Source organism: Arthrobacter sp. 2RAF6 (assembly GCF_052115205.1).
GTDB lineage: Bacteria > Actinomycetota > Actinomycetes > Actinomycetales > Micrococcaceae > Arthrobacter.
In genome coordinates, this window is record NZ_JBFRGF010000001.1 from 227909 (window position 1) to 284497 (window position 56589).

54 protein-coding genes and 1 tRNA gene (1 of these 55 running past the window's edge) are annotated in these 56589 nt (G+C 63.5%); 36 read left to right on the plus strand and 19 right to left on the minus strand.

Annotation, left to right across the window (positions count from 1 at the left end):
• Positions 1-654: 654 nt before the first annotated feature.
• The 9 genes from AB4Z38_RS01090 (at position 655) to AB4Z38_RS01130 (ending at position 7458) form a co-directional block, all read left to right on the plus strand.
• The gene (locus tag AB4Z38_RS01090) at positions 655-828 is read left to right on the plus strand and encodes an ATP-binding cassette domain-containing protein (RefSeq protein WP_441428068.1); all 174 of its coding nucleotides are present in this window, start codon (positions 655-657) and stop codon (positions 826-828) included.
• Positions 829-1024: 196 nt separating this feature from the next.
• Positions 1025-1408: a hypothetical protein gene (locus AB4Z38_RS01095; protein WP_441427993.1), complete on the plus strand. Its 384-nt coding sequence runs from the start codon at positions 1025-1027 to the stop codon at positions 1406-1408.
• A 292-nt stretch (positions 1409-1700) separates the two neighbouring features.
• A tRNA-Met gene (locus tag AB4Z38_RS01100) sits at positions 1701-1777 on the plus strand.
• Positions 1778-2445: 668 nt separating this feature from the next.
• Positions 2446-2739 (plus strand): hypothetical protein, encoded by a 294-nt coding sequence (locus AB4Z38_RS01105; protein ID WP_441427994.1) that lies wholly within the window; start codon positions 2446-2448, stop codon positions 2737-2739.
• Between the two features lie 182 nt (positions 2740-2921).
• Positions 2922-3293, plus strand: a complete 372-nt coding sequence (locus tag AB4Z38_RS01110) for a VOC family protein (RefSeq protein ID WP_441427995.1) — start codon at positions 2922-2924, stop codon at positions 3291-3293.
• Positions 3294-3480: 187 nt separating this feature from the next.
• Positions 3481-4248, plus strand: coding sequence for an electron transfer flavoprotein subunit beta/FixA family protein (locus tag AB4Z38_RS01115; RefSeq protein WP_441427996.1), 768 nt, complete (start codon positions 3481-3483; stop codon positions 4246-4248).
• A gap of 13 nt (positions 4249-4261) precedes the next feature.
• Positions 4262-5233: an electron transfer flavoprotein subunit alpha/FixB family protein gene (locus AB4Z38_RS01120; RefSeq protein WP_441427997.1), complete on the plus strand. Its 972-nt coding sequence runs from the start codon at positions 4262-4264 to the stop codon at positions 5231-5233.
• A gap of 90 nt (positions 5234-5323) precedes the next feature.
• Complete coding sequence (locus AB4Z38_RS01125) at positions 5324-6256, plus strand: cytochrome b/b6 domain-containing protein (protein WP_441427998.1); 933 nt, start codon at positions 5324-5326, stop codon at positions 6254-6256.
• 65 nt (positions 6257-6321) lie between these two features.
• Entirely contained in the window at positions 6322-7458 is a 1137-nt protein-coding gene (locus AB4Z38_RS01130) for an acyl-CoA dehydrogenase family protein (RefSeq protein ID WP_441427999.1), read from the plus strand.
• Positions 7459-7518: 60 nt separating this feature from the next.
• Here AB4Z38_RS01130 and AB4Z38_RS01135 read toward each other — a convergent pair whose 3' ends face one another.
• Together AB4Z38_RS01135 and AB4Z38_RS01140 are read right to left on the minus strand one after the other, a co-directional pair.
• Positions 7519-8307, minus strand: a complete 789-nt coding sequence (locus tag AB4Z38_RS01135) for a PspA/IM30 family protein (protein WP_441428000.1) — start codon at positions 8305-8307, stop codon at positions 7519-7521.
• A 99-nt stretch (positions 8308-8406) separates the two neighbouring features.
• On the minus strand, positions 8407-10482 hold the full coding sequence (locus AB4Z38_RS01140; RefSeq protein ID WP_441428001.1) for a TPM domain-containing protein: 2076 nt from the start codon (positions 10480-10482) through the stop codon (positions 8407-8409).
• 331 nt (positions 10483-10813) lie between these two features.
• Between AB4Z38_RS01140 and AB4Z38_RS01145 the strand changes: the two genes are divergently transcribed.
• From AB4Z38_RS01145 to AB4Z38_RS01175, 7 genes are all read left to right on the plus strand, one after another.
• Positions 10814-12487 carry a trypsin-like peptidase domain-containing protein gene (locus tag AB4Z38_RS01145; protein ID WP_441428002.1) on the plus strand — a complete coding sequence of 558 codons (1674 nt, stop codon included), beginning with the start codon at positions 10814-10816 and terminating at the stop codon, positions 12485-12487.
• Complete coding sequence (locus tag AB4Z38_RS01150; RefSeq protein WP_441428003.1) at positions 12474-12596, plus strand: hypothetical protein; 123 nt, start codon at positions 12474-12476, stop codon at positions 12594-12596. The genes AB4Z38_RS01145 and AB4Z38_RS01150 overlap by 14 nt, the downstream gene beginning before the upstream one ends.
• A gap of 164 nt (positions 12597-12760) precedes the next feature.
• Positions 12761-13561 (plus strand): electron transfer flavoprotein subunit beta/FixA family protein, encoded by an 801-nt coding sequence (locus tag AB4Z38_RS01155; protein WP_441428004.1) that lies wholly within the window; start codon positions 12761-12763, stop codon positions 13559-13561.
• Between the two features lie 14 nt (positions 13562-13575).
• Positions 13576-14529, plus strand: a complete 954-nt coding sequence (locus AB4Z38_RS01160) for an electron transfer flavoprotein subunit alpha/FixB family protein (RefSeq protein ID WP_441428005.1) — start codon at positions 13576-13578, stop codon at positions 14527-14529.
• Between the two features lie 5 nt (positions 14530-14534).
• Positions 14535-15314: a PIG-L deacetylase family protein gene (locus AB4Z38_RS01165; protein WP_441428006.1), complete on the plus strand. Its 780-nt coding sequence runs from the start codon at positions 14535-14537 to the stop codon at positions 15312-15314.
• Positions 15315-15388: 74 nt separating this feature from the next.
• Entirely contained in the window at positions 15389-15934 is a 546-nt protein-coding gene (locus AB4Z38_RS01170) for a gluconokinase (protein ID WP_441428007.1), read from the plus strand.
• On the plus strand, positions 15931-17304 hold the full coding sequence (locus tag AB4Z38_RS01175; protein WP_441428008.1) for a GntT/GntP/DsdX family permease: 1374 nt from the start codon (positions 15931-15933) through the stop codon (positions 17302-17304). Before AB4Z38_RS01170 ends, AB4Z38_RS01175 begins: the two co-directional genes overlap by 4 nt.
• An 89-nt stretch (positions 17305-17393) precedes the next feature.
• Here AB4Z38_RS01175 and AB4Z38_RS01180 read toward each other — a convergent pair whose 3' ends face one another.
• The 5 genes from AB4Z38_RS01180 to AB4Z38_RS01200 form a co-directional block, all read right to left on the minus strand.
• Positions 17394-18155 carry a MerR family transcriptional regulator gene (locus AB4Z38_RS01180; RefSeq protein WP_441428009.1) on the minus strand — a complete coding sequence of 254 codons (762 nt, stop codon included), beginning with the start codon at positions 18153-18155 and terminating at the stop codon, positions 17394-17396.
• Between the two features lie 80 nt (positions 18156-18235).
• Positions 18236-19114: an anti-sigma factor gene (locus AB4Z38_RS01185; protein ID WP_441428010.1), complete on the minus strand. Its 879-nt coding sequence runs from the start codon at positions 19112-19114 to the stop codon at positions 18236-18238.
• Position 19115: 1 nt separating this feature from the next.
• Positions 19116-19712, minus strand: a complete 597-nt coding sequence (gene sigK / locus AB4Z38_RS01190) for an ECF RNA polymerase sigma factor SigK (RefSeq protein WP_441428069.1) — start codon at positions 19710-19712, stop codon at positions 19116-19118.
• A 226-nt stretch (positions 19713-19938) separates the two neighbouring features.
• The gene (locus tag AB4Z38_RS01195) at positions 19939-20406 is read right to left on the minus strand and encodes a tRNA (cytidine(34)-2'-O)-methyltransferase (RefSeq protein WP_441428011.1); all 468 of its coding nucleotides are present in this window, start codon (positions 20404-20406) and stop codon (positions 19939-19941) included.
• A 44-nt stretch (positions 20407-20450) separates the two neighbouring features.
• Positions 20451-21410: a J domain-containing protein gene (locus AB4Z38_RS01200; RefSeq protein ID WP_441428012.1), complete on the minus strand. Its 960-nt coding sequence runs from the start codon at positions 21408-21410 to the stop codon at positions 20451-20453.
• Between the two features lie 209 nt (positions 21411-21619).
• On the opposite strand from AB4Z38_RS01200, the gene AB4Z38_RS01205 reads away from it, so the two are divergent.
• Complete coding sequence (locus AB4Z38_RS01205; RefSeq protein ID WP_441428070.1) at positions 21620-22525, plus strand: diacylglycerol/lipid kinase family protein; 906 nt, start codon at positions 21620-21622, stop codon at positions 22523-22525.
• Positions 22526-22534: 9 nt separating this feature from the next.
• On the opposite strand, the gene AB4Z38_RS01210 is transcribed toward AB4Z38_RS01205, so the two are convergent.
• Positions 22535-22954: a hypothetical protein gene (locus AB4Z38_RS01210; protein ID WP_441428013.1), complete on the minus strand. Its 420-nt coding sequence runs from the start codon at positions 22952-22954 to the stop codon at positions 22535-22537.
• Positions 22955-23044: 90 nt separating this feature from the next.
• On the opposite strand from AB4Z38_RS01210, the gene AB4Z38_RS01215 reads away from it, so the two are divergent.
• Positions 23045-23707, plus strand: a complete 663-nt coding sequence (locus tag AB4Z38_RS01215) for a helix-turn-helix transcriptional regulator (protein ID WP_441428014.1) — start codon at positions 23045-23047, stop codon at positions 23705-23707.
• Between the two features lie 87 nt (positions 23708-23794).
• Positions 23795-25060 (plus strand): cysteine desulfurase family protein, encoded by a 1266-nt coding sequence (locus AB4Z38_RS01220; RefSeq protein ID WP_441428015.1) that lies wholly within the window; start codon positions 23795-23797, stop codon positions 25058-25060.
• On the opposite strand, the gene AB4Z38_RS01225 is transcribed toward AB4Z38_RS01220, so the two are convergent.
• A complete protein-coding gene (locus tag AB4Z38_RS01225; RefSeq protein WP_441428016.1) occupies positions 25039-26277 on the minus strand; it encodes an NAD(P)/FAD-dependent oxidoreductase in 1239 nt (412 codons plus the stop codon). The genes AB4Z38_RS01220 and AB4Z38_RS01225 overlap by 22 nt on opposite strands.
• A 219-nt stretch (positions 26278-26496) precedes the next feature.
• On the opposite strand from AB4Z38_RS01225, the gene mnmA reads away from it, so the two are divergent.
• The 5 genes from mnmA to AB4Z38_RS01250 all read left to right on the plus strand — a co-directional run bounded on the left by mnmA (position 26497) and on the right by AB4Z38_RS01250 (position 33491).
• Complete coding sequence (gene mnmA, locus AB4Z38_RS01230; RefSeq protein ID WP_441428017.1) at positions 26497-27636, plus strand: tRNA 2-thiouridine(34) synthase MnmA; 1140 nt, start codon at positions 26497-26499, stop codon at positions 27634-27636.
• Between the two features lie 266 nt (positions 27637-27902).
• The gene (locus tag AB4Z38_RS01235; RefSeq protein ID WP_441428018.1) at positions 27903-29531 is read left to right on the plus strand and encodes an ABC transporter substrate-binding protein; all 1629 of its coding nucleotides are present in this window, start codon (positions 27903-27905) and stop codon (positions 29529-29531) included.
• A 114-nt stretch (positions 29532-29645) separates the two neighbouring features.
• Positions 29646-30734 carry an ABC transporter permease gene (locus AB4Z38_RS01240; RefSeq protein ID WP_441428019.1) on the plus strand — a complete coding sequence of 363 codons (1089 nt, stop codon included), beginning with the start codon at positions 29646-29648 and terminating at the stop codon, positions 30732-30734.
• Position 30735: 1 nt separating this feature from the next.
• Positions 30736-31785, plus strand: a complete 1050-nt coding sequence (locus tag AB4Z38_RS01245) for an ABC transporter permease (RefSeq protein ID WP_441428020.1) — start codon at positions 30736-30738, stop codon at positions 31783-31785.
• Entirely contained in the window at positions 31782-33491 is a 1710-nt protein-coding gene (locus AB4Z38_RS01250; protein ID WP_441428021.1) for an ABC transporter ATP-binding protein, read from the plus strand. Before AB4Z38_RS01245 ends, AB4Z38_RS01250 begins: the two co-directional genes overlap by 4 nt.
• A gap of 81 nt (positions 33492-33572) precedes the next feature.
• Here AB4Z38_RS01250 and AB4Z38_RS01255 read toward each other — a convergent pair whose 3' ends face one another.
• Positions 33573-34232 carry an NADPH-dependent F420 reductase gene (locus tag AB4Z38_RS01255; protein ID WP_441428022.1) on the minus strand — a complete coding sequence of 220 codons (660 nt, stop codon included), beginning with the start codon at positions 34230-34232 and terminating at the stop codon, positions 33573-33575.
• Between the two features lie 78 nt (positions 34233-34310).
• Here AB4Z38_RS01255 and AB4Z38_RS01260 point away from each other — a divergent pair, with 78 nt between their 5' ends.
• Both AB4Z38_RS01260 and AB4Z38_RS01265 read left to right on the plus strand, forming a co-directional pair.
• The gene (locus AB4Z38_RS01260) at positions 34311-34697 is read left to right on the plus strand and encodes a chorismate mutase (RefSeq protein ID WP_236811919.1); all 387 of its coding nucleotides are present in this window, start codon (positions 34311-34313) and stop codon (positions 34695-34697) included.
• A 4-nt stretch (positions 34698-34701) separates the two neighbouring features.
• Complete coding sequence (locus tag AB4Z38_RS01265; protein ID WP_441428023.1) at positions 34702-35739, plus strand: hypothetical protein; 1038 nt, start codon at positions 34702-34704, stop codon at positions 35737-35739.
• A gap of 18 nt (positions 35740-35757) precedes the next feature.
• Here the strand turns inward: AB4Z38_RS01265 and AB4Z38_RS01270 are convergent, their stop codons facing one another.
• Genes AB4Z38_RS01270 through AB4Z38_RS01295 form a run of 6 tightly spaced genes read right to left on the minus strand, consistent with a single transcriptional unit; the run spans position 35758 to position 42168 of the window.
• Entirely contained in the window at positions 35758-36492 is a 735-nt protein-coding gene (locus AB4Z38_RS01270; protein WP_441428024.1) for a DUF4166 domain-containing protein, read from the minus strand.
• 53 nt (positions 36493-36545) lie between these two features.
• Complete coding sequence (locus AB4Z38_RS01275; RefSeq protein WP_441428025.1) at positions 36546-37838, minus strand: DUF58 domain-containing protein; 1293 nt, start codon at positions 37836-37838, stop codon at positions 36546-36548.
• A gap of 55 nt (positions 37839-37893) precedes the next feature.
• The gene (locus AB4Z38_RS01280; RefSeq protein ID WP_441428026.1) at positions 37894-38937 is read right to left on the minus strand and encodes an AAA family ATPase; all 1044 of its coding nucleotides are present in this window, start codon (positions 38935-38937) and stop codon (positions 37894-37896) included.
• Positions 38938-38963: 26 nt separating this feature from the next.
• Complete coding sequence (locus tag AB4Z38_RS01285) at positions 38964-40142, minus strand: DUF4350 domain-containing protein (protein WP_441428027.1); 1179 nt, start codon at positions 40140-40142, stop codon at positions 38964-38966.
• A gap of 26 nt (positions 40143-40168) precedes the next feature.
• Positions 40169-40873 carry a DUF4129 domain-containing protein gene (locus AB4Z38_RS01290; RefSeq protein WP_441428028.1) on the minus strand — a complete coding sequence of 235 codons (705 nt, stop codon included), beginning with the start codon at positions 40871-40873 and terminating at the stop codon, positions 40169-40171.
• Positions 40870-42168: a hypothetical protein gene (locus tag AB4Z38_RS01295; RefSeq protein ID WP_441428029.1), complete on the minus strand. Its 1299-nt coding sequence runs from the start codon at positions 42166-42168 to the stop codon at positions 40870-40872. The genes AB4Z38_RS01290 and AB4Z38_RS01295 overlap by 4 nt, the downstream gene beginning before the upstream one ends.
• A 176-nt stretch (positions 42169-42344) precedes the next feature.
• Between AB4Z38_RS01295 and mtrA the strand changes: the two genes are divergently transcribed.
• From mtrA to secA, 7 genes are all read left to right on the plus strand, one after another.
• Positions 42345-43019 (plus strand): MtrAB system response regulator MtrA, encoded by a 675-nt coding sequence (gene mtrA, locus AB4Z38_RS01300; RefSeq protein ID WP_059387541.1) that lies wholly within the window; start codon positions 42345-42347, stop codon positions 43017-43019.
• Entirely contained in the window at positions 42991-44979 is a 1989-nt protein-coding gene (gene mtrB / locus AB4Z38_RS01305) for an MtrAB system histidine kinase MtrB (RefSeq protein ID WP_441428030.1), read from the plus strand. Before mtrA ends, mtrB begins: the two co-directional genes overlap by 29 nt.
• 35 nt (positions 44980-45014) lie before the next feature.
• A complete protein-coding gene (locus AB4Z38_RS01310) occupies positions 45015-46712 on the plus strand; it encodes an LpqB family beta-propeller domain-containing protein (protein ID WP_441428071.1) in 1698 nt (565 codons plus the stop codon).
• 80 nt (positions 46713-46792) lie between these two features.
• Positions 46793-47671 carry a ComF family protein gene (locus AB4Z38_RS01315; protein ID WP_441428031.1) on the plus strand — a complete coding sequence of 293 codons (879 nt, stop codon included), beginning with the start codon at positions 46793-46795 and terminating at the stop codon, positions 47669-47671.
• A gap of 158 nt (positions 47672-47829) precedes the next feature.
• On the plus strand, positions 47830-48555 hold the full coding sequence (gene hpf / locus AB4Z38_RS01320) for a ribosome hibernation-promoting factor, HPF/YfiA family (protein ID WP_234748144.1): 726 nt from the start codon (positions 47830-47832) through the stop codon (positions 48553-48555).
• A 32-nt stretch (positions 48556-48587) separates the two neighbouring features.
• Positions 48588-49829, plus strand: coding sequence for a winged helix-turn-helix domain-containing protein (locus AB4Z38_RS01325; protein ID WP_441428032.1), 1242 nt, complete (start codon positions 48588-48590; stop codon positions 49827-49829).
• A 135-nt stretch (positions 49830-49964) separates the two neighbouring features.
• Complete coding sequence (gene secA / locus AB4Z38_RS01330; RefSeq protein ID WP_441428033.1) at positions 49965-52709, plus strand: preprotein translocase subunit SecA; 2745 nt, start codon at positions 49965-49967, stop codon at positions 52707-52709.
• A gap of 45 nt (positions 52710-52754) precedes the next feature.
• Here secA and AB4Z38_RS01335 read toward each other — a convergent pair whose 3' ends face one another.
• A complete protein-coding gene (locus AB4Z38_RS01335) occupies positions 52755-53270 on the minus strand; it encodes an Rv3235 family protein (protein ID WP_441428034.1) in 516 nt (171 codons plus the stop codon).
• 74 nt (positions 53271-53344) lie between these two features.
• Positions 53345-54130 carry a LysM peptidoglycan-binding domain-containing protein gene (locus tag AB4Z38_RS01340; RefSeq protein ID WP_441428035.1) on the minus strand — a complete coding sequence of 262 codons (786 nt, stop codon included), beginning with the start codon at positions 54128-54130 and terminating at the stop codon, positions 53345-53347.
• 247 nt (positions 54131-54377) lie between these two features.
• On the opposite strand from AB4Z38_RS01340, the gene AB4Z38_RS01345 reads away from it, so the two are divergent.
• Positions 54378-54857: a hypothetical protein gene (locus AB4Z38_RS01345; RefSeq protein ID WP_441428036.1), complete on the plus strand. Its 480-nt coding sequence runs from the start codon at positions 54378-54380 to the stop codon at positions 54855-54857.
• 49 nt (positions 54858-54906) lie between these two features.
• Here AB4Z38_RS01345 and AB4Z38_RS01350 read toward each other — a convergent pair whose 3' ends face one another.
• Positions 54907-55122: a helix-turn-helix domain-containing protein gene (locus AB4Z38_RS01350; RefSeq protein WP_059387549.1), complete on the minus strand. Its 216-nt coding sequence runs from the start codon at positions 55120-55122 to the stop codon at positions 54907-54909.
• A gap of 151 nt (positions 55123-55273) precedes the next feature.
• On the opposite strand from AB4Z38_RS01350, the gene AB4Z38_RS01355 reads away from it, so the two are divergent.
• Complete coding sequence (locus AB4Z38_RS01355; protein ID WP_441428037.1) at positions 55274-55918, plus strand: SAF domain-containing protein; 645 nt, start codon at positions 55274-55276, stop codon at positions 55916-55918.
• Positions 55915-56589, plus strand: the 5' portion of a protein-coding gene (locus tag AB4Z38_RS01360; RefSeq protein WP_441428038.1) for an AAA family ATPase. It continues 639 nt past the right edge of the window; the window shows 675 of its 1314 coding nt (coding positions 1-675); its start codon is at positions 55915-55917; its stop codon lies off the right edge, out of view. The genes AB4Z38_RS01355 and AB4Z38_RS01360 overlap by 4 nt, the downstream gene beginning before the upstream one ends.

Below are 56589 nucleotides of genomic sequence, written 5' to 3' on the forward strand. Positions count from 1 at the left end.
GTGAAAAGATCCGGCACAGTGGAAACACTGTGCCGGATCTTTTTTTGTTTGCAACCGATTTGCGGGTTATAGGACAAAACGTGTGTAAATCCCGGGCGCGTCATGTCCGGCCCGGGATCGGCTTCGCTCGGATGTCGGATTCGAATGGACAAATTGCGGCCCGCGGAATCTCGGGACCGGCAACTTAGGCGAAGAGAATGATCCAGCAGAATCCGACGGTGAGCCCGTTTAACCCCCATTTTCACGCGCTCTCGATCCTGAGGTAGGCGCAGCGGAGACGGCCGCCCCCACTTTCCCTGGGAGGTCTTGGACACGGTCTTAGACGGCTATCTGGGCCGATCCGGGTGAAACGTTTTTTCACACGCAGAAGCGCCGGGATCCACACTGAGATTGCCGAAAAACACACTGATTTTTGGCAAATCTGCACGGAGTTTGGCGACTTCGACCACTGAGAGGCGAAATACCGCGCTAGTTTCTTGGGCGGGGGAACAAACATCCATCACTGGATTTCCCCTCAGCCAGTTCAAGAAAATAGGAGGAAATCGATGCAAAAACTCTCAACGCTATTGCCCAACAGTGAATGAACCATTGAAATCTGTGGATTTCACCTGCAGGGTCGTGGAGCTCGGAAAGGACTATGGAACGGTACAAGCGGTGCGGGACATCTCGTTCGTGCTGGTACCCGGAGAAGTCTTCGGACTCCTCGGCCCGAACGGGTCCGGAAAATCAACCACCCTTTACATCCTGACTGGTTTGCTTGAAGCGAGTCAGGGGAATGTTGAAGTCAACGGCGTGTCCTGTTCCAATCCTTCGTGTTCGACTCGCTGATCGGGCTTTTCGCGGGGAACGCTACACCGTTTCTGCAGTCGGCCACTCTTTCGAACGTTCTGACTGAAGGAGGAAACGCCATCGCAGCGATTTCCTCGGCAGCGATTTGGATCATCGTGCCGTGCGTCATCGGTGTCTGGCGCAATCGAACGCGGGATGTAGTTTAATCGCATGATCTTGACAACGGAGTGAAACAATGGAATCAAACCTCAAGCAGGATATTGTGTACGCCCTCAGGAAAAAGGGCGTAGCAGAAACCGAGATACCGCGTCTGCTCGACGAAGCGATGGAACAACGCCGGACAGCAGGTGATCGATTCAGCGTTGCCGATTTTGTGGCTAGTACCCCACGCGGGACCAGCATCTCCAGGGGCACACGGATCGGGTACGTCGCCGCCGTGTTTTTGGTGCTTTGCATTGGCGTTCAGCTGCTCCTTAGCGGCATGTTTACCGTTCACTTGGGCATTCCTGGCCTCCTGTTCTACTACGGTGCAGCTCTCCTTGGACTGGTGGCCCTTGTGTTCTCCGCCTACTACGTAGACCGCAGGTTCCCGCCAAATAGCCTGAAGCTGATCGCCTAACTTCAATCTTTTGCGAAGGGCTGCGTCTACCGTGCCAAGACTTGCCGGCTGTCTGATGTCTGCAGCGACAAGTTGGGCTTCCCAAATGTCGCGACTCGTCGTGTCGCAACCGCTTTCCTAAAACAAAGAAGGTCAAGACGGCGCCGAGCACGGGCGAGAATTGCCCCCGCCACTCAAGGGCTGTTACTTTCAGCTCGAGGGCTCCCTTTGAGGCCTCAGTTCCCATAGTGCTGCAGCCCACACCCGAGTGGTCAGGGGCGCCCCTGAATGTGCGGTAGAGTTGATTCTGCGACGCGGGGTGGAGCAGTTCGGTAGCTCGCTGGGCTCATAACCCAGAGGTCACAGGTTCAAATCCTGTCCCCGCAACCAAATAAACGAACGAGTCCGCCCGTCTGGGCGGACTCGTTCGTTTAACCCCCCCTATTTTGCGGCCTTGGGCGATCGTGAAGCAGGGGTTGTAGGACAAAACGTGTGTAAATCCCGGGCGCGTCATGTCCGGCCCGGGATCGTCCTCGCTCGGATGTCCGATTCGAATGCACAAATTCCGGTCCCGCGGAATCACGGGACCGGCAACTTCGGCCAAGAGAATGATCCAGCAGAATCCGACGGTGTCCATAGATCGTCGAACTCCCGTCGTTTACCCGAAATTCACCCGCCAACACTGGGAAGCAAGCCCCTCCCATACACACGTTTTGTCCTATAACCCTTCGTTTACCCCCCTATTTTCGCCGCCTTGCCGATCGTGAAGTAGGCGCACTGGAGACATCCGCTCCTACTTCCCCGAGGGAGGTCTTGAACACGGTCTTAGACGGCCATGCTGGCATCTCCGGGTGAAACGTTTCTCCACACTTAGAACTGCCGAGATCCACACTGAGATTGCCGAAAAACACACTGATTTTGGGCAAATTAGCACGGATTTTTGCCGCTTCGACCACCGAGAAGCGAAATATCGCGCTAGTTTCTTGGGCGGGGGAACAAAGCTTCATCACTGGATTACAGGCTGCGCTCGGCGTCGACAGACATGAGGAGGAGCTTCGATGAACAAGACATCGAAAATTATTGGTGCGGCCCTGGGCGGAATGGCCGGGGGATTGGCCCTGGCGTTCATTCTGTGCGTGGCCACTAGCGTGATCGCCATTTCGACGGGCTCCCCGGCGACCCTGCCAGGTCTGTTCACGGCGACTGCCGGAACCGAAAACGGGGCACTGGCCTTGGAATTCCAGCCGAACTTCGCCGGAATCGTCGTGGTCACAGCGTTGTCGGTGCTTGTCAGCGTGGTGATGGCCGTGCGAAGCAACAATGCGTCCCCTGGGCTCTCAGGACGCAACTAATCGACGCTCCTTCGCGACGACGGCGATGGGCGTATGCTCCGCGTGGCTCTGAGGCAAGGTCCGCCACCCGACCCGCACCGATCCGAACGCTGCAAGCGTTGACAGTCCAGCTCCTGGAGGATGACACTTGGGCCGAATGGCCCGTTCATCCTGACGGAATGGGCCGGCCTGAGGAGGCCCCTTTGATCAATGCAACGATGGTCGTGGCGACAATTCCGGTCACGGATCTGGAGCGGGCGAAGGAATTCTACGGCGGCATCCTGGGGCTGACCTTCCTCTGGGAAACTCCGGTAGGCGTCCGGTACCGGTGCGGATCCGTCAGCGAGATCTCGGTCTTCAAACGTCCGCCTACCGCTACCGAGCACACCCTTGCCCACTTCGAAGTCGAGGACATCGAGGCCGCGGTCCAAGACTTGGCCGCCAAGGGCGTGGAGTTCCTCGACTACACGGAGGGCCCCCTCGCCACAACAGGGCACATCGCACAGCTCGGCCCCGCCCGCGGCGCTTGGTTCCGTGATCCCGATGGGAACACCCTCGGCATTCGCCAAGGCTAGATCGATCGCTTCGAAAGCCCGATACCCGCCGCCGGGCCGGGTCGCCCTGCGCGGTGTGGCAAGTCCCGCCTCCCGGAAGAATCGGTAGGGGTTCCGAGCATTCCTTCCTTCGCTCCATGGTAAATACTAGGAGTTCCTAGTATTCTCGATTCCAAGCGTCAGCCATTTGCATCGAGGGAGCTGTTGAATGAAGATCGTCGTGCTCGTCAAACAAGTGCCGGATACGGCCGAGGAACGGAAGCTCGACCTGGCAACCGGCCAGCTGGACCGTGAGGGCGCCGACTCCGTGGTCGATGAAATCAACGAGCGCGCCCTCGAAGCCGCATTGCGCATCAAGGATGCCGACAAAAGCACCGAAGTAGTGGCAATGACCATGGGTCCTGATGACGCCACCCAGTCCTTGCGCAAGGCCCTTTCCATGGGAGCCGATTCAGGGGTGCACATCGTGGATGATTCCCTGGACGGCGCCGACACCGGCCGAACGGCCGCAAGTTTGGCAGCTGCGTTGACGTCTACGGGTTTCGACGTGGTGATGGCCGGCAACGAATCGACGGATGGCCGCGCCGGCGTCGTGCCCGCCATGGTTGCCGAACACCTCCAGCTGCCACTGTTGGGATCATTGATCTCCGCGGAAATCTCCGACGACGGCGTACGCGGCGTTCGCCAGGGCGAGGGTGGAACCCTCGACGTCCGTGCCGGACTGCCCGCGATCATCACCGTGACCGAACGTTTCGCCGAGGCCCGGTTTCCCAACTTCAAGGGCATCATGACGGCCAAGCGCAAACCCGTCACCACGTTGTCCGTCGCCGGGCTCGGCGTCCGGACGGGCGCCAGCCGAACCGTGGTGGTCTCCACCGTTGAGCGCCCGCCGCGCGCGGCCGGACGAAAACTCATCGATGATGGGACCGCGGCCGAAGAGCTGGCCGAGTTCCTCGTTGCGAACCGCCTGGTCTGAGGGAGGAAAAGAAATGTCGAACGTCTTGGCACTCATTGAAGTTTCCCACCGCGGCGAGATTGCCGCGTCCGCCCGCGGGCTGCTGGCTGCCGCGGCCACGCTGGGCTCGCCGGTCGCCGTCGTCGTATCGTCTGCCCCCTTGACGGACGACGACGTCGCGCGCCTGGGTGAGCTAGGCGCGGCAAGGATCTACTCGGCTGTGACAGATGCCGCCGGCACTGTTTTGGTGGTACCCGCCGTGGATGCCTTGAGCGGGGCCGTCGACGCCTATGGGCCGGCTGCCGTCCTCACCGCGAACTCGGTGGACGGCCGTGAAGCAGCCGCCCGGCTTGCTGTGCGGCTCGGCGGGAGCGTGCTCGCCGACGTCGTGCAGGTGCGCAGCGACAACGGAACCGTTGTTGCCCAGCATTCGGTGTTTGGCGGGGCCTACACCGTCGAGTCGGTGGTGGAAGGCGGGCTGCCCATCCTGACCATCCGGCAGGGGGCGATCGAAGGCCAGGCTCCGGCAGCCTCGGCAGACCTGCAGACGGTGTCCCTCGAAGCCAGAGAAGAAGGCGCCGCCATCATTGACCAGTTCAACGACGATGCCGCAGTCTCCGTCCGGCCCGAGCTTCGGACTGCAGCGACGGTGGTTTCCGGCGGACGGGGTTTGGGCTCGTCCGAGAACTTTGTCCTGGTCGAGCAGCTCGCCGACACCTTGGGCGCGGCGATCGGTGCGTCACGCGCCGCCGTCGACGCCGGGTACATTGCCCAGACGGCCCAGGTGGGCCAGACCGGTGTGAGCGTGTCCCCGCAGCTGTACATCGCTTTGGGAATATCCGGAGCCATCCAGCACCGCGCAGGCATGCAGACCGCCAAGACCATTGTGGCCATCAACAAAGACGAGGACGCGCCCATTTTCGAGGTGGCCGACTTCGGAATCGTGGGCGATATTTTCACGGTGGTTCCGAAACTCATCGAGGCCGTCAAAGCCCGTTCCAACTGACGGCGTAACAGGCTTTGGCCGCTTCGGTCCAAAGCCTGTTAGCTTGATGCGTCCCTGATTGCAAAGTTCTTCCGAGAGGTGTCTGAGAAGATGTCCACCCCCGCCAAAAAGTCGACAGCAGCCAAGAACAAATGGTCCCAACCCCTCTGGGTGGTCCCAGGCGTGCTGCTCGTACTTTTGCTCATCGTCTTGTTGGCCAAGTGGTTGACGGGCCTGTCGGGTGTGCAGTCGTTCTTGCACGACTTCCCAGGCGCATCCAGCCTCCCGGAGAACGCTCCTGTCGGTTTCCCGGCATGGCTCGGATGGCAGCACTTCCTGAACGTCTTCTTCATGGTGCTCATCGTCCGGTCCGGTTGGCAGGTCCGCACGGCCAAGAGGCCGCCGGCCCAATGGACCCGCAACAACAAAGGATTCATCCGGACCAAGAATGCGCCCACCAAGATCAGCCTGGACCTGTGGTTCCATCTGACCCTGGATGCCCTCTGGGTGTTGAACGGCATCGTCTTCATCATCGTGATCTTTGCCACCGGGCAATGGATGCGGATCATCCCCACGAGCTGGGATGTATTCCCGAACGCCATTTCCGCCGCCCTCCAGTACGCATCCCTGAACTGGCCCACTGAGGACGGGTGGGTGAACTACAACGCCCTGCAACTGCTGACCTACTTCGTCACGGTCTTCATCGCCGCCCCGCTTGCCATCATCACAGGCCTGCGCACGTCCTCTGCATGGCCGAAGAAGGCCGGCACGGTGAACAAGATCTATCCCATCGAACTCGCCCGGGCAGTGCATTTCCCGGTGATGGTGTACTTCGTGCTCTTCACCATCGTGCACGTCACCCTGGTCCTCGCCACCGGGGCGCTGCGCAACCTGAACCACATGTATGGCGGCAGCGACGATATCAATTGGGTTGGTTTCGGCATTTTCGCCGTATCCCTCCTGGTCATTGTGGGCGCGTGGTTCCTTGCGAGGCCGCTGTTCCTTCGCCCCGTCGCTTCGCTGATGGGCAAAGTCAGCAAGTAAACGCACCGAATAGCCGGGAACACCGGACACCCCGGAAAACTGGGACGAACTGCAAAGGAGTGCCAATGTTTGAGCTCACAGAAGACCAGCAAGCCGTGGTGGAGATGGTGCGCGATTTCGCCACAACGGCCATTGCGCCGCATGCCGCGGAATGGGACGAGACCAAGCATTTCCCCGTGGATGTCCTGCGCGAAGCGGGCACCCTCGGCATGGGAGGCATCTATGTCCGTGAAGAGTTCGGCGGCTCGGGGCTTTCCCGCACGGATGCGGCGCTGATCTTTGAAGAGCTGTCCAAGGCAGACCCCACCATCGCGGCCTACATCTCGATCCACAACATGGTGGTGTGGATGATCGACGCTTTCGGCAACGACGAGCAGCGGGCCAAATGGGTGCCGCAGCTTGCGTCCATGGAGGCGCTGGGCAGCTATTGCCTCACGGAGCCGGGAGCCGGCTCGGACGCGGCCGCCCTGAGCACCAAAGCAGTGCTCGACGGCGACAGTTACGTTCTTAACGGCACCAAACAGTTCATTTCAGGTGCAGGAGCTTCCAGTGTCTATGTGGTCATGGCACGGACTGCGGACACGGGCAGCCAGGGCATCACCGCAATCGTTGTGCCCGCGGACGCGCCGGGCCTGTCCTTCGGCCCGAATGAAAAGAAAATGGGATGGAATGCCCAGCCCACCCGTCAGGTCATCTTCGAGGACGTACGGGTCCCGGTGGCTAACCGGCTTGGCGAGGAAGGCAGCGGATTCGGCATCGCCATGAAGGGCCTCAACGGGGGCCGGGTCAATATGGGCGCTTGTTCCGTGGGAGGCGGCCAGGCGGCCCTGGATAAGTCGATCGCCTACCTCAAGTCACGCTCGGCTTTTGGTGGCCCGCTCATCAACCAGCAGTCCCTCCTGTTTGATATTGCCGACATGGATACGGAACTCGAAACTGCCAGGACCTTGATCCTCCGGGCCGCTGACGCCTTGGATCGTGGCGCACCGGACACCGTGCGATTGTGCGCAATGGCCAAGCGGGTCGCTACGGACGCTGGTTTCAACGTGGCAAACAAGGCCATCCAACTGCATGGCGGCTACGGCTACTTGTCGGAATACGGCCTTGAGAAGATTGCCAGGGATCTGCGCGTCCATCAGATCCTGGAAGGCAGCAACGAAATCATGAGACTCATCGTTGGACGGCTCGCCGTAGGGGCATAAAGCACGCAGGAAGCACGAAGGGCCGGACCTCACGGGAGGGCCGGCCCTTCGTTGATGGGACTAGAGCTTGTCGAAGTCGGCTTCGTCCACAGTGTCGTCTGCCGGAGCCGTGGCGCCGGCGCCGATAGCAGCCTTCGAGCCGCCCGACTTCAGCGCCGCGAGGCGCGCCTCGATTTCCGTCTGCTCTCCGAGGTCCTCAAGCTGGTTGAACTGCGCGTCCAGGCTGGATGCTGCCAGCTCCTGCTGGCCGAGGACCTTGGCCTCTTCGCGGCGGATCTTCTCTTCGAAGCGGCCCACCTCGCTGGTGGGGTCCATGATGTCGATGCTCTTGAGGGCGTCGTGCACCTGAGTCTGGGCAGCAACCGTCTTGGAGCGGGCAACCAGCTCATTGCGCTTGCTCGTGAGTTCGTTGAGCTTGCCCTTCATCTGGTCGAGACCGCTCTTGAGCTTGTCCACGACTTCCGATTGGGACGCGATGTTGGGCTCGGCGGCCTTGGCCTCGTTCTCGGCCGACATCTGGCGCTGGATGGCCACCTTGGCAAGGTTGTCGAACTTCACGGCGTCGGCCGCGTCGCCGGCCGCCCGGTACTCGTCCGCCTTGCGGGAGGCCGCGAGGGCCTTGTTGCCCCAGTCCTGGGAGTTCTTGATGTCCTCGTTGTAGTCGGCCTGCAGCATGCGGAGGTTGCCGATGGTCTGCGCCACGGCGGACTCGGCCTCGGCGATGTTGTTCGAGTAGTCGCGGACCATCTGGTCCAGCATCTTCTGCGGGTCCTCAGCCTGGTCGAGCAAGGCATTGATATTCGCCTTGGCGAGCTGTGCGATCCGCCCGAAAATGGACTGCTTAACCATGGTGTTGCCTTTCGTCCTGCTCAGTGGTGCCCACTGAATCCAGTGATCAGTTTTTGTACCGCTCTACGCGGGGGACGGCCCCCACCTAGTCTTTGGGTGCTAGAAGCTGCCGGAGTCGCCACCGCCGAAGTCGCCGCCGCCGCCGTCGCCGCCGAAGAAGCCTCCGCCGCCGAAGTCACCTCCACCGCCGCCGTCGCCGCCGAAGAAACCGCCGCCCCCACCGCCGTTGTTTCCGCCGCCCCAGCCGCCTCCGCCGCCGTGCAGGATGGAGTTGATGAGGATGCCGCCGAGGATCGCTCCGCCGAGGCCGCCACCGCTGCCTCCACCACCGAACATGCCGCCACGGCCGTAGCCTTGGTTGGCGAATCCGCCGAACTGATCGACGTCGGACTGGGCGAGTTGAGTGGCTTGTGCGGCGAGCGACTGGGCCTGCTGGGCGTACGTCAGTGCGGTGACCGGGTCATTGCGGGAAATGGACAGGGCGTAGTCGAGATTCCGTTGGGCTTCGGCCAAGCGGGTACGCGCCTCGGTGCCCACGCCTCCGCGTCGAGCCGCGATGTAGTCCGAGGTGGCGCTGATCTGGGACTGGGCAGCCATGATGGTCTGCTGGAGCGCGGCCTGTGCACGCCTTGCCTGTTCCTGCTGGTCACGGATTCCCGAGAGAGACTGGTCCAAGGCCTGGTGGGCCTTCTCCACGCGGTCCAAAGTGGCAATGGGATCGATCCTTCCGCCCTGGATTTCAATCTTGACTTGCGCCAGTGCGGCTTCGACTCCGGCCACCGGCCCAGCCAGCTCCGGGTGTTCGCCGGACTGGATCATCGCCTTGGCCTGTGCGAGATCCTGGCTGGTCTCCACCACGGCGCCCTCCAGCGAGTTCCGGGCTTCGTCGAGGCTGCCGGCCACCTTGGAGATGGCGTCGATCAGCACGTTGGTCTGGTGCAGGCCCTCTTCCGCAGCGCGGACTGCGACTGCGGCAAGGCTGCTCTCACCAGTCGCGAGCTTTTCCTGTGCCGTGGTTGTTGCATTTTGAACGAAGGCAAGCCGGTCCTTGGCCTGGGTGATGTTGTCGCTCACATGGCCAAGTGCGCTGTCTGCGTACTTCTCGCGCAGGCCGTTGAGCGATTGCTCCGCGCTGCTGATCTTTGCCTCGGCTTCGTTGGCACCGGCCGCAACAGTGGCCAAGGCCTGCGGCGCGTTCTTCTCCAGCTCGCGCAGGGAATCGAAATCGGCCTTCTGCTCCCGCAGCGACTCAAGGGCGGCCTCCGAGCGTCGGATGATTTCGCCGAGCCAAGTGCGCTGCTGCTCTTCGGTGTCCGGGATGTGGTCATCGAGCTGTTGCTGCAGTTTGAAGGATTCGGTCATGTGGTTCTTGGCTTCCAGCAACGCTTTGGTGAAGTTCCCGACGGCGGCATCTCCGTATTGCGCCTGGGCGAAGCCGAGCTCCTGCTCGCTGGACTTGATGGTGTCATCCGCTTCGATGAGCAGGGAGCCGGCTTTGCGCCGCAGGTCCGCGATGCTCAAAGAGGCCAGGGGATCGAGCTGTTCCCCTTGCGGACCGTAGCTCGCTCCTGATGCCGGGCTCTTCTTGCGACGGTTTCGGAAGTACAAGTACGTTCCCACGCCGCCCGCCGCAACAACGCCCGCGCCGATCAAAACCACTGCACCCGAGTTGCCGCTCGGAACCGTGCCGCTGCCCCCGCTGGCCGCATCTCCGACGGCGGCTGCGGTGTCGATGGCTGCCTGGGCAAAGTCCCGCTTGCCTGCGCCCAGGTTGGCCGCGATGGCATTGGACGAAATGGTTGACCTCTTGGAATAGATCGCACTGGCAGAGTTGGGTGCGAAATAGTACTGACCGGCCGCGGAGATGGCCAGAATGACATCCGACCGGCCCATGCCCTTCTTGGTGGCCACTGCCGTGGCCCAGGCTTCGGGCGATGAGGGGTTGTCGAAGGAATTCACCGTGACCACGTACAAGTTGTATTTGTGGTCCTTCAGGAGCTTCTGGATGGCGTCCTGGACCTCCCCCTTGCGGTTGCCCAGAACATTCGCGTTGTCCACGATGTTCTGGCCGGACGGGATGGTCACCGGGTCGGCGGCCCAGGCTGCGGTGGCCGGGAGGACCAGCATTCCAGCCAGGCCGATGACGGCGAGTACACGTTTCAACATTGACCGCATGTGCAACCCTTCAGCACGTCTACGATTGGTCCGGGCCGGAACAATCGAAACAGAATGCGTCAGCGCCCCCACGCATGGTTGTCAAGCGGCAGGTCGCTGTGGCAATTCCACTTGATACTATGGTGCACCTTTTGGGGCGTCCACAGCGGTAAATATGCCGCCAGCGAAACGGGGAGAAATCTTCCCTTCTCCAGCGTTGAGGGGGCTAGCCGGTGCCATTCGAAGGCACAGGACCGTTCCGATGACGCGTTCAGCAAGCTCCCAGCGAACGTCGACTCTTGATCCAGCAAGAGCGACGATAGTTAAGGGGACGAGGAAGAAAGGAAGTCCCATGACGGAGAACCCAGCACAGGGCGCCGCACCTGAGAACGATGGCCCTGAGAACCATGGTCCTGAGGGCGCCGGCCAGGCGGAAGCGGACAAGCAAGCCAATTCCCAGCCCACGGCCCCGCTGCCGGCATACCAGCCGGGTCAGGATTTCACTGCGAAGCCCGAACACCCTGCGAAGCCCGAACACCCCGCGCAGCCCGAATACCCTGCGAGGCCCGAATACACAGCACAGACTCCGGTAGCTCCTGCGCCCTGGGCCCAGGGCCCGGCCGAAAACGCCACCGAGCAGATCCAGGCCCAGCACAGCGCTCCCCAGAACGGCGCGCCCCAGAATGGAGCGCCCCAGCACAGCGCGGGACCGCAGCATCCCTACCCGCAGCACCAGCCTTTCTACGGGGGACCGAACCCTGCACAGCACTATCCCACGCAGCAATTCCCGGTCCACCCGGGCGGTCCGGCGGCCAGCCCGAAGCGCAAGCCGGTCTTCGGCGTCGGGACCTTGGTGGCCTGCATTCTGGCAGCCGGTCTCGTGGGCGGAGGCGTTGTGGCCGCCAGCGATCAATTGTTGAACAGCCGGACCCCGGCGGCGGCCGGCAGCAGCCAGACGGGAACCGTGATTGTCAACAACACGGACAACGTCAACGCCATCACCGCAGCCGCGGCCAAGGCGTCGCCAAGCGTCGTGACCATCATGGCCTCGAGCGGAAGCCAGGGCGGCACCGGTTCGGGCATCATCCTCGACGACCAAGGCCACATCCTGACCAACACCCATGTGGTGACCCTTGACGGAGCCAGCGCCAATGCCGCGATTGAAGTGCGGTTGAGCGATGGACGCGTCCTGAAGGCGACGGTAGTGGGTACGGACCCGCTTTCGGATCTTGCCATCATCAAGGTGGACAACGCCTCCGGCCTCGTGCCGGCTACCCTGGGTGATTCCAGCAAGATCAACGTCGGGGACAACGCGATCGCGATCGGCGCTCCGCTCGGCCTGCCCGGCACGGTCACCGACGGTATCGTGTCCACGCTCAACCGCACCATCAGCGTGGCGTCCTCGGCTGTTCCCAACGGCGGCTCCGACAATTCGCAAAACGGCGGCCAGGGCGGATTCCAATTCGCCCCTCCAGGCGGTGGCCAGGGCCAGAGCAGTGCGGGCCAGGGCACTGTTTCGCTCAACGTGATCCAGACCGATGCGCCGATCAACCCGGGCAACTCCGGTGGAGCGCTTGTCAACACCAAGGGCGAGATCATTGGCGTCAACGTGGCGATCGCTTCCGCCGGGAGCAGCAGTTCCTCCTCTTCCTCCAGCGGCAACATTGGTGTGGGCTTCAGTATCCCGATCAACAACGCGAAGCGTATTGCGCAGGAACTCATCAAGAACGGCAAGGCCACCCACGGGCAGTTCGGTGTCAGCGTGCAGCCTAAGTCGGCCACGGGAAGCAGCTCCGGGTTCTCAGTGGGCGCGCAGGTTGCAGCCGTGACCAAGGGCTCGGCAGCCGAGAAGGCAGGGCTCAAGGTGGGCGACGTCGTGACCAAGTTCGCCGGCATAGACATCACCGATCCGGAGCAGCTCACCGCGGCCGTCCGTGAGCAGCCGGCAGGCGCAACGGTCAAGGTGACCATCCAGCGCAGCGGCCAGTCCCAGGAGCTCGACGTGACCCTGGATGCTGCGCCGTAACAGCTGCGCCATCGCAGCGGATTCCAGGACGGAAACCAACAAGCAGTCGACGACGGCGGGCGGCACCATCGGTGCGGCCCGCCGTCGTCGTGTGCTCTTGCTGCCCTAAGCGATGCGATCCACGAAACAGGAGTTAACGCGGCGGCGTTGTCCGACTTGTCCCGCAATATGCTTAGCTAGGACGAGCCCGTACGCCGGGCACTCTTGGCCATGCCCCTAGTTGCTGGCCATCCCCGAGTATGGAAGGCTGCCTCGAACACAGTGGGAGATACATTGAAGATTGTTGTTCTGGTCAAGCACGTCCCGGACGCGCAGTTCGACCGACACCTCACCGGCCCAGGCAACACCACGGACCGCGACGAGAGCATTCTGTCCGAACTGGACGAGTATGCGCTCGAAGCCGCGCTGCAGCTCAGCGAAGCCCGCGGAGGTGCGAAGGCCGGCAACGAGGTGATCGCCTTGAGCATGGGTCCCGCCGGTGCGGTGAACGCCGTCAAGAAGTCCTTGCAGATCGGCGCCTCCTCGGGAGCGCATTTGAGCGACGACGCCTTGGCCGGTTCCGACGCCGCCGCTACCTCGCTGGCCCTCGCCGCGGCAATCCGGTATCTCGGCGCCGACTCGCCCGTGGACCTCGTCCTGACGGGCATGGCCTCGACCGACGGCGAAACGTCCTTGGTTCCGGCCCAGCTCGCAGAACGGCTCGGACTCCCGCAAGTCACTTTTGCCTCCTCCCTGGAGGTCAATGGCGAACGCGTTGTCGCGCGCCGTGACGGTGACGCCCACGCGGACACTGTGGAGGCAACCTTGCCGGCGTTGATATCCGTGACGGACCAGATCAACGAGCCGCGATACCCCAACTTCAAAGGCATCCTTGCAGCCAAGAAGAAGAAAATCACGGCACTTACGCTGGCCGATATCGGCGTCGATGCCGCGCAGGTGGGCGCCGCGGGTTCGCTGACCGCCGTCGAGACGGCTGAAGCGCGGCCACCGCGCACTGCCGGCACCATCATCACCGACGAAGGCGACGCCGGCATCAAGCTGGTTGAGTTCCTGGCCGCCCAGAAGCTGCTCTAAGAGGATTCCGACACATGGCAAAAGCACTTGTATTCATTGACAACCCGGGCACGGCGCTCAAGAAGAGCAGCCTTGAACTCCTGACGATCGCACGTTCCCTCGGGGAAGCGGTGGTCGCCTTCAACGGCGAACTGCACGACGACGTCGCGGCCGCCCTGGGTGCGCAAGGAGCCTCGGTTCTTTACCGCCCGTCCGCGACGGACCTGGACGACTACCTAGTTGCGCCGAAAGCGGCATATCTAGCCGCCGCAGTTGCAGCCTCCGGAGCCCAGACCGTCCTGCTGGAGAACACAGCCGACGGCAAGGAAATCGCGGCCCGTCTTGGCGTGAAGCTCAACGCCGGCGTCATCACCGATGTTGTGGGCGTCGACGCCGACGGCACGGCCCACAAGTCGGTCCTGGCGGGCTCATACACCACCACGGCCAAGGCGCGCACCGCCGTCGCCGTGCTCACGGTCAAGCCGAACAGTGTCGACGTCGAGGCCCCGGCCGCGGCAAGCACGCCCGAAGCTGTCACTGTCGATGTCCCGGCCGATGCCACCGCGAATGCCGCACGGGTCACCGGCCGTGCGGAAAAGCCGGTCAGCGGCCGTCCGGAGCTCACCGAAGCCCGGATCGTGGTTGCCGGCGGACGCGGCGTCGACGGCGACTTCGGTCCTCTGGAAGAACTGGCCGACGCACTGGGCGGTGCGCTCGGGGCTTCCCGTGCCGCCACGGATGCAGGCTGGATCGGCCATGACTACCAGGTGGGCCAGACGGGCAAGACCGTGTCCCCGCAGCTCTACATTTCGGCGGGCATCTCCGGGGCGATCCAGCAGAAGGCCGGGATGCAGACCTCAAAGGTCATCGTCGCGATCAACAAGGATGCTGAATCGCCGATCTTCGAAATCGCGGACTTCGGCATCATCGGTGACCTCTTCAAGGTTGTTCCGCAGGCCACTGAAGAGATCAAAAAGCGGAAAGGCTGATCCCTTTGTCTTCTGACGCTACGTCAGCAAAGAGCCCGTTCAACGCCTCCACGGAGCGCGTTGAGCGGGTGCTTTGTTTTACCGCCCACCCGGATGACATCGACTTCGGCGCGGCCGGCACCATCGCCGCTTGGACCGCTGCCGGCGTCGAGGTCAGCTACTGCGTCATGACCGACGGCGACGCCGGAGGTTTCGATCCTGCCCACCGCGAAGAGATCATTTCCATGCGCGCAGAAGAGCAGAGACAAGCCGCTGCCCTCGTCGGCGTGACGGACGTGCACTACCTCCATGAGCGCGATGGCTACCTGGAACCGACGCATGGGGTCATCAAAGAAGTCGTGAAGCTCATCCGCGAAATCCGCCCCGACGTCGTCCTTGCCATGCATCCGGAACGCAATTGGGACAGGATCCAGAAGAGCCATCCCGACCACCTCGCAGTGGGGGAGATCGTGACACGGGCGGTGTACCCGGCGGTGGAGAACCCCTTCGCCTACCCGGAACTTGCGGAAGCCGGCCTCGAGGCCTTCAAGCTCCCCTGGCTGTGGCTCTTCGCCGGTCCCGAAACCCGTGAGAACTATTTCGTGGATGTCACCGACCACATCGACGCGAAGCTGGCTGCCATCCGGATCCATGCGAGCCAGCACCCCGACCTGGAGGGTATGGAACGGGCTGTCAGAGGCATGCTCCGGCATAATGCCTCGCGCGCCGGCATGCCCGGCGGGCGCAGCGCCGAGGCGTTCCATGTGGTGGAAGTCAACGGTTCCCAAACCATCGCCGGATTCTGAAATTGCTGATGTGTAACCTGTGTCATATGCTTAGTCTCGTTTAAATCATATTTAATTGAGGAAGGCAGACTTTGATGGCGAAGACTGCACAACAGCCGGTATTGGTGATCATGGGTGTCTCCGGTTCCGGTAAATCGACAGTGGCTGGCGTATTGGCCGGCCGGCTGGGTTGGGACCTCGCCGAAGGCGACGACCTGCACCCGGAAGCGAATGTGGCAAAGATGCAGGCAGGGCACGCACTCAGTGATGAGGACCGTTGGCCCTGGCTGGACATCATCGCTGATTGGATCAAGGAGCGTACAGCAGTAGGAAAGCCGGGCATCATCACATGCTCGGCCTTGAAGAAGCGCTACCGGGATGTCCTGCGCGGCGAGGGCGTCGTGTTCGTCTTCCTCCAGGGGAGCAAGGACAAGATTTCCGACCGGCTGGCTTCGCGACACGGTCACTTCATGCCACCCTCGCTGCTGGAATCACAGTTCGATGCACTTGAGGCACCCACGGAGGACGAGGACCACATCTCGCTGTGCGTCTCTGCTTCTCCGGCTGAAGAAGCAGACGAAATCATCGAACGGCTTGGCCTTGAGGCACAGACCGCCCACGCGGTCGGTGGCGCAGCGTGAACTGGACCGGGCACGATACCCAACTCCTTGTGGTCGCGGCTATCGGCATTGCGCTGATCGTCCTGCTGATCGCCAAATTCAAGGTCCACCCCTTCCTTTCCCTGGTACTCGGATCGGCCTTCGTTGGCCTGGCCTCCGGAGTGGAACTGGCCAAGGTCGTCAGCAACTTCGAGGACGGCGTGGGAGGCGTCCTTAAAGAGGTCGGCATCCTGATTGCGCTCGGCGCCATGCTGGGCAAGCTCCTGGCGGATTCCGGCGGCGCAAACCGCGTGGTGGACACCTTGCTGGAGAAAGCCAGCGGCAACAAGGTGGTCTGGATGATCACCTTGGTTGCGGTCATCATCGGCCTCCCGATGTTCTTTGAGATCGGCCTCGTCCTGCTGCTTCCGGTGATCGTCCTGGTCACCCAGCGCTCGCAGATGAAGCTCATGCGCATTGCCATTCCTGCGCTCGCGGGTTTGTCCGTGCTGCACGGCCTGGTCCCGCCGCACCCCGGGCCACTCATCGCCATCAGCGCCGTGAAGGCCGAACTGGGTACCACCCTGGCATTGGGGCTTCTGGTGGCCGTCCCCACGGTCATCATTTGTGGACCGCTGTTTTCCCGTTTGGCCGCGCGCTGGGTTCCAGTTGACGCTCCTGCGGTGGCCGGCGGCGTCGACACCAAGCACGCCGTCGACCTCAGCGAAGTAAAGCGTCAGCCCAGCTTCCTCGTCACGTTGTTGACCATCATTTTCCCGGTGGTGCTCATGCTCCTGAAGGCCGTCGCGGACATTGTCTGGCCCGACGCGGCCCATGCCCCCATGATCCGCATGGTCCTTGACTTCGTGGGCCAGCCGCTCGTGGCGATGACCCTGGCCGTGCTCGCCGCCATGGTGACCTTCGGCTACGCCGTCGGCTTCACGGGTAGCAAGATCACCGCCAAGCTCGGCGACAGCCTCGGACCGATTGCCGCCATCCTGTTGATCGTGGGCGCAGGCGGCGGCTTCAAGCAGACCCTTATTGGCGCCGGCGTCGGTGACGCGGTCAAGAAATGGGCCGAGGGCGCCAATATGTCCGTGCTGGTCCTGGGCTTCATTGTGGCTGTGGCGCTTCGCCTGGCCACGGGCTCGGCGACGGTTGCCACTGTGACGGCTGCGGGCATTGTGGCTCCGTTGGCGAGCAGCCTGAGCCCGACACACGCCGCACTCCTTGCTTTGGCCATCGGTGCCGGCTCGCTCTTCCTGTCCCACGTCAACGACGCCGGATTCTGGCTCGTGAAGGAACTCTTCGGCCTCACGGTGGGGCAGACGTTCAAGACGTGGTCGGTGATGGAGACGCTCATCTCGGTGGTCGGCTTCGGCTTTATCATGGTGCTCTCGCTGATCATTTAGCGGAGCTGCTTGGCAGTCAGTACGACGGCGGCCCGCCCCCTCTGTTTCCAGTGGGGACGGGCCGCCGTTCTGCTTTCTTGAGGTATGCCCTAACTGAGCTTTTCTGCTGCGTAGACTTTGATGCCTTCGAGCAGGTAGGATGCCAGACCTACCCGGACCTTGTCGTAATTGGCGGTGAACCGGGGGTCGTCCACATACATCTGTCCCAGGCCTCGATAGGATTCAGCGTTGGGCGTCCAACTGGCGCAGATCCATGTGTAATGCCGGCCGACAGCTGCCTGGACGTCCGGATGGTCTGCCGGAAGGGCGGCGTCGAAGCAGCGGGCTAGATCCTCGTTCAGCGCAGCGTACTCCGCCATGAAGGCCTGTTTTTGGGCCGTTGTCATCGCCGAGTGTCGAGCTTTGCTCTCGTCGACGGCCCGATCGCCCCAGCGCTCGCGCGCCTCGGCTTCGTAGGGGTTGTTGTCGAAATCCTTGAAGATGTTTTCCGCGGTCATGGTTTCTCCTTGACGTAGTGCTGCGATCGTGGCGTCGACCGTCCGGGACATACGGTCCAGCCGGTCGCGCTCGGCCTGCAGCCAGTTCCTGTGCACGGCAAGTGCCTCCACAGGATCGGCCTGGCCATCCAGAACTTCGCCGATGGTCTCGAGCCCAAGGCCAAGTTCACGAAGCAGAAGGATCCGCTGCAGGCGCAGCAGCTCAGGCTGGCCGTAGTACCGGTAGCCGTTGTGTCCCGTGCGGGCAGGCTGCAAGAGTCCGAGTTGGTCGTAGTGGCGCAAGGTTCGCGAGGAGACCTTGCTCGCCTTGGCCAGTTCGGAAATGGTCCAGGTATCTGCCTTGTCCTGCTTCATGCATCCAGCGTAGAAGTTGACGTTACGTCAAGGTCAAGCCCCCGTCACCAAGTGCCTATGTCCGGGCAGCGCCCGTCGCTTTACGTGAGGGGTGCTGCGGCCACCGTCGGGAGTGTCGGCTTCTTGGAGCCGCCCACGGGTTCAACCGTGATGCCGATGGCCGCCGCGCTGGAAATGCCGGAGACAACCGCCGGATGACTCAAGGCCTGGGCGTCCATGAGCCCCTGGGATACAGGGTCGGAGCCGTCCTTGGGAATGAGCCACATCTGATAGACCTTGCCGGCCGGGGGAGCGGGAACTCCGTTCATACGGACCACCACAGCGTTCTTCAAGCTGGAGATGGACACGGTGGCAGTGCCGCCGCCGTTGACGTTGACGGTGGCTTGCCGGACATCGCCGGCCTGCAGTACCTGGTTCACGGGATCGTTCTGCCCGGCCACGTAGACGCCTACCCCAACACCGCCAAGCGCAATTACCGCGGCCGCCGCAGCGGCTGCCACCCAAACACGGACGCCGCCGAAGCGTCGGCGATCCCGCCGGTCCCGGGCAACGGCGAGGTCAACGACGTCGGGGGCTATCTCCATTGCGGGGCCAGTCGACACTTCGGGAACCGACGACGGCGCGGACGCTGTGCCGGTTTGTGCAGCGCGTGGTTGTTCCGGGAGCTGCCGCAGAATGTCCTCCAACAGCCCGGGCCGCGGTTCGGCCTCGTCGGCGAATGAGGTCGCGAGGGTTTCGCGTGACTGCCTGACTCGCTCAAGGAACGCTGGGCGTTCGGGCGCGGTGGCAATGTAGTTGTCGATTTCCGCTCGCTCGGCGTCGCTCAAGGCGTCGAGGGCATAGATCTCGGCAAGCTCCAGGACGCGGCCTTCAGTTAGATCGGTGGCTATTTCGCTGGCGAACATCCTGCGGAGGCCTTCCTTTCCGGCATTCTGCTTGTTGTCATCGTGTTCGGTCATGTCAGCTCACCCCCAGGCAAGTCTTGAGTCGGAGAAGTCCATCGCGGATGCGGGACTTGATGGTCGGAATCGCTGCGCCGAGTTGTTCGGCGACCTCCCGGTAGGTGAGCCCGCCATAGTAGGCGAGCCGCACGGATTCCAATTGCGTTTCCGTCAGGGTGCCAAGGCAACGGGAGACAGCCTCGGCCTCAAGCCGGCTGTTGGCTTCTTCTTCGACTGAATCGTGGTCAAGGAGTTGGCTCGCCGCCCCATACTTCGCTTCGCGGTCCGTTGCGGACTGGGCCGAGCGGACACGATCGATCGCGCGCCGGTGGGTGATGGTCATGAGCCACGCGAGCGGGCTGCCCGCCTCGGGATCGAATTTGGCCGCGTTCTGCCAGACCTGGATGAAGACTTCCTGGGTTGTATCTTCGCTCAGCCCTGCATCCACCAAAACGCGCTTGGCCATGCCGAAGACCCGACGCGCGGTGAGCCGATAGAACTCGCTGAAGGCGACCCGGTCGCCGTCGGCCATCAACCCCAGCAAGTCCGCAAGCTGCGCATTCGAGCCTTCAATCAGGCCGGGGGCCTCAGGGCCTCGCACATTCGGTGTATCCATCACCGTCCAGCATAGGTTGCTGGTGACCTTGGCAGCACCAGAAGAATTACCAGTCTTGAGAGTAGCCACCTGCGCCCCTTCCGCGGACGTCGCCCACCGGCCCTGTATCGCAGACCAGATGCCTGCCCAGGCTGTTGGTGCCTGCAAAGGGTATTCGGCGCAGGGCGGGCTTTGGATGGGTGATCCGCCGAGGTGACCGTGCGGATATCTGGCGGCCCTGGGCCCGCTAGAGCTTCGCCCCGGCAAAACCGTGTTGGCGCCAGGCCTCGTACACCGCGATGGAGGCGGCATTGGCAAGGTTCAGCGAGCGGAGGGACGGCAGCATGGGGAGCCGGACGCGCGCCGTGACATGAGGGTCCTGTTTCAGCCAGTCCGGAAGCCCGACGGACTCGGGACCGAACAGCAATACATCGCCCTCTTGGTAGGCAATATCCGCATAGGAGGATTCGCCGTCGGACGTGAAGGCGAAGACGCGCTCGGGCTGCAATGCCGCCCACGCAGCCTCGATGTCCTTGTGCACCGTGACCACCGCGAGGTCGTGGTAGTCGAGTCCCGCCCGGCGCAGCTTCGCGTCGGAGAAGTCGAAGCCCAACGGCTCCACGAGGTGGAGCTCCGCGCCGGTGATGGCGGCGAGCCGGATGGCGTTTCCCGTGTTGCCCGGGATTTCAGGAGTGTGGAAGAGGATGCGGAACACGTATCAATCCTAGCCAGCGAAAATACAGGGTTGTTCCTGCAGGCTCAGTGCATGCCGCGCAGCAGCCGGGCCAGGACCGGGACAACCACAGTGTTGGGCACCGGGCCTGAACTCAGGAACTGCTTGAGGCCGCGGGCCAGCCCGGAGGCGTTGACGATTTGCACCGAACCGAAGTCTCCGTCCGTACGCCGGTAGTGGTCGATGACGGGCTCGTGCGGGTTACCGTCCGGGCTGTGGACAACTACCCAGCCGGTCACATTCAGCTCCGGAAAGATCTCCTGCATGTGGCGAACGATGGGCTCGAGCTGCGGCGGTGGCACCGAACGCCCGCCGTGCTTGAGCGCCACCCCGTCCCAGGCGTAGGCGCCCTTGGGCAGCAGCATGGAACCGATGAGCGCCAGGCGGTAGCCGGCAAGCAGGGCGTGATCGATGTGGCTGTCGTCCGAAGGGGAGCGGAGCCCGTTGACGAGCCGCGCCGAGGGAATGGCAGGCAGGATCTGGCGGCTGATGAGCTGGACTGTCCGCATTTCGCGCTGAATGCGGGCTTCGGCGCCGAAGATTCCACGCTTCCGGGGAATCCCGTGGATCTGCAGCGCGGCCTCGCCTTTGGAGAGCAGGGGGACCTCGCGCGGATCATCGAAGGGCGGCACATAGACGGGAGCGTCGCCGGCCGTGTTGCGCGGGGCATTCGGCCGATGGACCCCGGCGGTGGTGCGGGTTTCCCCTCCGGGAGTGCCGGAGGAGCTGTAGTCCGGTCTTTGCGTTGCGAAGGGGTCCGCCCCGCCCGGAGCGCGGCTCGCATAGCGGCGGTCGTAGTCCGCGCGTCGTTTGGGATCAATCAGGGTCTCGTACGCGAGCGTGACCTGTCGAAAGACCTCCGGATCCCCGCCATGGTCCGGGTGGGCGTTCCTCGCGGCCTTCCGGTAGGCCACTTTGATCTCCTTGTCCGTCGCGGTGACGGGGACCCGGAGGATCTGATAGTGGGAACTGCTGCCCTGAGCCAACCACGGGCCTTTCTCTGGATTCTGACGATTCCCGCCGTCCCGGTGCGGAGCGGCGATCTTGGCAAGTCTAGCCAGCCCACCATGAGAACGACGGTGGCCCGGGCTTTAGTTCCCAGGGTCCAGCCCCTGCCAGTGGCATGATTCATGCTGTGAACTCCCCGGCCGGCCCCGATTATCCCCTTGACCCAGCAAGCCCCGGCCCTGAAAGGCTGAACGGGTCGCCCCGCCGACGGATCGTGCTGGCGGTCAATCCGGCCGCAGCGTTTGGCCGGCACGCCGTTGCCGGGGACGACGCCGCCCGCTGCCTCCGCGCCGCAGGTCTTGACGTCGTCGTACTTCGGCGCGCCAGCATGGACGCACTGCGGGAAGCGGTAGACGAAGCCCTTCGGGCAGGCGCCGAAGCCCTGGTGGTGGTGGGCGGCGACGGCATGGTCCATTTGGGCGTCAACTCACTTGCCGGGACCGGGTTGCCGCTCGGGATTGTTCCTGTGGGTACGGGAAACGACGTAGCGCGGATGCTTGGACTGCCTTTACAGGATGTCGCGGGGTCGTGCGTCCGCGTGATCTCGGCGCTCGCCGATGGCGGGCGGGTACTCGACGCGGGCCGCATCACCACCGGCGGACGGACCATTTGGTTTGCCGGAGCCGTATCCGCGGGATTCGATGCTGCGGTCAATGAACGGGCAAACTCCTGGAGGTGGCCCCGCGGTACACTCCGCTACACCCTCGCGATGCTCCGGGAGCTCGGATCGTTCCGGGCCATCCATTACACCGTGACTGCCGACGGCGCGACATCGAAGGAAGGCGCCATGCTGATTTCGGTGGCCAACGGCCAGTCGATCGGCGGCGGGATGCGCATCGTCCCCAATGCCGCGCCCGACGACGGGTTGCTGGATTTGTTTATCGTCAAGCCCCTGTCGCGGCTGGCCCTCCTTGCGGTCTTCCCGAAGGTCTTCTCCGGCCGGCATATCTCGCACCCGGCGGTGGAAATCCGCCGGGTGCGCTCAGTGCGGCTTGCCGCCGAGAACGTGGTGGCCTACGCCGACGGTGAGCGGATCGGCCTCCTTCCCTTGGACATCGACGTTGTTCCGGACGCCTTGCGGGTATTGGCCTGACCTGGCCGGTCAGCGACGCGAGGCGACGGCCAGGCGATTGAGCGCGAGTGCGCCGACGAGCAGTCCGAAGTCGCGGAGGGCGACGTCGAAGAAGTTGCCGAGCACCAGCAAGTTCACGATGATGCCCAGAAGCCACACGGCCACCAGGAGCGAGCCAAAACGCGGGCGGACCGCCACCGCAATGCCGGCCACAATCTCCACGACACCCACGATGTACATGAAGCTCTGGGCCGGGACCGGAATCACGGAGGTGGCCACGGGGGCCAAATACATCGTCCAGTGGGTGAGCAGGTTGGTGAACTTGTCCAGGCCGAAAATGATCGGCGCCACGGTGAACACGGTCCGAAGGAGCAGGAATGCCTGCCGCTCGGGATCCATGGACAACAGCGATCCGGTTTTCGCCTGTGCTGGGGATGATGGGGTGGTCATAATGCTCTCTTTCTAAAAGTAGATAATTTGATTTTAGAAAGTTCGGCAGGATTAAGCAATGAGTGTTGATTTTAGAGTTAAGCTGGATCCATGACCGGACTTCCCTGGCTGCGTCGGCTCTCCGCTTTGGCATCCCTCGACGACGGCAACCGCCGCCGCCTGTACGAGCACGTCTGCAGCGCAAGCGATGCGGTCAGCCGCGACGACGCCGCGACGGCCCTCGGGCTACCCCGCAGCACAGCCTCCTTCCACCTGGACCGATTGGTCCGTGACGGACTCCTGAGTGTTGAGTTCCGCAAGCTCGGCGGCAAGGTCGGTCCGGGGTCCGGGCGCCCTGCGAAGCTGTATGCGCCTGTCATCGAAGAGATCGGCGCCTCGGTTCCGGAGCGCCACTATGACCTCGCCGGGGAAGTGATGGCCTCTGCCATCCAGGACTTGATGGCGAAGGGTGGTTCCCCCCGCGAAGCGCTCCTCGAAACCGCCTACGCCCGGGGCCGCGAGGCCGGCAGCACGGAGCAGCATTTCGAGGATGTCCTGGTGAGCTACGGTTACAGGCCGGAAGCTGACGACGACGGCGGGTACTCCCTGGTCAATTGTCCTTTCCACCGGTTGGCCGAAAGCCACACGGACGTCGTCTGCGCCATGAACGGCGCCTTCCTGAGCGGAGCGGCGGCCGCGTGCGGAATTGCCGAGGAGCGGATCGCCGACGACAACCGCGAAGGCCATTGCTGCGCCAGGATCCGTCCAGCATAGTGATCCGTCCCGCGGATGAGTGGAGCGGCCCTGAAGGCGCCTTCCGCCACCGAAGCCTGGATCCGCCTGCCTCGATAGACTTGGGTAGTGCCTGTTTACCTGGACCATGCCGCCACCACGCCCCTTGCCGCCGTCGCCCTCACCGCCATGACCCGCGAGCTGGCACGGACCGGCAATCCGTCATCGTTGCACGCTTCCGGACGGCGTGCCCGGCGATCCGTGGAAGAGGCACGGGAGGCGATTGCGGCAGCAGCCGGGGCGCATCCTTCCGAGCTCATCTTCACGTCCGGAGGCACCGAAGCAGACAACCTTGCCGTCAAGGGGATGTACTGGGCCCGCCACGACGAAGACGGCCGGCGCAAGCGGGTCCTTAGCTCCGCCGTCGAGCACCATGCTGTGCAGGACACCGTCGAATGGCTGGAACGGCACGAAGGGGCCGAAGCGGTGTGGCTCCCCGTCGATTCCCAGGGCGTCGTGCGGCTGGACGCTGTGCGGGCGGAGATCGAGCGCGATCCGGGATCGGTGGCCCTCGTTACCGTCATGTGGGCAAATAACGAGGTGGGCAGTATCCAGCCCGTCAAGGAAATCGTGGAAATCGCCGCCGCCCACGGCATCCCCGTGCACTCGGACGCAGTCCAGGCGTTCGGCTCGATTCCGCTGAGCTTCCGCGACTCAGGACTCGCCGCGATGTCGGTCTCGAGCCACAAAATCGGCGGACCCGTGGGCGTGGGCGCCCTCTTCCTCGGGCGCTCCACCAAGGTCACTCCGGTCCAGCACGGGGGAGGCCAGGAGCGTGATGTTCGCTCGGGAACCCTGGACACGGCGTCGATCGCGGCATTCGCCGCTGCAGCGGAGTCGGTCGCTCAAAACCTGGCGGCAGAGCGCGAGCGGATCAGCACCTTAAGGGACCGGCTCATCGACGGCGTCAAGGTCGCGATTCCCGGGGCAGTGCTGCGCGGAGCGACCGGCGACGACAGGCTCCCCGGCAACGCGCATTTCACCTTCCCGGGCTGTGAAGGCGATTCCTTGCTGTTCCTCCTGGACCTCGCGGGCATCGAATCATCCACCGGATCCGCCTGCACAGCGGGAGTCCCCAGGCCCTCGCACGTCTTGCTTGCCATGGGGTTGGACGAGGACACCGCGCGCGGGGCACAGCGGTTCAGCCTTGGGCACTCTTCAAACGACGCCGACGTCGACGCGCTGCTCAAGGCTCTCCCGGACGCGTATGCCCGGGCGAAGCTTGCCGGCATGGCCGGTCACGAGTCCAGCATCCAGACCGCAGCCACGGTGGCCCGGGGCTACGGTGGATCGGCAGGCGGCCCGGCAGGCGATCAGGTCCCGGGCAACAACTGATCCAGCGGAACGGCAGGATCAGTCAGGCGGTTCACGTCCACCGGAATGCTCCCCGAAATGAGTGCCTTGACCGGCTTCTGGACCCGTTGCTGGTTGACGCTCATGCCCGCCACGACGGCGCCGTCCCGTAGCCAGAAGGCCAGGAAGCTGTTTTCCTCCAACGTGCCGCGGATGACGGGCACGGAACCTGCCGCGAGCGTGGGATATCCCCAGTACTCCATCGAGACGTCGAACTGGTCTGTATAGAAATACGGGACCACGTCCAGCATTGCGTCCTGTCCCAGCATCGCTTTGGCCGCGACCTTCCCGCCGTTGAGGGCGTTGGACCAGTGTTCGCTGCGGTGGTGATCGCCGGTGAAGGGATGGAGTGCGTTGGCAACATCGCCGGCCGCGAACACGTCGGGACTGCTGGTCCGGAGCGAAGAGTCCACCACGATTCCGTTGCGGATATCCAGCCCGGCGGCTTCGGCCAGGGCCGTATCCGGAACCACGCCGACGGCCACCACCACGAGGTCGGCAGGAAGGACCTCGGCGGAGTTGGTGACAACGGCGCTCGCCTTTCCCCCGGTGCCGCTGATTTCCGCTGCGCTCGCTGGGAGCCGGAACTGCACGCCGTGCTTTTCGTGCAGGCTGCGGAAGAAGCCGCCCAGTTCGGGGCCGATGGCCATGCTGAGCGGCACGTCTTCTAGTCCCAGCAGGGTCACGGTGTTGCCGTAGCTGCTCGCGGCCGCGGCAAGCTCCATGCCGATCCAACCCGAGCCGATCATCACTACATTCCGGCCTCCGCCGGACAGCTCTTCCTTGAGCCTGCGCGAATCATTGAATGTCCGGAACGTCATGACGCCGGCAAGATCGGAACCGGGGAGCGGGATCCGGCGCGGCTGCGCCCCTGTGGCGATCAGGAGCTTGCTGAACTGAAGCTCGGTTCCTGACCCCAGTTGTACCGTGTGGGCGACAGGATCGGCAGCCGCAACCGCCTCGCCAAGGAGGAGTTCGACGTCGTTCTCCCGGTACCAACCGGCTGCCAGCACCGGGACGGTATCCTCGCCGGCTTTGCCCAGGAGGAACTCCTTGGAGAGGGGCGGCCGCAAGTAGGGCTGTTCATTCTCCGCGCAGACCACGGTGATGCGGCCATGGAAGCCTTCGGAGCGCAGGGTCTTGGCCGCCGTCGCGCCGGCCAGCCCGCCGCCTGCAATCAGGATGTGTTCAGTGTCCATGGTGACTCGATTCGCGGGGCGTGGGCGGTTCGCGTGGTCAGACTGCGTGTGCGTGAACGCGCGCGCAGCCGCAATCTAAAACTGTTAATTTTGACTTTAGAATCGTCCGGGACGGTGGTCAAGGCATTTTTGGGGCGGATTCCCGCGGGCGCTAGAATAGTTGGGCGCGCCTAGTCTCTTTGGCCGAAATTCTTCCCCCAACACCAACAGAAAGCCAGCATGCGAGTTCTTGCAGCCATGAGCGGCGGAGTCGACTCCGCCGTTGCCGCCGCCCGCGCCGTCGAGGCAGGGCACGACGTAGTTGGCGTCCACTTGGCGCTGTCCCGCATGCCCGGAACACTGCGCACGGGCAGCCGCGGCTGCTGCACCATCGAAGACTCCCGCGATGCCTGGCGCGCCTGCGACGTGCTGGGGATTCCCTACTATGTCTGGGACTTCTCGGAGCGCTTCAAGGAAGACGTTGTCCAGGACTTCATCGACGAGTACGCCGCGGGCCGCACTCCCAATCCGTGCATGCGCTGTAACGAGCGGATCAAGTTCGCCGCTTTGTTGGAGAAGGCCATCGCCCTGGGTTTCGACGCGGTCTGCACAGGCCACTACGCCAAGGTCATCCAGGACGCGGATGGCAATCCCGAACTCCACCGCGCGGCCGATTGGGCCAAGGACCAAAGCTACGTGCTCGGTGTGCTGACCCACGAACAGCTCAAGCACTCCATGTTCCCGCTGGCGGAGACTCCCTCTAAGGCCGAGGTCCGTGCAGAGGCGGAGCGCCGCGGCCTGTCCGTGGCGAACAAGCCGGACAGTCATGACGTTTGCTTCATCCCGGACGGCGATACGGCTGGCTGGCTGGCCGAGAAGATCGACATGACCACGGGCGACATCGTGGACGAGGACGGAACCAAGGTAGGGGAGCACCCGGGGGCCAACGCCTTTACCGTAGGCCAGCGCCGCGGCCTCAAGCTGGGCACCCCTGCCGCTGACGGCAAGCCGCGCTTCGTGCTGGAAATCCGGCCCAAGGAAAACAAGGTGGTCGTCGGGCCCGAAGCCCTGCTGGCCATCGACGAGATCCGCGGAATCAAGGTATCCTGGGCCGGCCTGCCTATCGCCGAGGTGGCTACCGGCGCCGAGTTCGACTGCTATGCCCAGGTCCGCGCCCATGGCGATCCCGTTCCTGCCAAGGCATTTGTCGAGCGGCACATCGACGACGCCGGCATCGAGCGCGCAGGCCTTGTGGTGACCCTTGTCGATCCCCTCCGCGGCGTGGCCCCCGGGCAGACGATCGTGCTGTACCAAGGCACTCGTGTCCTGGGCCAGGCAACCATCGACGCCGCCCGGTCCCTTCAGCGCGCGGAGCTCTAGGCCCGCGAATTCCCGGTGATTTGTTCTTCGGGAAGCCGGGCACGAAATTGTGAGCGCTAACGAAGTCCTTGCGCCACGTTCGGACCGGCGCGCGGTGGTCGTCCTAGCCGACCGAACGGACAGTCAAAAGTAAATTTTGTGTCTCAACTCACAAAATCAAACGTTTCACCAGAAAAGCTTCTGGTTGAATCGTGGAGTTGGGAGTGTGTGCTCCTAGGAAATTACCGACGGCGGTTCGCCGTATCCATCGAACAGAAAGTTCACTGATGGCATTGAACAAAAAAGCCTTGCGAAGCGCTATCGCGTTCGCGGGCATCTCCGTATTCGCTTTGACGGCCTGCACGGGCCCGGCAGGCGGCGGCAGTTCGGCTTCTTCAGCTGCCAGCGGTCCGATCGCATACGGCACCACCGATAAGGTGACCGCACTCGATCCCGCAGGTTCGTACGACAATGGTTCCTTCATGGTGATGAACCAGGTCTATTCCTTCCTCCTCAACTCGAAGCCAGGAAGTGCCGACCCCGTTCCGGACCTGGCAGCGTCGGCGTCGTTCACGTCGCCCACCGAGTACACCGTCAAGCTGAAGCCCGGACTCAAGTGGGCCAATGGCCACACGCTGGACTCCACGGACGTCAAGTTTTCGTTCGACCGGCAGCTCAAGATCAACGACCCCGCCGGTCCTGCAAGCCTGCTCGCCAACCTGGACAGCGTCACCACCCCTGACGCCGACACGGCCGTTTTCAAGCTGAAGCTCGCCAACGACCAGACGTTCCCGCAGATCCTCAGCAGCCCGGCCGCGCCGATTGTGGACCACCAGGTCTTCCCGGCTGACAAACTGCTTTCCGATGACGACATCATCAAGGCCAAGGCGTTCTATGGCCAGTACACGATCGACAGCTACAAGAAGAACGAGCTCATCAGCCTCAAGGCCTACCCTGACTACCAGGGTGTCCTGGGCAAGCCGGCCAACGACGCCGCCACGATCAAGTACTACGCCGAGCCGACCAACATGAAGCTGGACATCCAGCAGGGCAACATCGACGTGGCGAACCGAAGCCTCAGCGCCACCGACGTCGACGACCTCAAGAAGGACTCGAAGGTCAAGGTCAACGTTGGTCCCGGCGGCGAGATCCGCTACATCACGTTCAACTTCGACACGATGCCGTTCGGCGCCAAGGCAGCCGGTGCCGACCCGGCCAAGGCCCTTGCCGTGCGCCAGGCGATCGCCAACCTCGTTGACCGCCAGGCAATAGCGGACCAGGTCTACAAGGGCACCTACCTGCCGCTGTACTCCAACGTCCCCAGCGGCTTCCTGGGCGCCAACGAGTCGTTCAAGGATGCCTACGGCGACAACGGAAAGCCGAGCTTGGACAAAGCAAAGAAGGTTCTTTCCGATGCCGGTGTCAAGGACGTCGTGACGCTGAACCTCCAGTACAACCCGGACCACTACGGCAAGTCCTCGGGCGACGAGTATGCCATGATCAAGGACCAGCTCGAGAAGTCGGGCCTCTTCAAGGTGAACCTGCAGTCCACCGAATGGGTGACCTACAGCAAGGCCAGCCGTGCGGACGAGTACCCGCTGTTCCAGTTCGGTTGGTTCCCTGACTTCAGCGACCCCGACAACTACCTGACCCCGTTCTTCCCGAACGGTGGCTTCTTGAAGAACCACTTCAACGACCAGGCTGTGACGGACCTGATCAACAAGCAGCTGACCACCACGGATAAGTCGGCTCGCGAATCCACCATCAAGGACGCCCAGAACGCTCTGGCAAAGGACATTTCCACTTTGCCGCTGCTTCAGGGTGCCCAGGTTGCCATCTCGGCGAAGGGCGTGAACGGCGTCGACAAGACGCTTGACGCTTCCTTCAAGTTCCGATTGGGAACTATTTCAAAGTAAGCAGCCGGTAGGGGGAGGCGGGTGCCAACAGGTGCTTTGCCTCCCCTTATTGCTGATTGCCTCTCATTTGAGTAAAACCCCGCGCGATCCGCGGGCAATGAACTTTAGGTAGCAATGACAACACTTATAGAGGTGCCCGACGTCGAACCGGACGCGGTCGCTCCCAAGAGTAAATCAGCGGGCGGGGGTCTCGGCAGGTACATCGTGGTCAGGTTCTTCCTGATCATTCCCACGATCTTCATCCTCGTGACTCTGGTTTTCTTCCTCATGCGGGTCATCGGAGACCCCATCACCGCAGCACAGGGCGGCCGGCTTCCCCCGGATGTCCTGGCGCAGCGAATCCACGACGCCGGTTACGACCGGCCGATCATCATCCAGTACTTCGAATACCTGGGCCAGTTGGTCACCGGCAACTTCGGTACCACCATCACGGACCGGCGCCCCGTCGTCGAAATGCTGTCGACCTTCGGTGCAGCCACCCTTGAGCTTTCGATCAATGCTCTGGTCGTGGCGCTCGCGGTCGGCATCCCGCTGGGCATGATCGCCGCGCAACGGCGCGACAAGGCGACTGACGCCTTCCTTCGCTGCTTTGCCATCCTCTGCTACGCCACTCCGGTCTTCTTCTCCGGACTCCTGCTCAAGCTGACGTTCTCGGTTTGGCTCGGATGGCTCCCAGTGGCCGGGCGAGTGTCCACCCGCACTGAGCTGACCATGGGCCAACTGGCCGCTCCCACCGGCATTTATTGGCTCGACGCGCTGCGCAGCGGCAATCTCACCGCTCTCGGCGACGTCGTGTCGCACGCGGTGCTTCCCGCTATTGCCCTGGGTCTCCTGACCGCCGGTGTCTTCCTGCGCCTCGTCCGGACCAACGTGATCGGAACGCTGGGCAAGGATTACGTCGAGGCCGGCCGTTCCCGCGGCGTCAGCGAGTTCCGACTCGTGACGAAGCACGCCTACAAGCCGGCGCTCATCCCCATCATCACCGTCATGGGCTTGCAGATCGCCCTGATGCTAGGCGGAGCCGTGCTCACCGAGACCACCTTCGAATGGAAGGGACTTGGCTATCAGCTGGTCCAGTACCTGAACGCCAGGGACTTCGTGGCGGTCCAGGGCATCGTGGTGCTGCTGGCCGTTATCGTCGCATTTACCAACTTCGTCGTGGACGTCGTCGCCGCGCTGATCGACCCGCGAGTGAGGTACTGACATGAGCACTGCAACAATTTCAGGACGGAAGAAGTCCTTCCTGTCCGGACTTCCTGTCATTTCCCACGTCAACAAGAGCGTTGGCCTCCAGCGGGGCATGCTCATCACCGGGCTTGTGCTGACCGGGATCTTCCTTCTCTCGACCGTGCTCGCGCCGTTCATCGCACCGTACGGCTATTCCCAACTGAGTGACGCTTCCGGATCGTTCCCGACCCAGGAAGCCCCCAGCAGCAAGCACCTGCTCGGCACCACAGTCGGCGGCTATGACGTTCTCTCCCGCGTCCTGTGGGGGTCACAGACCGCCGTGACCGTGATCGTCGTCGCCGTGGTGATGTCCATCTTCCTCGGCGTCGCGTTGGGCCTGCTCAGCGGTTACTTCGGTGGGTGGCTGGACCGGGTGCTGGTAGTCATCGCCGATGCCATTTATGCCTTTCCTTCCCTGCTCCTGGCGATCGTCATGTCGATCGTCATCAGCCGTGGCCAGTCGAGCTTCTGGGGCGGCATCCTCGCCTGCGCCTTCTCGATCACCGTGGTGTTCGTTCCGCAGTATTTCCGCGTGATCCGGGCCGAAACCATCAGGCTCAAGGCCGAGCCGTTCGTCGAGTCGGCCATGGTCCTGGGCGCGTCCAGCGTTCGGATCATCACCCGGCACATCTTCAAGAATGCCACCAGGACGCTTCCTCTGATGTTCACCCTGAACGCCTCCGAAGCGATCCTGACCCTTGCCGGCCTTGGCTTCCTGGGCTTCGGCATTGAACCGTCCTCGGCCGCAGAGTGGGGCTTCGACCTCAACAAAGCCATGGCGGACGCGTCCTCCGGCATTTGGTGGACTGGAGTCTTCCCCGGTATCGCGATCGTCCTCACAGTGCTGGGGCTGACCTTGGTCGGCGAAAGCATCAACGACCTCAACGATCCACGCCTGCGCGGCCGCAAGCGTGCTGGAGGCAAGGCCTCCCGCTCCAAGGCCGCGGCAGGAACCGACGGCACGAACACAGGGGCCCCTACCGCTCCCAAACCGGAAACAGGCAGCCCAGAAGCAGGTAAGGCATGACCACCAATATCGGCAACATTTCGGACCAGCCGCTGCCATCCGGGCAGCCCGTCCTGGACATCGAACGGCTCAAAGTCACCTTTGCCACCGACAGCGGCGACGTCTACGCGGTCAAGGACGTCAGCCTCGAGGTCAAAGCCGGCGAAGTGCTGGCGATCGTAGGGGAGTCGGGTTCCGGCAAGACTGTCACGGCCAAGACCATTCTCGGCCTGCTCCCTGAAACGGCCATCAGCTCGGGAGCCGTGCTGATCAACGGCAACAACGTCATCAGCGTCAGTGCGTCCAAACTGCGTAAGATCCGTGGCCGTGACGTGGCCATGGTCTTCCAGGAACCGTCAACGGCCCTGAACCCGGTGTTCACGGTCGGCTGGCAGATCGCCGAAGGCATCCGGGCCCATGCCTCGGACGGACACCGCATCTCGGCCAAGGAAGCCAAGAAAAGGGCCACTGAAGCCTTGCGGAAAGTGGGCATCCCCGATCCCGAAATCCGCGTCAACTACTACCCCCACCAGCTTTCCGGTGGCCAGAAGCAACGCGTAGTCATCGCGGCTGCGCTCGCCTTGAACCCGGGTTTGATCGTGGCGGACGAACCGACGACGGCCCTGGACGTCACTGTCCAGGCCGAGATCCTTCAGTTGCTCCGGGACTTGCGGGACAAGTACGGCACCTCGATTGTGCTCATTACGCACAATATGGGTGTCGTGGCCGATCTGGCCGACCGCGTCGTTGTCATGTACCAAGGCGATGTCGTCGAGGAGGCTACCGCCCGGGTCCTTTTCGCCGAGCCCAAGCAGGATTACACCAAGAAGCTGCTGGCCGCCGTGCCGCACCTCGGCCGCAACTCAGCGTCCGAAGGGGCCACCAAACGGTTGCACCAAACCGGAAAAATCCTGGTTGAGGCAAAGAACCTCACCATCGAGTATCCGGGCCGCCTCGGCAAGCCGGGGTTCAAGGCCGTCGACAACGTCAGCTTCACGGTCTCCGAGAACGAGGTCTTTGGCCTGGTTGGCGAGTCCGGTTCCGGCAAGTCGACTATCGGCCGGGCCATCGCAGGCCTCAACAGGGCAACCGGCGGCAGCCTCAAGGTCCTTGGCTACGAAATGCTGGGCTTCAAGGAGCACACATTCAAGCCGCTGCGCAAGGACATCGGCTTTGTCTTCCAGGACCCGGCCGCCTCGTTCAACCCCCACCTGACCATCGGTGAGTGCGTGGCCGAACCGCTCCTCATCCATACCCACCCCAGCCCGGCTCAAGCACGCCTGCGCGTGGCGCAGTTGCTCGAATCGGTGCAGTTGCCGGCGTCGTACGCTGAACGCTTCCCGCACGAGCTCTCCGGCGGGCAGCGCCAGCGCGCTTCGCTGGCGCGTTCGCTCGCGCTCAACCCGCGCCTCCTGATCGCCGACGAGCCGACCTCGGCCCTCGATGTTTCCGTGCAGGCAAAGGTCCTGGAACTGTTCAAGGACATCCAGGAAGAGTTCGGTTTTGCCGCGCTGTTCATCAGCCACGACCTCGCCGTCGTGGACATTCTCTCCCATTGGGTGGGCGTGTTGTACAAGGGCGAGCTTGTGGAGCAAGGGATCGGCAGCCAGATCATGGGCAATCCCCAGCATGACTACACCCGCAGGCTCATCGCCTCGCTGCCGGTGCCGGATCCTGACGAACAGGCCCGACGCCGGGAAGAGAACCGCGCGCTGCTGGGCATCTAGCCCGCCACGCAAGCCCCGGCCCGCAAGGTCAGGCATGCCCGCCCTTCTCCGCGAAGGGCGGGCATGTCCGTTCGGCCGCGGCTATTCGGACACGATGCTGATGTTGAAGAGCTTGTCCTTCGGTTGGCGCATGAAGATCCTGAGCCACAGCGGCATCCACATTTCAAGGCCGCGGGCGACGTCGAGCCCGCCCAGGTCGTGGATGTGTTCCGGGAGCCAGCCGAACTCCCGCAGGAGCGCGACGACGGTGGCTTTCGCCTCGTCGTCGTTCCCCGCCACGAAGACGTCATGGGCACCATCGGCGAGCCTGAGTGGATCAACCATCAGGGGAGCAGTCAAGGTGTTGAGGGCCTTGACCACAAGGGCCTTGGGGAAGGAACGCTGGATGGTTTCGGCAATGCTGTCGGTATTGCAGACGGAGAGCGACGGCGGGAAACCGGCGGAAAAGTCCAGCGGGTTGGACACATCCACCAGGACCTTGCCCGCCAGGTTCGCCGCCCCGGCTTCACTCAACGCAGCGAGAGAGACCGTGCCCGGGGTCGCGTTGACCACGATCTCGGCCATGGCTGCGGCCTCCGCGAAGGAACCGGAGCTTGCTCCCGGACCTGCCTGCGCAGCCCACTCCGTCCCCTTGGGATTGCCGGCTTCCCGGGAACCCATCATGACCTCGTGGCCTACCGCCACCAATTTGCTGGCCAGTGCATGCCCCACCATTCCGGTGCCAAGAACTGCGATTTTCATGCGTGCTCTCCTTATCATCGGCGCGGACATGCCCATTCTGCCCCTCAAGGGCCGGCCGGCACACCCTAGACTGGAGGAATGACCGAGCAGAACCACGCCCTCCCCGACGCCGATTCCTTCGATCCTTCCGCCAGCTCCCTGGCCGGCCGCGTGGACCAGGCCGTCATGGACGAGTTGCTCTCCATCCGCTCCAGCATCGACAACATCGACGCCACCCTCGTCTTCCTCCTTGCGGAACGCTTCAAGGCCACCCAGAAAGTGGGCGTCCTCAAGGCGACGCACAAACTTCCTGCCGGTGACCCGGGACGGGAGTCCGCCCAGATTGCGCGGCTCCGCCGGCTCGCCGAAGAAGCGAACCTCGATCCTGCCTTCGCCGAGAAGTTCCTGAATTTCATCATCAGTGAGGTCATCCGGCACCACGAGGCAATCGCCGAAGGCCACCAGGCTTCCATCGCGCAGGCCTGAACACGTGCCTGCCGAATCCGCGCAGAACCAGGTCACCGCCACGGCATTGGGTCCTTGGCCCGGGACGGATCCTGCTGAGGCAGCCCGTATCATCCGCGGCGAGCTGGGCAGCCCGCACCTGCCGTTCCTGGCTGAACTTCCGGACCGTGGCGTCGGCTCAGACGCCCTCGGCCGGACGGCATCCCTCCTGGTTGAGTTGGCCATCGATGTGCAGCCGCACGGCTGGCGCCTGGTTGACCGCCCCGGGAAAGACCTGCGGCGTGCGAGGTCCGCCCTCGCCACGGACATCAACGTCCTGGCCGACGTTGCCGGCTCGGAAGAATCCTCCGCCGAGGAACTCAAGATTCAGTTGCGCGGCCCCCTGAGCCTCGCCGCGGGCCTCTACTTGCACAACGGGGAGCGCGCCCTCCTTGACTACGGCGCCCGCAGGGACATTGCGGAGTCCTTGGCCGCCGGCGTCGCCGAGCACGTATCCCGGGTCCGGGCGGCCGTGCCGGGCGCCGGGATAGTAGTCCAGCTCGACGAACCGGACATCTCTTCCGTGTTGGCCGGCACCATTCCCACGGCGAGCGGCTACCGGACCCTGCGCTCCATCCCGGGCGAGGAGGTCACGGGCGCATGGCGGTTGGTCATCGACGCGCTGCGGGCCGCAGGAGTGGCGGAGACCGTGGTTTCCGTTCCGGAAATAGAAGCCCCGATCCAGCAGATCCTCTCCTCCGGAGCCGACGGCGTCGCCCTTCCGCTCAAAGCACTCACCACGCGCCAATGGGAACAGATTGCCACTGCGGTGGAAGCGGGCAAACGCCTGTGGGCCGGCGCTCTGCCCATAGACAATCCGCGGGCAACCCTGCCACGTACCGCCGAGCTTGTGGACACCGTTTGGCGGCCTTGGCGCCAACTCGGCCTACCGGCGTCGAGCCTGGGGGCCGTCCGTGTCACGCCGTCGGACGGGCTGGCCGGACTCTCGCCGTCGGGGGCTAAAGAGGTTCTGAACCGCTTGACCCAGATAGCGGACGGGCTGAACCAGCTCGCGCTCGGCTAGCCTGCCGTCCGGCCCCTTCTAGACGCGCCGTTCCCAACGGTCCGGCTCGGCATAGCGGGGGAGCCCGACGGCGGCGGTGGCGGTTCGCGCTGCCGCGTCACCATCCGTCGCGGGCAGCGATGGCGCCAAACGGTAGTCGAAGGAGCCCGCGTAGACCAGGACCAGTCCAACGTGCGGCTGAAGCACCTTCACCTGGATCCGATGCTTGCCTTCTGCCGCATCCCACCACTGCTCCGCGTAGGCCTTCGCATCAAGGGAATCCGGCAAAGTGAGCCTCAGCGGACCCAGGAACAAACGCGAGGCACCCGAGACGCCGCGAAGCCGCCCCTCCGGCGTGACATCCAGATCCAATGCCGTGGCAAGCCTGCGGTATCGGCCCACATAGTCGACCAGGCGGGTGCCGCCGTCGTTGGTAGTCTCCGCGACAGTGGTGTCATGGAACAGCCGGGTGTGCCCGAGAAAGAAAATTTCACGCCGGGCCGTGAGGCTGGACCGTCCGAACGGATCAAGGTGGGCGTGATTTTCGATGCGGAACGGGACGCGCTCGCCGTACTCGGGGAAGAAGGCCTCTTCCCCTGCAACCGTGGCAAGGAGGGGACGAAGCCACTTCTGCCGGCAACCAACCACGTCGAACACGCCCTCGCCGATTCCGTAGGATCCGGAGCCCGGAGCAAGGGAGAAATAGTCCTGGAGCTCAGGCTGCAACTGACGGAACTTGCGGCCCAGCGCCAACTCGTAGATGGGTGTGCTCATGTGCTTTCCTCGGATTCCGGGTTGTTGATATCTGGACTCGGCGCGTGGCCAGGCTACAGGCGGCCCGCAGCCTTCAGCCGAATGTATGCGTCCGCCAAGAGGGGCGGCAGTTCCAACGGCTCGGCGTCGACTACCTCCGCGCCAAGCTGGCGCAATTGGGCGCTGACGGCCTCACGGTCCAGCAGCGCACGTTCGGCGGCCGAGGCACGGAAGACCTGGCTCGCCGTCGTGCGTTCTTCCTTCATTCGTCCCAGCAAAGGGTCCCGGACCGATCCAAGCAGCACGACGTGCTGCCGCACGAGTTGCGCCACCAAGGGAATGAGCCCTTCTTCGGGGGCGCCGCTGTCGAGCGAGGTCAACAGGACCACGAGGGAACGGTGCGCGGAAATGGCCCGTACCTGGGCCGGGACCTGGGCCCAGTCCATCTCGATCAGTTCCGCCTCAAGGGGAGCCATGGCCTGGACCAAGGAGCCGAGGAGATTGCCTTTTGCCGCTGAATCGACGCGCCCGCGGACGCGCCTGTCGAAGGCGAAGAAGTCCACGCGGTCTCCGCCTCGCTCAGCCAGCACTGCCAGCAGGAGAACCGCCTCCATCCCGGTGTCCAGACGGGGCTCGTCGTCGATTCGGGCTGCCGCCGTGCGCGAGGTGTCAAGCATGATCACGACGCGGCGGTCCCGTTCGGGTCGCCAGGTCCGGACGACGACGGCAGTGCGCCGCGCGGTTGCCCGCCAGTCGATGGAGCGGACGTCGTCGCCCCGGACGTAGTCGCGGAGGGAATCGAACTCCGTGCCGGCCCCGCGGATCTGCACAGCCGCCTTTCCGTCGAGCTCCCGGAGTTTCCGCAGCTTGGACGGCAAATGCCGTTTGGAATGGAACGGCGGCAGGACGCGAAGGCGGCCGGGGAGGGCCACGGTACGTTGCCTGGCAGCCAGGCCAAGCGGGCCGAAGGAACGCAGCGTGACGTGCGGTGCCGTCAGGTCGCCGCGCCGAGTGGGCCTCAGCTGCACTGACATTCGCCGCCGTTCACCAGCCGGGATCTCGACGCGCTGGACGGGGGCGACGGTCCCCGCGGAGGGCTGCCAGGCGTCACGCACCATCCCGCGGAAGGTCCGCCGGTTGCCGTTTTCCAGCGTCAGAACGGATTCCGTTTCCGCGTGCAGGGTGACATTCCCGGGATCCTTCCGCCGCAGGGCGATCTTGGCCGGCGACGCTGCAAGCAGGAGGTCGCACAACGCCAGGGCAAGCAGCACGGCGGAGGTGAGGAGGACCGTACCCCAGGCGGGAAACAGCAGCAAGGGGGCCAATGCGGCGAAAACCAGAAGCACAAAGCGGCCCGTGATCGCCATTCAGTACCGCCCGACATAGATAGTTATGAGGTGGAAAGTCATGAGGCGAGGCCAATCAGCGCGGCACGGGAACAGAAGCCAGGATGCTGCCGAGGACATCATCCACGTGAACTCCATCCATTTGGGCTTCGGGTCGAAGCCCCACTCGGTGCCTCAAACACGGCAGGGAGAGCGCTTTGACGTCGTCGGGGGTGACGAAGTTGCGTCCGGACAACCATGCCCAGGCACGCGAGGTGTTCAGCAGCGCCGTGGCGCCACGCGGGGAAACTCCCAGCTGGAACGACGGCGCCGCCCGCGTCGCCCGCACGACGTCCACAATGTAGCCGAGGATCTCGGGGGCCACTGTCACTTTGGCCACCGCGTCGCGGGCATTCTGGAGTTCGACGACGCCCGCCACTGGCCTGACTCCCGCAGCCAGCAAATTGCGCGGATCAAAACCTTCCGAGTGCCTGCGGATCACTTCGATCTCTTCGGCACGTCCGGGCAGCGGCATGGAGAGCTTGAGGAGGAAGCGGTCCAGTTGGGCCTCGGGCAGGGGATAGGTGCCCTCGTACTCGACGGGGTTCTGAGTGGCGGCAACAATGAACGGCGACGGCAAGGGCCGGGAGAGTCCGTCCACGGATACCTGGCGCTCCTCCATGGCTTCCAACAGAGAAGCCTGGGTCTTCGGCGGCGTTCGGTTGATTTCGTCCGCCAGCATGATGTTGGTGAACACCGGTCCTTCACGGAAGGTGAATTCCGAGGTGTGCGCATCGTAGACGAGCGAGCCCGTGACGTCTCCCGGCATGAGGTCCGGAGTGAATTGGACGCGCTTCGTATCCAGGCTCAGCGCCGTGGACAAGGCACGCACCAGCAGGGTTTTGGCAACGCCCGGAACACCCTCAAGCAGTACGTGGCCCCCGCAGAGCAGTGCGATAAGCATGCCCGTCACCGTTGCATCCTGTCCGACGACGGCCTTGCCTACTTCGTGACGGACGTCCAGCAAGGCTTTGCGGGCAGGGTCGGACCCAGCAGGTGCCTGGGCTGGCTGTCCCTGCGACGCCGGGCCTCTCGAGTAGCCATAGTTGCCGTCGCTGAAGCTGTTTGTTTGATTGTTCATTGCTTGATTGCTCGGTGGTTGATTGTTCATCGGGCTGTTGCCTCCTGCTCGAGTTTTTCGATGCGTTGTGCCCATTGGACCAGTTCTGATTCGGTGCGGGGCCGGTGGTCCAGCAGTAGCATCCGCAACTCCGGTGCCGGCCGGTTGATCTTTCGGGACACGGCATCGAGGACGGCATCTGCGCCCGCCTCGGGGCCGAGCCGGAAGTGCCTGGCAAGCCTGGTCAACGTGCCGGCCCGGAGATTATCGGTTGCCCGGCTGACAGCACGGGAATCCTGGTAGAGACGGGCGCGGCCTTCGGCGGTCTCTACAGCCTTGACCACCACTGGCAGCGGCTCAAACACGAGCGGACCAAGGCGCCTGCCGCGCCACAGCACAGCGAGCGACGCGATCACCGCCAACCACAATCCCAGGAAGCCAACCCACGGTGGCGCCAATTCGTTCAGCGTGGGCGATCCGCCGTCATTTGGTACGTCACCGAGGCCCGGGAGATACCAGACGAGATCCGGCGTTGGCCCGAGGGTCCGGAAGGCCAATGCGGCGTTGCCCTCCACCTGCAGGAAATCGTTGCTGAGAAGGGCTGTGCTGCCGAGTACCACCAGCCGACCGTCCGCGCTGGCCGCGTACATGCCGCCGTCGTTGCTGCTAGGCCGGTAGCAGGTCACGTCGGCTCCTGTGTAAAGCAATGCGCCGTTGCCTGAGACACGCCCCGCAGCAAGTGGATCCGCTTGCCCGCACACCGCTTCCAACGTCGACGTCCCGTTGGGAACCACCCCGGCGTTATGGATCCCGCGGCTCAGCCCGGTCAGGGTTCGGAGGCCGGGGGCCACGACCACCACGCGGGCGGCCGATTGCAGCAAGCTGTGCAACTGGGCGGAATCGAGATAGCCGTTGCGGTCATACAACAAGACGGTGGCGCGCGGTTTCCCGGCCAGCAGCGCGGTTGTCGTCGCGAGCGAATCGGATTCCGTGACCGTGACTCCGTGCTGCCGGAGGATTTCGGTCGCGGCCATGGCACCATCCGGGGCGGGATTGCGGGCAGAGAGGGGTGCCGTGTCTGTGTTCGCGGGGGACTGGGCCACGGTGACAGAGCCCAGTACCGCGACGATGGCCCCGATGATGATCCAGGCCATATGGCGGCGCAACCAGCCCCGCAACTGTGCGGCCCTACGGCGTTCCTTTGCTTTGCCGGGGCCGTGTGTCATTGGGCCGGTTGTCACGGGGCCGGTTGTCATCGCGGCACCGCCAAACCGTTCGCGGGCTGCCCGGCGAAATCAGGTCTCATAGCCGATAACCTGGTGTCCAAGGCGCGCACGGCAGCATGGTCGGAAGCTGTGGCGGTTGCCTTTCCGTATTTCACGCCATCGAAAATCCTGGCCGCTTCCTCAAGCCGCGAACTGGCTGCCCCGAACGCGCGCCCCAATTGAGCAGCCGCCTCGTCCGCGGTCCGGCCAGCCTGGATATCAATGACTGCCCGGTCCTCCGCAGCGCGAACCACGGCGCGGAACTGTTCGACGACGGCCGTTTGCCAGTCCTCACGGCTTGCGGCGGCAGATGCGAGGGCGCGGAACGCGTCGGCATCAACTGTTGGCTCACCGTCGAAAACCTTCGCCGACGTCTTCTTACGCGCGTTGAGCCTCGGCCTGACAACTATCACGGCAACCACAATGAGGACCACGGCCAGGGCACCGATCAACGGCACCCCGATATTTGCTCCGCCGATGGAATCGCCATTCAAGGAGCGGAGCCAGTCGACGAACTGATTCCATATCTCAGCGATCCAACTGGGTTTGGCCGATGCGTACTGCGGCTTGGACAATTCCTCGGCCGCCCACCGCTGGGCCTCGCCGCGGTCCGGATCAACGGGAGGTTCGAAGGCAGGGAGAAGTTGGAAGGCAGGGAGAAGAAGGGCGAGGGACGCGGAGACCGGGATCATCCTCTGGGGAATCCCTGAGCGGTGTTCGGCGGCCATGGTTGCGCACCGGCTTGACGTGCCCGGCGGCGGCCTGGAACGCCGTCGGGATCTTCCCCGGTCTCCAGAAGCCGCAGGAGCTCAACGTCCAGTCCGTCACGCCGCATCCTCAGGTCCATGTAGATCAGGGCTGCGACGGAGGTCTGGAAGGCAAAGCCCACTGCACTGACGAGGACCCCTACGACCAGGGAAACCACTGCCAGGACAATAGCCGTCGTCGTCACCTGCGAGGCGCCTGCGTGGGGTGCTAACACGGAGGTTACTCCGCCGGACGCCAAGCTCAGGGGAATCTGGATGACCGACCCGATGATACCCACCATGAAGGCCACCAGCAGCGTGATTCCGAAGATCCGCCACCAATTCCGGCTCGTCAGCGTCCACGAGCGCCGAAGACCGGCGAAGACGCCGAGTTCTTCTACGGTGATCGCGGCCGGGGCCACCAACAGCTTGGTGTACACCCAGGCAAACACGACGAACGCGCCGAATCCCAACGGGAGAAGCAATAGCACCCCGGCCGGTCCCAATCCAGTCAGGATGAGGGCGGCCAGCAAGAACAGGACGAGGAAGAACAGCAATGATCCCGTGAGGAGGAGGCACGCAAGACCCACCAGGGGCCAGATGCGCGATCGGGCAAGGGACCACATTTGCTTGAACCCGGTGGGCCGGTTCAACGCAGACCTGGCGACGGGGATGGCCATGACGCCCTGAAGGATAGCCGCGAGCACCATGGCGAGCAATGAAATTCCCATGATCCCGGCAACGGGACCAAAGAACGAGCCAAGATACCGCATCGCCTCGTCCTGGCTCGCGAATCCTCCGACGGGAGGTTGGACCATCCCGAGCATGCCCAGCGCGGCCACCTCGCTCAGCGCGCCGGAGATGGCCTGGACAATAAGGGCGGAGCCGAACATGGTTTTGGCGTTCCGGCGGATGGTCTGGAAGGCACCGTCCATGATTTCACCGAAGAAGAGCGGCCGGAGGGGCACGATTCCGGGTTTCGGGGGAGCCACATAGCGCGGCTGGCCATAGGGCGGCGGACCGCCGGCCGGCCAGCGCGGATCGATCGGCGCGCCCCACGATTGCCCCGGATACTGTGGCGCGCCCCATTGCGGCTGGGCGCCCCACTGTGGCTGGGCGCCAGGCTGCGGCTGCCCCCATTGTGGCTGGCCGCCAGGCTGCGGCTGCCCCCATTGTGGCTGGCCGCCCCACGGCGGCTGTGGTCCCTGTTCCGGCCGGTTCCCCGGATCTGGCTGTGACACGTTTTCCTCCCCAAAAGATGCGTCCGCAGCAATGCACGGACCCCGAGAGGGACCGTTCGCACCAGCCTATAGTTCCGCCGTCGCGCCTCATAGCCCATTTGCTTGCCGGCTGCAGCGCGCCATGCCGTGATCGGGCTCAACGGGACAAAGGCTTGGTGATAAGGGAATATATAACTATGAAGGCACGCATCCTGGTAGTAGACGACGACGAAGCGCTGGCCGAAATGATCGGCATCGTGCTGCGGAACGACGGCTTCGACCCGGTTTTTTGCGCCGACGGTGGGCAAGCGCTGGAGGTCTTCCGTTCCTCCAAACCAGATCTGGTACTGCTTGACCTGATGCTGCCCGGATCGGATGGCATCGAAGTGTGCCGCCAGATCCGCGGGGAGTCGGACGTCCCCATCGTCATGCTCACCGCCAAATCGGATACCTCCGACGTCGTTCGCGGCCTTGAATCCGGTGCTGACGACTACGTGCCCAAGCCTTTCAAGCCGGCCGAGCTCGTGGCCCGGGTCCGCGCCCGGCTGCGCCCGGGAGACCAGAAGGCGCCCGAGACCCTGCGGATTGCCGACGTCACCATCGACGTGGCGGGCCACTTGGTGACCCGCGGCGGAGAGCGGATTTCGCTGACGCCCCTGGAATTCGATCTCTTGGTCGCGCTGGCGCGCAAGCCCTGGCAGGTCTTCACCCGTGAACTGCTCCTTGAGCAGGTATGGGGCTACCGCCACGCGGCCGACACCCGGCTGGTCAATGTCCATGTCCAGCGCCTGCGGTCCAAGATCGAGCGTGACCCGGAAGCTCCTGAAGTTGTATTGACGGTTCGTGGTGTCGGATATAAAGCAGGCGCCTGAGTCTTCCACCGGCGAGCCCGGCACTGACCAAGAGGCCGCGGCCGAGGTCAAACATCCCGTTTCAGGACATCCTGTCCCGGAACACACGGACGCCCGGGCACTGAATCTCCCGTGGATCCTGGAGCGCACCCGCATATGGACGCGCCGGGCCCTGATCCTGGCACTGCGTGTCTCCCGCCTTGTGGTGACCGGACTTCGCCACATCCGGCCAGGAATCCGGTATTTGTGGCGCGCGCTGCTGCGACGTTGGCGCCGCTCCCTCGAACTCAGGACCGTCGCGGTGACGATCGTGTTGTCGATGGTGTCATTTGCTGTGGTCGGTGCGTACCTCTCAAACCAAATAGCGAACAACCTGTTCCAGGAGCGTTTGAAGCAAGCCGAGTCTGAGAGCCGCTACTACGTCAAGCAAGTCCAGGACACTTTCGACGGTTCACAGGCCAACGACCAATCAAGCGTCATCACCCTTGTCTACGACACGCTCAAAGCGGTGGAGGGCAACGGCTCCGTCATCCAGCGGCGATACGTCTTCGAAGCGATGCCCGAACAAACCAAGCCGCGCAACCGCTGGGTGGAATCGCGGGCCTCGGATCAGTTGACCGTCCGCGTCATTCCTCCGGCACTTCGCAAGTCCGTGCAGGAATCGGGCAAGGACCAGTACTGGGCTTCCACTGAGTTCCCCGTCGGCAACCAGGACCACCCCGGCATCGCCGTCGGCAACAAGGTCACCTTCAACGGCACGGTCTACGAGCTCTATCTCCTCTATGACCTGGATACCGCCCAACAAACCTTGGACGAAATCCAGAATGTGCTGTGGGCGGGCGGCGCCGCGCTCATCCTGATGATCGGCGGTATCGCCTGGTACGTGACCAGGAACGTCGTGAGTCCGGTGAGCCACGCCGCCGTCGTCTCCGAGAAGCTGGCCGCTGGCCAGTTGCAGGAGCGGATGGTGGTCAAAGGCGAAGACGAGGTGGCCAGGCTGGGCGCCTCCTTCAACCACATGGCCGCGAGCCTGCAGGAACAGATTACGCAGCTGGCCACGTTGTCCCAGATGCAGCAGCGGTTCGTCTCCGATGTGTCCCATGAACTGCGGACACCGCTCACGACCGTTCGGATGGCAGCGGAAGTGTTGTTCGATGCCCGCGATGACTTCGACCCCATCAACAAGCGCTCCGCGGAACTGCTTTACAACCAGGTGGAGCGTTTCCAGTCGTTGCTCTCGGACCTGCTCGAGATTTCACGCTTCGACGCCGGGGCCGCGGTATTGGACTCCGAGCCGACGGACATCTTCCAGGTCGTTTCGCATGTCATCGACGGCGCCTCGCCCGTTGCCGCGGGGTACGGCTCCGAGGTGCGTCTGACCTCGCGCCACAAGCGCATCATCGTGGACATGGACGCCCGCAGGATCGACCGCATCCTGCGGAACCTGCTGCTCAACGCCGTCGAACACGGCGAGGGGAAGCCTGTCCACGTTTCCGTTGCGGCCAACCAGGAGGCAGTCGCGATCTCTGTGCGTGACTTCGGCATAGGGATGACCGCGGCGGAAACCGCGCGGGTCTTTGATCGTTTCTGGCGCGCAGATCCCGCACGTGCGCGGACCACGGGTGGCAGCGGACTGGGACTTTCCATCGCCGCGGAGGACACCAAGCTCCACAACGGTTGGTTGCAGGCTTGGGGGCGCAAGGGATCCGGTTCCAACTTCCGGTTGACGCTGCCTCTCAAGAAGGGAGGCACCATCGTGAAATCACCGTTGCAGCTTGAACCTGCAGACATCCATTTGCCGGGAGCCGCTCCTGAGCGCCAGATGCTCGTTTTGGATGCGGGCGACCCGCCCCTCGAGCGGGATTCCGCTGCGGACCCGGGGCTGGAGGACGGTCCGGCACTGCCGCCTGCACCGCCCCCTGTACTGCATCCGGCCGGAAACGACGACGCCGACACAGCCCAAGGGGGGACCGCACCTTGAGTTCCCGACACCCGTACCTGCCCCGGCGCCCGTACCTGTTACGGGTCGTGATCGCCGTTCTTGCGGTCCTCATGGTGGTCCTAAGTTCCTGCGCGCAGATCCCGCGGTCCGGTCCGGTGGGAAAGAGCAAGGACGAAAGCGCGGGCAACCCGAACGCTCCTGTCTTCTTCCCGCCGCCGCCACACCCCGGCGCCACCCCGGAGTCCATCATCGAAGACTTCTATGGCGCAGGCAGCGGTTACGAAGGCGACTACGCCGTGGCCCGGCAGTACCTCACGCAGGCGCTGTCCGTCAGTTGGAAGTCCGACAAGCGCACGCTCGTTTTCCGGAAGGCGACCGTCGTCAAGACCGGTGTGGAAAACGAGTTCAAGTACCAGTTGGATCTCGCCTACGCGGTCGACGCCGACGGCGTGGCGACGCAGTTCCCGGAAGGAACCACCGAGACAATTCCAGTGACCCTGGAACAAGTCGACGGCGAATGGCGGATCTCGGCGGTCCCGGACGGCACCGCGATCCCGGAAGAGACGTTCAAAGTCATCTACGCTGCCCAGCCCATCTATTTCTACGACCCCACGTTCACGTATGCCGTTCCGGACGTCCGGTGGTTCATCAAGAAGAACACTGTCAAGGCGATGACCAGTGCCTTGCTCGACGGTCCTGCGCCCTACCTCCAGGGTGCGGTCGTCAGTGCTTTTCCTTCGGGCATGAAGCTGGCCCGGGAGTCGGTGCCGGTAGTGTCGGGAGCAGCCCAAGTGGACCTTTCGGCGAAGGAACTCGTGGATGCCTCTGCAGAGGACCGGCAGCGAATGCAAAACCAACTGACCCTGACCTTCCGTAGCCAACCGGACGTGGTGAACGTTCAGTTACGGGCTGACCAGGATCTTGTCCGGGTGGAGGACAACGGCTCGGTCCTGCCGCCGGTGCTTGAGAAGAATGCTCCTGCGCGCCAAATCGCCGTTAGCAACGACGAACTCGTGCGCTACGAGAACAACAGGGTCTCGGCCCTTCCGGACATGCAGCCGGTGGCCGGCCTGAACCCGAGCGCTCCCGCCGAGTCCCCGACATCCCAGGCCGTGGCCTTCCTCAACGGTGCCGGAACCACCCTGTATTCGATGATTCCCGGCCAACCAGCCCGCCAACTGACAACCAGGAGCACCCTGAGCCATCCCTCCTTCAGCCCGCAGGACTGGGTCTGGACGGCAGGTCCGGGAGCCAACGGCGCCACCGAGGTCGTGGCGTTCAAGCCGTCCAACGTTCCTCAAGGCCAGCCCGTCCCCACGGTGACGATGACGCCGGCATGGTTGGCAGGGCGCGTGGTGAGGGACTTCCGGATATCCCGAGAAGGGACGCGCGCACTGGTCATCTCGGAAATGAACGGCAAGTCATCGGTGCAGGTGACCGGTATTGTCCGCAATTCTGACGGCACCCCCAAGGATCTGACTGCACCCATAACCTTGTTCTCTTCCGCTCCCGTTGATCAAGGGGTCTGGGTCAATTCCACGACAGTCGCGGTGATGAAAGCCTCGTCAACCGAGAACGTGGTTCCCGAACTGTTGTCCCTGACATCGAGCCAGCCGCAGCTGTTGCCGGCATGGCCGAACCTGACGACTATCAGCGCGGGCAACGGACCGGAGCAGATCTTCGGACAGTCGGGCGCTGGCGTGTTCCAACGAGTGGGCAACGGCTGGGAACTGCAACTCAAGGGCCCGGTAGACCCTTCCTTCCCGGGCTAGGCTTTCTCCGCGAAGCTCGGTTTTCCACATAGGGCGTTTCAGGAGTGTTGGCCGTAGGCGGGGAGGCGGACGCTTGGGGCATGCGTACTGACAGCCGTTGCCGAGCGCGTGACCCTGACCTCACCGTCGTCCGGGGTGACGGCGCACGCCATCGGGGAGTCCATCCTGCTCGATTGGCGAGGCTGGCGCAGGGCGTTGGCGAGGCCTTCGTCGAGTTGCTGGCCGTTCTGGCCCCGGTGGAATGTGTGTGCTGCGGTTCCGAGGATTCGGCGCTCTGCGGCGCCTGTGCACGGCAGTTGCGCCTTCTGTGCACCCGTCCATTCCGCGCTGAAGGACAGGCACCGGCCTTGCTCACGGTGGACGCGGCCGTGATACTGCCCGTTGTCGCGGGCGGACACTATCGGGACGAACTGGCCCAGGCCCTGCTTTCTTTCAAGCATCTAGGCCAGGGACGGCTGGCCTCGGTGCTCGCGCCTGCCCTGGGCAAGGCCATCCGGGCCGCCGTTGGAGACGGGGTAGGCATCTGTCTTGTACCTGTTCCCAGCAGCAACGCGGCCTACCGGCGCCGCGGATTCAGTCCGGTCCATCTCTTGCTCGGCCGCCTGCGGCGCCTGGACGCCTTGCCGGGCCTGCACATGACGGATGCGTTGAAGAAGGCGCCCGGACGGGGAAACGGGCAAAAAGGCTTGGGCCGCGGAGAGCGCGCGCGCCGCGTCCGCGGCTCCATGACCGTTCGCCTGTTCCGCAAAGGTTCCTTGGAGGGTAGGGCATGCGTCATCGTCGACGACGTCCTCACCACGGGTGCCACCCTCGCCGAAGCCGCCCGGGCAGTCTCGGCGGCGGGAGGCATGGTGTGCGGCGCGGTGGTCCTTGCAGCCACCCGGCCGCCGGCCGGTAGCGAGCCGCCTACGGACGGTCCGGACACGCAGCCCACACCGACTCAAACAAAAAATAAGTGACGAAAGGATGAATTACCAGTGGCGATGAACTAACGTCGGTTATGGGTACCAAGAACAGATGTACCTGTCGATAGCGGCTCGGAAAGGGGCTCGACTGTCCGTCAGATCAGCCCCGAGAAGCGCCCTTATCGTGTCACCTGAGTTGTTTGGAGGGCACCATGGAGTTCATGATCAGCGGCCGTAATCTGACCGTTTCGGATCGCTTCCGCGAGTATGCCGGCGAGAAGATTTCAAAGATTGAATCGCTTGGGGACAAGGTCCAGAGGGTTGACGCGAAGGTTTCAAAGGAAACCAACCCGCGCCAGACACCGGGCCAGCTCACGGTGGAAGTGACAGTTCTGGGCCGAGGCCCTGTGATCCGGGCCGAAGCAAGCGCCGCTGACAAATTTGCCGCCTTTGATCTCGCCTATAGCAAACTGCTGGAAAGACTCCGCAGGGCCAAGGACCGCAAGAAGGTCCACCACGGCCGCCACACCCCCAAAGCCGTTCGTGAGGCTACTGCGACGCTTGAGCCCGCCAGCGCGAGCGAACCCATTTATGTAGAGGCCAGCAACCACCAAGAGCCAACGACGCCACCGGTGGAGACCTCGCCCTACGATGTCGACAATGACATTCCGGCCGGTGATTCCCCGGTCCTGATTCGTCGCAAGGTTTTCCCCGCCGCTTCGCTCACCCTTGATGACGCGGTGGACAACATGGAATTGGTGGGCCACAATTTCTACCTGTTCGTGGACAAGGAAACCAACACGCCGTCGGTCGTCTACCGCCGCCGTGGCTGGACATATGGAGTAATCACTCTGGACTCCACATGCGAACCAGGAGACGAACCCGTGGAGGAAAAGATCCACGCTTACCGTTCGAATGACCAGGCCGCCACAGCCTAGGCCGCATTCGTATTTCCCATGAAAGGACTGGCATGGCCGCTTCGCTGAGCCTGTTGCAGGCACGGCGGATTGCATTGGCAGCCCAAGGACTGGACAAGGAACGGCCCACCGGCCCCGTGACTTCACGGACGGTGGGCCGCACCTTTGCCCGCCTCCAGGTGGTGCAGATCGACTCCGTCAATGTCCTCTCACGCAGTCATTACCTTCCATTCTTCTCAAGGCTTGGTAACTACGACCGAAGCATCCTTCATGCGATGGCCGGGCGAAGTCCGCGGCGCATGATGGAGTACTGGGCGCACGAGGCGAGCTTCATCCGCCCGGAACACTTCCAGGATCTGCTGCTGTGGCAAAACCGTGCGTGGGTGGGCGCGGCCCACTTGGAACGTGGAATCCGGGAGGACATGGCCAAGCGGATCCTTGACTCGCTCACAACCGGGCGCCCCATGACTGCCGCTCAATTGACCGCGCACTTGGGGCACCAGGAAGACCGGCAGCACGATAACTGGGGCTGGAACTGGAACCTGGTCAAAAGGGTCTTGGAGCACCTGTTTGAAGAGGGGCTCGTGACGGCCGCGTCGAGGACAGAGCAGTTCGAGCGCCGGTACACGCTGACATCGCGGGTTCTGCCACCCGGAATGGCTGCCGTCATCGCTCGCTCGGGAGCGCTCCCGGACGGTGGCTCCGACATGGCGACGGCGGCCATGGACCGGCTGATCGACGCCGCAGCCCAGGCCCATGGCATCGGAACAATCCGCTGCTTCGCCGATTACTTCCGGACTCCGGTGAAGGCCGCTGCAGCCTCGATCGACAGGCTCGTTGCCGCCGGGCGCCTGGAGCCGGTCACGGTGCGTGGCTGGGACCGGGCTGTGTACCGGCATGTGGACGCCCGGTTTCCCCGGGCCGTCACGGGCCGCGCGCTGCTCAGCCCGTTTGATTCACTGATCTTTGAGCGTAGAAGGCTCGAGGAGTTGTTCGGCTTCCACTACCGGATCGAAATCTACACGCCAGCGGAGAAGCGAAAGTTCGGCTACTACGTGCTGCCTTTCCTCCTCCGGGACGCCGTGGTCGCGCGCGTGGATCTCAAGGCCGACCGTTCGGCCAAGCAGCTTTTGGTCCGCGCCGCCCACGCCGAGCCGGACGCCCCGGCGGACACCGCCGTCGAGCTTTCTGCTGAGCTGCGGCTTATGGCCGAGTGGCTGGGGCTCGACGACGTCGTCGTGTCGCCGGTGGGCGGTCTCTCGTCGGCGCTTGCCTCCGCAGTGGCGCGCGGCTGAGGTCCAGGGGGTCTCCGGCATGGGCATGCGGGCGCCGGCGCTCCGCTCTCAGGGAAACGGGGCCGCGCGGCGTTGGTCTCTCCCGTAGACTGAAACCGCCAGAATTCGGCAGCTTGAGACTGGGAGCAACTTTACGTGGCATCACTTATCGAAAAACTTCTCCGCACGGGTGACAAAAAAACCCTGAGGCAACTGCGGACCTATGCCGATTCCATCAACGCCCTCGAAGACTCCTTCAAGACCTTCTCCGACGCCGAATTGCGCGAGGAGACGGACAGGCTGCGTGCCCGTCACGAGGACGGCGAGAAGCTGGACGATCTTCTGCCGGAGGCTTTCGCAGCCGTGCGTGAAGCTTCCTCCCGCACCCTGGGGATGCGCCACTTCGATGTCCAGCTCATGGGTGGGGCCGCTCTTCACCTCGGCAATATCGCCGAAATGAAGACCGGTGAAGGAAAGACCCTTGTGGCCACCGCTCCGGCCTTCCTCAATGCCCTGGCCGGCAAGGGCGTGCACGTCGTTACAGTCAACGACTACCTCGCCGAATACCAGTCCGAACTCATGGGCCGCGTCTACCGCTTCCTTGGGCTTAGCAGCGGTTGCATCCTGTCCAACCAGGATCCCGAAGTGCGCCGCCAGATGTACGCGGCAGACATCACCTATGGCACCAACAACGAATTCGGCTTCGACTACTTGCGCGACAACATGGCGTGGGACAAATCCGAGCTTGTGCAGCGCGGCCACCACTACGCGATTGTCGACGAAGTGGACTCCATCCTCATCGACGAAGCCCGTACCCCGCTCATTATTTCCGGTCCTGCCCAGGGTGACACCAACCGCTGGTACAGCGAATTCGCCAAGGTCGTGCAGCGTCTCCAGCCTGAAATCGACTACGAGGTCGACGAAAAGAAGCGCACTGTCGGTGTTCTTGAAGCCGGTATCGAGAAGGTCGAGGACTACCTCGGCATCCAGAACCTCTACGAATCCGCCAACACCCCGCTCATCGGTTTCCTGAACAACGCCATCAAGGCCAAAGAGCTCTTCAAGCGGGACAAGGACTACGTCATCCTGGACGGTGAAGTCCTTATTGTTGACGAACACACCGGCCGTATCCTTGCCGGACGGCGTTACAACGAAGGCATGCACCAGGCGATCGAGGCCAAGGAAAACGTCGAGATCAAGGCTGAGAACCAGACTCTCGCCACCGTGACCCTGCAGAACTACTTCCGCATGTACTCCAAGCTCTCGGGCATGACCGGCACAGCTGAAACCGAAGCCGCAGAGTTCATGAGCACCTACAAGCTTGGCGTGGTGCCCATTCCCACCAACCGGGACATGCAGCGCATCGACCAGTCGGACCTCGTGTACAAGAACGAAATCGTGAAGTTCGAAGCCGTCGTGAACGACATCGGGGAACGGCACGAAAAAGGCCAACCCGTGCTCGTCGGTACCACCAGCGTGGAGAAGAGCGAATACCTCGCCAAGCTGCTGGCCAAGGAAGGCATCCGGCACGAGGTCCTGAACGCAAAGAACCACGCACGCGAGGCCGCCATCGTGGCGCAAGCGGGACGCAAGGGCGCCGTCACGGTCGCTACCAACATGGCCGGCCGTGGTACTGACATCATGCTGGGCGGAAACGCCGAGTTCACGGCCATCGCCGAATTGGCAAAGCGGGGCCTGGACCCTGAAGAAAACTCCGAGGAGTACGAGGCCGCGTGGCCGGAAGCGCTCGAAGCAGCCAAGCAAGCGGTCAAGGACGAGCATGAGGAAGTGCTTGAACTTGGAGGGCTGTATGTACTGGGCACGGAACGCCACGAATCCCGTCGCATCGACAACCAGCTCCGTGGCCGCTCGGGCCGCCAGGGTGACCCGGGGGAGTCCCGCTTCTACCTGTCGCTGACCGATGACCTCATGAGGCTCTTCAACTCCGGTGCCGCCGAGCGCCTGATGAACAGCTCGGTGCCGGACGACGTTGCCCTCGAATCCAAGCTCGTGTCCCGCGCAATCGCTTCGGCCCAGGGCCAGGTTGAAGGGCGGAACGCTGAGCAGCGTAAGAACGTCCTCAAGTACGACGACGTCCTGAACCGCCAGCGTGAAGCCATCTACGGCGACCGTCGCAGGATCCTGGAAGGCGACGATCTGCACGAAAAGGTCCAGTTCTTCCTCGAAGACACCATCAACGCCCTGATCGATGCCGCGACAGCGGACGGAACCGGCGATGATTGGGACTTCCACCAACTGTGGACCAACCTCAAGACGCTGTACCCGGTAACTGTTACGGCCCAGGACATCATTGACGAAGCCGGCGGCAAGGCCCGCGTGTCCGTTGAATTCCTCAAAAACGAGATCCTTTCCGACGCGCAGCTCGTTTACAAGGAGCGGGAAGAAGCCATTGGCGCCGAGAACATGCGCGAGCTCGAGCGCAGGGTTGTCCTCTCGGTCCTTGGACGCAAGTGGCAGGAACACCTCTATGAGATGGACTACCTCAAAGAGGGCATTGGCCTGCGTGCCATGGCCCAAAGGGATCCCCTGGTCGAGTACCAGCGTGAAGGATTCACGATGTTCCAGAGCATGATGGAGGCCATCCGCGAGGAGAGCGTTGGCTTCCTCTACAACCTGGAAGTGGAAGTAACGCCCGCTGAGGACGTAGTGGTGGTGGATGGCAGCCCAGAAGGCGGTCACGTGGAACATCACGATCCACAGATCCGCGCGGCCGGCCTCGAAGCCCCGGAAAAGCCTGTTCAGCTGCAGTACACGGCACCTGGTGAAGACGGCGCGAGCCAGACCCGCGTCGAAGGGCGGGCCTCGGGACGCTCAGGCAACCCCGCCAAGGCCGCCGCCGATGACAAGCAGCGCGGATCCAGCAAGAAGAAGCGCCGCTGACACTGCGATTGCCTGACGCATGCAGCTGACGGATGAACTCCGCCGTCAGCCGATTTCGAGGGCGGTGACCTTCCACGCGCCGTTGCTCCCTTCAAGCCTCATGGCTACGGCGCGGGAGCGGAGTTCTTCCGAGACAACCAAGCTGGCCTCGTACACTCCGTCGTTCACCGCGCAGACACGCACGGAGCGGACCATCGGACTTCGGTGAAGGCGAGACTGCCCGCCTTGGGCGTTGGCAACATGGGCCCGCGTCAGTGCGGCCCGGTGTTGCAGCGCGTTGAGGCATCTGGGGTCCAGGGTCCGTGAGAGCTGTTGCGCGGGCCGGGTGCCGGCAAGGACTTCGACCGCGGCTTGGGCGATGCTGCGGGCCAGCGCGCGGATTTCCCCGTCGAGGCTGAAGATTTGGGCCGCTTTGCGCGGAGAAGACGGCCCCCTGCCGGACGGGCCGTCCATTCTCGCTTTGGCGCGAGGCGAAGCCGCGATTGAACGGGAGGCAATGGGTGGCGAAGTTGCCTGGAGGGCTGCATTGGGCAAGCTGTGGCCGGCTGGGGATGCGCTCATGGACTTCCTCGGTTACGGATCGCTGGTTGGCGGCGGTTGGTGGTGTTTCGGTTGGTGGTGGTCCGGCTGGGGAGCTACTTAGGCGGTGATTGCAGGATCTGACCCGGGACAAGGAGACCCGGGTCGTCTCCGACGACATGTCGGTTTGCGGCGTACCACTTCGGCCAGTGGAGGGCAATGTCGACGTCGCTGGCCAGGGGGCCGAGCTGCCGGGCGGCAATCGACCAGAGTGAATCGCCTCGCCTCACCACTACTTCGCCCTGATTCGGCGAGGCAGACTGTTCCGCGGCCCGCTGTGGCCGGGCCCCCAGAAGCCCCGGCTCGGCGGCAGGTGCGCGGGGTTGCCAATGGGGGTCGATCTCTGATGGTCCGGACTCAAGCGAGGGCACGACGGGGAGATGGGGAGAAGGACTCGAGACGGGTGTCCATTGGGCGGAGATGCCGCTGGACGGTACTGAGCCGTTTGCCGGACTCCACGCTGGTTCAAGCTGCGCCTGTGACGCATTCGCCAAGGGCATTCCCACGAGATTCAGGCCCAGAATTACCACCGCCAGTCTGCGCATGAAGGCAGGGCTGAACTTGGCGGTGGCGGTTGCACAGCGGTCCTTTCCCGATTGCTGGAGGAGCGCGGCGGCCATTGCCAGAAGGAACGTGGCGATCCACCAGGCCCCGATCCCCAGACCGGCTGCAGTTGCGACAAATCCCAGAAGGTCTTCAAACGTGGGTGCCTGGAGTCGTCCTGCTGCGGAGTGCCATCGGTCAACCAGGATCAGTCCGGTGACAGTGAGCAAGAGAGCGAGCACCAGGATGGTCGCCGCCATGGCAACATCGTTCCGAACGAGCCTGTTCGTCTGTTCCATGGGTTCCCCTTAGCCGGTTGATGAAATTTGATACTATTTGATGCGGTTTGATAATGATTGACTTATTTTGGCCACAGCAAGGTGTATTTGTCTAGGAGTTGGTCGTCGATGAAGAAAGATTGACCATCGACGCGGGCCCGCTTACGCTGACGCAATGCGTTGGGATGCCCTGTTTGAAGACATGGAGGCACAACTGGCCTCCGAAAGATTGTTGGGACTTGAATCCGAAATTTCAGAGCGGGCCCGCATGGAGATGGCCGTAATCGACGTCTCCGACAGGCTGCGTGGAGCAATCGGCCAGAAGATCGATGTGACGCTGCGGTCCGGGACACAGGTGTCCGGGACGCTCAGTCATGTCGGAAGCGAATCGTTGGTCCTGGACGAAGGTCCCCACCAGTGGCTGGTGCCCGTCACGGCAGTATTGACCTATCGGGGTCTTGGCCGGCAGGCGCGGGCAGGCCAATCGACGGCGTCACAGCGGCTTGGCCTGGCCAGCGCACTCCGAATGCTCGCCCGCGACCGGGCGGAACTGGCGGTTCACCTGCTTGAGTCGGCGCGGGAGGAGCGGATGATGCGGGGCGTCATTGATCGCGTGGGCAGGGACCACTTTGATCTCGCTGTCATGTTGCCGGGTGAAGTCCGCCGGTCCGGGAACGTCGCGTCTGTGGCGACAATTCCGTTCCAGTCGCTTGCCGCGCTGCGTTCATTGCGGGGCCAAGACTTGTAGCCCGGGCCAGCGTCCCCGCCCCAGCTACCTGGGGGGGGCTGGAGGGAGATCAGGAGGACTTGGATTTGGCCTCTTGGATTATCCTGCTCGCCTCGGCATAGCGTTCCTCGATGTACTGCTCCAACATCTTCTCTTCGACGCGCCATTGGCCCCGGCCACCCACCTGGATGGCCTTGAGCTCTCCGCTTCGCACCAAGGCGTATGCCTGCGGCGAGTTGATCTGGAGCTGTTCGGCGACATCAGCGAGGGTGAGGAATCGGGGCATGCATCCATTTTGCCACTGTTCGACCCACTTGCCGGGGTTATCCACAGGTTGACGTAATTTGAGGCATTTGGCTTTCGGAAGGGACCCACTTGCGGTCAGAATAAAGGCCACTGAAGGTCGACGCCGACAAACAATGCAAACGGGGAGCATCATGGGTGTAACTAGCGGGGCCGCTGCGGCGCGGCTCAGGAAGCCCTCGTGGAGGGATCCACGACTTTTGGTGGGGATTCTTCTGGTCCTGGCATCGCTGGCCGGAGTCATCGCCATCGTTGGAACCGCGGACCGCACCATTCAGGTGTATGCCGCGCGCGAGTCGATTGCCGTGGGCCAGAGAGTCAGCAAGGACGATCTTGCGATCGTCAAAGTCAGGCTCGACGACATTGAGTCCAGTTACGTGACCCTGGCTGACGGTCTGCCCGAAGGAAGAGTTGCCGTTCAGAGAATTGCCAAGAACCAACTTGTCCCGCAGGAGAGCCTCGGGGCCGCCGACACCCTGGACCGCAAACCGGTGGCGATCGCGATCCAGGAATCACTGCCTTCCCAGGCTGTGGCGGGATCCCGCGTTGACGTCTGGGTAGCCCTCCCCGATGCGCGCAACGGCTTCGGCACGCCGCAGTTACTATTGCCCGGTGCGGAGATCGCCCAGGTCACGGAGGGGGCCACCACCCTCGGAGCGTCCAGGGAGAAAGTGGTTCTCGTCCTTGTGACCGACGAGCAGATGCCTAAACTTCTTGGAGCGCAGGCAAATAAATCGAAGATTGCCGTGGTGTGGAATCCGGGCGGTGCCGGCAAGTGAGTATCCCCGTTGTCACAGTCGGGCAGTCCCGGGAAGATTTGGTCGGGGGACTCGAGCGGCTCCACGGGCCGGTGACGGTGGTGCGTCGGTGCGGCGAACTCGCGGAACTTCTGGCCGCTTGCCAAAGCGGTCTCGCGCGCGCAGCGGTCATAGCCGAGGGTGCCGAGGAATTGACGGCGTCGCTGGTCGACCGGTTGGCGGCTGTCGGAGTCTCCATCGTTGCCTTGAGCGATGACTCGGAGGAGGAGGGCCGCCTGCGCAGCATCGGCGTCGTGACAGCGTCCCTGGATGTAGATTCGGCGACGCTTGCTTCCAAGATTTCCGATGCCGTGGGACAGCTGCCCGGACCGGGTAGGCGGCGCGCGGAGCCGCGGGATTCCGGGTTCGCGGACACCGCCGCGGAACTCCGTCCCACCGATGCGCAGGAAGAGCCGGAGCGCGTGCCGGCAGGGGCTGGCCGGATCATCGCCGTCTGGGGGCCCACCGGGGCGCCTGGCAGGACTCTTGTGGCTGTCAACATTGCCGCAGAGCTGGCGGCTGAAGGCAATTCAGTGATCCTTCTCGATGCAGACAGCTACGGCGCCAGTGTCGCGGCGTCGCTGGGTTTGCTGGACGAGTCCGCCGGACTGGCGCAGTCTTGTCGACTGGCGGATCAAGGGTTGTTGGATACC

What these genes read in the sequence shown, in the direction of transcription:
- sigK (WP_441428069.1), bottom strand. Translation starts at nt 19,712, where the DNA reads ATGGATACACCGAATGTGCGAGGCCCTGAGGCCCCCGGCCTGATTGAA.
- AB4Z38_RS01180 (WP_441428009.1), bottom strand. Translation starts at nt 18,155, where the DNA reads ATGAAGCAGGACAAGGCAGATACCTGGACCATTTCCGAACTGGCCAAG.
- AB4Z38_RS01210 (WP_441428013.1), bottom strand. Translation starts at nt 22,954, where the DNA reads ATGACCACCCCATCATCCCCAGCACAGGCGAAAACCGGATCGCTGTTG.
- AB4Z38_RS01335 (WP_441428034.1), bottom strand. Translation starts at nt 53,270, where the DNA reads ATGAGCGCATCCCCAGCCGGCCACAGCTTGCCCAATGCAGCCCTCCAG.
- AB4Z38_RS01170 (WP_441428007.1), top strand. Translation starts at nt 15,389, where the DNA reads ATGGCGAAGACTGCACAACAGCCGGTATTGGTGATCATGGGTGTCTCC.
- AB4Z38_RS01240 (WP_441428019.1), top strand. Translation starts at nt 29,646, where the DNA reads ATGACAACACTTATAGAGGTGCCCGACGTCGAACCGGACGCGGTCGCT.
- AB4Z38_RS01345 (WP_441428036.1), top strand. Translation starts at nt 54,378, where the DNA reads ATGGAGATGGCCGTAATCGACGTCTCCGACAGGCTGCGTGGAGCAATC.
- AB4Z38_RS01120 (WP_441427997.1), top strand. Translation starts at nt 4,262, where the DNA reads ATGTCGAACGTCTTGGCACTCATTGAAGTTTCCCACCGCGGCGAGATT.
- AB4Z38_RS01355 (WP_441428037.1), top strand. Translation starts at nt 55,274, where the DNA reads ATGGGTGTAACTAGCGGGGCCGCTGCGGCGCGGCTCAGGAAGCCCTCG.
- AB4Z38_RS01215 (WP_441428014.1), top strand. Translation starts at nt 23,045, where the DNA reads ATGACCGGACTTCCCTGGCTGCGTCGGCTCTCCGCTTTGGCATCCCTC.
- AB4Z38_RS01105 (WP_441427994.1), top strand. Translation starts at nt 2,446, where the DNA reads ATGAACAAGACATCGAAAATTATTGGTGCGGCCCTGGGCGGAATGGCC.
- AB4Z38_RS01235 (WP_441428018.1), top strand. Translation starts at nt 27,903, where the DNA reads ATGGCATTGAACAAAAAAGCCTTGCGAAGCGCTATCGCGTTCGCGGGC.
- AB4Z38_RS01250 (WP_441428021.1), top strand. Translation starts at nt 31,782, where the DNA reads ATGACCACCAATATCGGCAACATTTCGGACCAGCCGCTGCCATCCGGG.
- AB4Z38_RS01285 (WP_441428027.1), bottom strand. Translation starts at nt 40,142, where the DNA reads ATGACACACGGCCCCGGCAAAGCAAAGGAACGCCGTAGGGCCGCACAG.
- AB4Z38_RS01260 (WP_236811919.1), top strand. Translation starts at nt 34,311, where the DNA reads ATGACCGAGCAGAACCACGCCCTCCCCGACGCCGATTCCTTCGATCCT.
- AB4Z38_RS01140 (WP_441428001.1), bottom strand. Translation starts at nt 10,482, where the DNA reads ATGCGGTCAATGTTGAAACGTGTACTCGCCGTCATCGGCCTGGCTGGA.
- AB4Z38_RS01115 (WP_441427996.1), top strand. Translation starts at nt 3,481, where the DNA reads ATGAAGATCGTCGTGCTCGTCAAACAAGTGCCGGATACGGCCGAGGAA.
- AB4Z38_RS01245 (WP_441428020.1), top strand. Translation starts at nt 30,736, where the DNA reads ATGAGCACTGCAACAATTTCAGGACGGAAGAAGTCCTTCCTGTCCGGA.
- AB4Z38_RS01160 (WP_441428005.1), top strand. Translation starts at nt 13,576, where the DNA reads ATGGCAAAAGCACTTGTATTCATTGACAACCCGGGCACGGCGCTCAAG.
- AB4Z38_RS01130 (WP_441427999.1), top strand. Translation starts at nt 6,322, where the DNA reads ATGTTTGAGCTCACAGAAGACCAGCAAGCCGTGGTGGAGATGGTGCGC.
- AB4Z38_RS01275 (WP_441428025.1), bottom strand. Translation starts at nt 37,838, where the DNA reads ATGGCGATCACGGGCCGCTTTGTGCTTCTGGTTTTCGCCGCATTGGCC.
- AB4Z38_RS01350 (WP_059387549.1), bottom strand. Translation starts at nt 55,122, where the DNA reads ATGCCCCGATTCCTCACCCTCGCTGATGTCGCCGAACAGCTCCAGATC.
- AB4Z38_RS01255 (WP_441428022.1), bottom strand. Translation starts at nt 34,232, where the DNA reads ATGAAAATCGCAGTTCTTGGCACCGGAATGGTGGGGCATGCACTGGCC.
- AB4Z38_RS01185 (WP_441428010.1), bottom strand. Translation starts at nt 19,114, where the DNA reads ATGACCGAACACGATGACAACAAGCAGAATGCCGGAAAGGAAGGCCTC.
- hpf (WP_234748144.1), top strand. Translation starts at nt 47,830, where the DNA reads ATGGAGTTCATGATCAGCGGCCGTAATCTGACCGTTTCGGATCGCTTC.
- mnmA (WP_441428017.1), top strand. Translation starts at nt 26,497, where the DNA reads ATGCGAGTTCTTGCAGCCATGAGCGGCGGAGTCGACTCCGCCGTTGCC.
- AB4Z38_RS01315 (WP_441428031.1), top strand. Translation starts at nt 46,793, where the DNA reads ATGCGTACTGACAGCCGTTGCCGAGCGCGTGACCCTGACCTCACCGTC.
- AB4Z38_RS01150 (WP_441428003.1), top strand. Translation starts at nt 12,474, where the DNA reads ATGCTGCGCCGTAACAGCTGCGCCATCGCAGCGGATTCCAGGACGGAA.
- AB4Z38_RS01340 (WP_441428035.1), bottom strand. Translation starts at nt 54,130, where the DNA reads ATGGAACAGACGAACAGGCTCGTTCGGAACGATGTTGCCATGGCGGCG.
- AB4Z38_RS01325 (WP_441428032.1), top strand. Translation starts at nt 48,588, where the DNA reads ATGGCCGCTTCGCTGAGCCTGTTGCAGGCACGGCGGATTGCATTGGCA.
- AB4Z38_RS01125 (WP_441427998.1), top strand. Translation starts at nt 5,324, where the DNA reads ATGTCCACCCCCGCCAAAAAGTCGACAGCAGCCAAGAACAAATGGTCC.
- mtrA (WP_059387541.1), top strand. Translation starts at nt 42,345, where the DNA reads ATGAAGGCACGCATCCTGGTAGTAGACGACGACGAAGCGCTGGCCGAA.
- AB4Z38_RS01095 (WP_441427993.1), top strand. Translation starts at nt 1,025, where the DNA reads ATGGAATCAAACCTCAAGCAGGATATTGTGTACGCCCTCAGGAAAAAG.
- AB4Z38_RS01270 (WP_441428024.1), bottom strand. Translation starts at nt 36,492, where the DNA reads ATGAGCACACCCATCTACGAGTTGGCGCTGGGCCGCAAGTTCCGTCAG.
- AB4Z38_RS01145 (WP_441428002.1), top strand. Translation starts at nt 10,814, where the DNA reads ATGACGGAGAACCCAGCACAGGGCGCCGCACCTGAGAACGATGGCCCT.
- AB4Z38_RS01280 (WP_441428026.1), bottom strand. Translation starts at nt 38,937, where the DNA reads ATGAACAATCAAACAAACAGCTTCAGCGACGGCAACTATGGCTACTCG.
- AB4Z38_RS01135 (WP_441428000.1), bottom strand. Translation starts at nt 8,307, where the DNA reads ATGGTTAAGCAGTCCATTTTCGGGCGGATCGCACAGCTCGCCAAGGCG.
- AB4Z38_RS01225 (WP_441428016.1), bottom strand. Translation starts at nt 26,277, where the DNA reads ATGGACACTGAACACATCCTGATTGCAGGCGGCGGGCTGGCCGGCGCG.
- AB4Z38_RS01290 (WP_441428028.1), bottom strand. Translation starts at nt 40,873, where the DNA reads ATGATCCCGGTCTCCGCGTCCCTCGCCCTTCTTCTCCCTGCCTTCCAA.